51 protein-coding genes and 1 pseudogene (1 of these 52 only partly in view) are annotated in these 55,006 nt (G+C 62.8%); 24 read left to right on the forward strand and 28 right to left on the reverse strand.

All coding sequences use genetic code 11. From position 1 onward, the window contains the following. Window positions 1–438 carry the 3' portion of an aldo/keto reductase family oxidoreductase gene (locus BLV45_RS21400; protein ID WP_090536184.1) on the forward strand. 435 nt of this gene lie to the left of the window's left edge, so the window shows 438 of its 873 coding nt (coding positions 436–873); its start codon lies beyond the left edge, outside the window; its stop codon occupies window positions 436–438. 67 nt (window positions 439–505) lie between these two features. On the opposite strand, the gene BLV45_RS21405 is transcribed toward BLV45_RS21400, so the two are convergent. Continuing rightward, window positions 506–1,426: a LysR family transcriptional regulator gene (locus tag BLV45_RS21405; RefSeq protein ID WP_090536186.1), complete on the reverse strand. Its 921-nt coding sequence runs from the start codon at window positions 1,424–1,426 to the stop codon at window positions 506–508. Window positions 1,427–1,555: 129 nt separating this feature from the next. Here BLV45_RS21405 and BLV45_RS21410 point away from each other — a divergent pair, with 129 nt between their 5' ends. The 4 genes from BLV45_RS21410 to BLV45_RS21425 all read left to right on the forward strand — a co-directional run bounded on the left by BLV45_RS21410 (window position 1,556) and on the right by BLV45_RS21425 (window position 4,706). Then, complete coding sequence (locus BLV45_RS21410) at window positions 1,556–2,305, forward strand: SDR family NAD(P)-dependent oxidoreductase (RefSeq protein ID WP_090536188.1); 750 nt, start codon at window positions 1,556–1,558, stop codon at window positions 2,303–2,305. Window positions 2,306–2,366: 61 nt separating this feature from the next. Further along, window positions 2,367–2,549, forward strand: coding sequence for a hypothetical protein (locus tag BLV45_RS21415; protein WP_090536190.1), 183 nt, complete (start codon window positions 2,367–2,369; stop codon window positions 2,547–2,549). A 60-nt stretch (window positions 2,550–2,609) separates the two neighbouring features. Next, window positions 2,610–2,996, forward strand: coding sequence for an ester cyclase (locus tag BLV45_RS21420; protein ID WP_090536192.1), 387 nt, complete (start codon window positions 2,610–2,612; stop codon window positions 2,994–2,996). Between the two features lie 249 nt (window positions 2,997–3,245). Then, the gene (locus BLV45_RS21425) at window positions 3,246–4,706 is read left to right on the forward strand and encodes an amino acid permease (RefSeq protein ID WP_090536194.1); all 1,461 of its coding nucleotides are present in this window, start codon (window positions 3,246–3,248) and stop codon (window positions 4,704–4,706) included. Window positions 4,707–5,111: 405 nt separating this feature from the next. On the opposite strand, the gene BLV45_RS21430 is transcribed toward BLV45_RS21425, so the two are convergent. The 7 genes from BLV45_RS21430 to BLV45_RS21460 form a co-directional block, all read right to left on the reverse strand. Beyond that, window positions 5,112–5,648: a chromate transporter gene (locus BLV45_RS21430; RefSeq protein WP_090536196.1), complete on the reverse strand. Its 537-nt coding sequence runs from the start codon at window positions 5,646–5,648 to the stop codon at window positions 5,112–5,114. A 34-nt stretch (window positions 5,649–5,682) separates the two neighbouring features. Then, window positions 5,683–6,222, reverse strand: a complete 540-nt coding sequence (locus BLV45_RS21435) for a chromate transporter (RefSeq protein ID WP_245753448.1) — start codon at window positions 6,220–6,222, stop codon at window positions 5,683–5,685. 297 nt (window positions 6,223–6,519) lie between these two features. Beyond that, on the reverse strand, window positions 6,520–6,939 hold the full coding sequence (locus BLV45_RS21440) for a DUF1801 domain-containing protein (RefSeq protein WP_090536200.1): 420 nt from the start codon (window positions 6,937–6,939) through the stop codon (window positions 6,520–6,522). A 164-nt stretch (window positions 6,940–7,103) separates the two neighbouring features. After that, window positions 7,104–7,964: a class I SAM-dependent methyltransferase gene (locus BLV45_RS21445; protein WP_090536202.1), complete on the reverse strand. Its 861-nt coding sequence runs from the start codon at window positions 7,962–7,964 to the stop codon at window positions 7,104–7,106. Between the two features lie 232 nt (window positions 7,965–8,196). Beyond that, the gene (locus tag BLV45_RS21450) at window positions 8,197–8,967 is read right to left on the reverse strand and encodes an SDR family oxidoreductase (RefSeq protein ID WP_090536206.1); all 771 of its coding nucleotides are present in this window, start codon (window positions 8,965–8,967) and stop codon (window positions 8,197–8,199) included. A gap of 182 nt (window positions 8,968–9,149) precedes the next feature. Then, window positions 9,150–10,004: an alpha/beta fold hydrolase gene (locus tag BLV45_RS21455; RefSeq protein ID WP_090536208.1), complete on the reverse strand. Its 855-nt coding sequence runs from the start codon at window positions 10,002–10,004 to the stop codon at window positions 9,150–9,152. A gap of 165 nt (window positions 10,005–10,169) precedes the next feature. Then, window positions 10,170–10,922, reverse strand: coding sequence for an alpha/beta fold hydrolase (locus tag BLV45_RS21460; RefSeq protein ID WP_090536210.1), 753 nt, complete (start codon window positions 10,920–10,922; stop codon window positions 10,170–10,172). A gap of 172 nt (window positions 10,923–11,094) precedes the next feature. On the opposite strand from BLV45_RS21460, the gene BLV45_RS21465 reads away from it, so the two are divergent. Further along, the gene (locus BLV45_RS21465; RefSeq protein WP_090536212.1) at window positions 11,095–11,724 is read left to right on the forward strand and encodes a CGNR zinc finger domain-containing protein; all 630 of its coding nucleotides are present in this window, start codon (window positions 11,095–11,097) and stop codon (window positions 11,722–11,724) included. Window positions 11,725–11,892: 168 nt separating this feature from the next. Here the strand turns inward: BLV45_RS21465 and BLV45_RS21470 are convergent, their stop codons facing one another. Next, the gene (locus tag BLV45_RS21470) at window positions 11,893–13,776 is read right to left on the reverse strand and encodes a cytochrome c biogenesis protein DipZ (RefSeq protein WP_090536216.1); all 1,884 of its coding nucleotides are present in this window, start codon (window positions 13,774–13,776) and stop codon (window positions 11,893–11,895) included. A 49-nt stretch (window positions 13,777–13,825) separates the two neighbouring features. Next, window positions 13,826–14,338, reverse strand: coding sequence for a peptide-methionine (R)-S-oxide reductase MsrB (gene msrB, locus BLV45_RS21475; protein WP_090536218.1), 513 nt, complete (start codon window positions 14,336–14,338; stop codon window positions 13,826–13,828). 188 nt (window positions 14,339–14,526) lie between these two features. On the opposite strand from msrB, the gene BLV45_RS21480 reads away from it, so the two are divergent. Together BLV45_RS21480 and BLV45_RS21485 are read left to right on the forward strand one after the other, a co-directional pair. Continuing rightward, the gene (locus tag BLV45_RS21480) at window positions 14,527–15,276 is read left to right on the forward strand and encodes a response regulator transcription factor (RefSeq protein WP_090536220.1); all 750 of its coding nucleotides are present in this window, start codon (window positions 14,527–14,529) and stop codon (window positions 15,274–15,276) included. Continuing rightward, window positions 15,273–16,808, forward strand: coding sequence for a sensor histidine kinase (locus BLV45_RS21485; protein ID WP_090536226.1), 1,536 nt, complete (start codon window positions 15,273–15,275; stop codon window positions 16,806–16,808). The genes BLV45_RS21480 and BLV45_RS21485 overlap by 4 nt, the downstream gene beginning before the upstream one ends. A 43-nt stretch (window positions 16,809–16,851) precedes the next feature. Here the strand turns inward: BLV45_RS21485 and BLV45_RS21490 are convergent, their stop codons facing one another. The 4 genes from BLV45_RS21490 to BLV45_RS21505 form a co-directional block, all read right to left on the reverse strand. Next, on the reverse strand, window positions 16,852–18,405 hold the full coding sequence (locus tag BLV45_RS21490) for a DUF2235 domain-containing protein (protein ID WP_090536228.1): 1,554 nt from the start codon (window positions 18,403–18,405) through the stop codon (window positions 16,852–16,854). Between the two features lie 255 nt (window positions 18,406–18,660). Continuing rightward, complete coding sequence (locus BLV45_RS21495; RefSeq protein ID WP_090536231.1) at window positions 18,661–20,499, reverse strand: ABC transporter ATP-binding protein/permease; 1,839 nt, start codon at window positions 20,497–20,499, stop codon at window positions 18,661–18,663. Then, complete coding sequence (locus BLV45_RS21500; RefSeq protein ID WP_090536365.1) at window positions 20,496–21,371, reverse strand: extracellular solute-binding protein; 876 nt, start codon at window positions 21,369–21,371, stop codon at window positions 20,496–20,498. Before BLV45_RS21500 ends, BLV45_RS21495 begins: the two co-directional genes overlap by 4 nt. 108 nt (window positions 21,372–21,479) lie before the next feature. Beyond that, window positions 21,480–22,139, reverse strand: a complete 660-nt coding sequence (locus BLV45_RS21505; protein WP_090536233.1) for a M24 family metallopeptidase — start codon at window positions 22,137–22,139, stop codon at window positions 21,480–21,482. A gap of 69 nt (window positions 22,140–22,208) precedes the next feature. Here BLV45_RS21505 and BLV45_RS21510 point away from each other — a divergent pair. The 6 genes and pseudogenes from BLV45_RS21510 to BLV45_RS21535 all read left to right on the forward strand — a co-directional run. Continuing rightward, window positions 22,209–22,379: pseudogene (locus BLV45_RS21510) on the forward strand (porin); the annotation flags it as partial. Between the two features lie 169 nt (window positions 22,380–22,548). Next, window positions 22,549–23,253 carry a hypothetical protein gene (locus BLV45_RS21515; RefSeq protein WP_090536237.1) on the forward strand — a complete coding sequence of 235 codons (705 nt, stop codon included), beginning with the start codon at window positions 22,549–22,551 and terminating at the stop codon, window positions 23,251–23,253. Between the two features lie 248 nt (window positions 23,254–23,501). Next, on the forward strand, window positions 23,502–23,822 hold the full coding sequence (gene ppnP / locus BLV45_RS21520; protein ID WP_090536240.1) for a pyrimidine/purine nucleoside phosphorylase: 321 nt from the start codon (window positions 23,502–23,504) through the stop codon (window positions 23,820–23,822). 505 nt (window positions 23,823–24,327) lie between these two features. Then, window positions 24,328–24,861 carry a DUF4142 domain-containing protein gene (locus BLV45_RS21525; RefSeq protein WP_090536243.1) on the forward strand — a complete coding sequence of 178 codons (534 nt, stop codon included), beginning with the start codon at window positions 24,328–24,330 and terminating at the stop codon, window positions 24,859–24,861. 55 nt (window positions 24,862–24,916) lie between these two features. After that, complete coding sequence (locus BLV45_RS21530; protein WP_245753459.1) at window positions 24,917–25,231, forward strand: cupredoxin domain-containing protein; 315 nt, start codon at window positions 24,917–24,919, stop codon at window positions 25,229–25,231. A gap of 19 nt (window positions 25,232–25,250) precedes the next feature. Beyond that, window positions 25,251–25,958 (forward strand): RNA polymerase sigma factor, encoded by a 708-nt coding sequence (locus BLV45_RS21535; RefSeq protein ID WP_090536247.1) that lies wholly within the window; start codon window positions 25,251–25,253, stop codon window positions 25,956–25,958. Between the two features lie 102 nt (window positions 25,959–26,060). Here BLV45_RS21535 and BLV45_RS21540 read toward each other — a convergent pair whose 3' ends face one another. Next, window positions 26,061–27,092, reverse strand: a complete 1,032-nt coding sequence (locus BLV45_RS21540) for a saccharopine dehydrogenase family protein (protein WP_090536250.1) — start codon at window positions 27,090–27,092, stop codon at window positions 26,061–26,063. Window positions 27,093–27,271: 179 nt separating this feature from the next. Here BLV45_RS21540 and BLV45_RS21545 point away from each other — a divergent pair, with 179 nt between their 5' ends. Beyond that, window positions 27,272–27,871: a TetR/AcrR family transcriptional regulator gene (locus BLV45_RS21545; RefSeq protein WP_090536252.1), complete on the forward strand. Its 600-nt coding sequence runs from the start codon at window positions 27,272–27,274 to the stop codon at window positions 27,869–27,871. A 140-nt stretch (window positions 27,872–28,011) separates the two neighbouring features. Here BLV45_RS21545 and BLV45_RS21550 read toward each other — a convergent pair whose 3' ends face one another. The 3 genes from BLV45_RS21550 to BLV45_RS21560 all read right to left on the reverse strand — a co-directional run bounded on the left by BLV45_RS21550 (window position 28,012) and on the right by BLV45_RS21560 (window position 30,978). Then, complete coding sequence (locus BLV45_RS21550) at window positions 28,012–28,671, reverse strand: glutathione S-transferase family protein (RefSeq protein ID WP_090536254.1); 660 nt, start codon at window positions 28,669–28,671, stop codon at window positions 28,012–28,014. A 162-nt stretch (window positions 28,672–28,833) separates the two neighbouring features. After that, window positions 28,834–29,904: an MBL fold metallo-hydrolase gene (locus tag BLV45_RS21555; protein WP_090536367.1), complete on the reverse strand. Its 1,071-nt coding sequence runs from the start codon at window positions 29,902–29,904 to the stop codon at window positions 28,834–28,836. A gap of 165 nt (window positions 29,905–30,069) precedes the next feature. Further along, window positions 30,070–30,978 (reverse strand): LysR family transcriptional regulator, encoded by a 909-nt coding sequence (locus BLV45_RS21560; RefSeq protein WP_090536256.1) that lies wholly within the window; start codon window positions 30,976–30,978, stop codon window positions 30,070–30,072. A 109-nt stretch (window positions 30,979–31,087) separates the two neighbouring features. Between BLV45_RS21560 and metE the strand changes: the two genes are divergently transcribed. From metE to BLV45_RS21595, 7 genes are all read left to right on the forward strand, one after another. Continuing rightward, window positions 31,088–33,379, forward strand: coding sequence for a 5-methyltetrahydropteroyltriglutamate--homocysteine S-methyltransferase (gene metE, locus BLV45_RS21565; RefSeq protein ID WP_090536258.1), 2,292 nt, complete (start codon window positions 31,088–31,090; stop codon window positions 33,377–33,379). Between the two features lie 325 nt (window positions 33,380–33,704). Then, entirely contained in the window at window positions 33,705–34,652 is a 948-nt protein-coding gene (locus tag BLV45_RS21570) for an AraC family transcriptional regulator (protein WP_090536260.1), read from the forward strand. Window positions 34,653–34,829: 177 nt separating this feature from the next. Then, the gene (locus tag BLV45_RS21575) at window positions 34,830–35,888 is read left to right on the forward strand and encodes an ABC transporter substrate-binding protein (protein WP_090536262.1); all 1,059 of its coding nucleotides are present in this window, start codon (window positions 34,830–34,832) and stop codon (window positions 35,886–35,888) included. Between the two features lie 80 nt (window positions 35,889–35,968). Next, on the forward strand, window positions 35,969–36,772 hold the full coding sequence (locus BLV45_RS21580; RefSeq protein WP_090536265.1) for an ATP-binding cassette domain-containing protein: 804 nt from the start codon (window positions 35,969–35,971) through the stop codon (window positions 36,770–36,772). A gap of 14 nt (window positions 36,773–36,786) precedes the next feature. Continuing rightward, window positions 36,787–38,070 carry a sugar ABC transporter permease gene (locus BLV45_RS21585; protein ID WP_176954224.1) on the forward strand — a complete coding sequence of 428 codons (1,284 nt, stop codon included), beginning with the start codon at window positions 36,787–36,789 and terminating at the stop codon, window positions 38,068–38,070. A gap of 42 nt (window positions 38,071–38,112) precedes the next feature. Then, window positions 38,113–38,841, forward strand: a complete 729-nt coding sequence (locus tag BLV45_RS21590; RefSeq protein ID WP_090536267.1) for an SDR family oxidoreductase — start codon at window positions 38,113–38,115, stop codon at window positions 38,839–38,841. Window positions 38,842–38,868: 27 nt separating this feature from the next. Continuing rightward, window positions 38,869–40,503: an FGGY-family carbohydrate kinase gene (locus tag BLV45_RS21595; protein ID WP_090536268.1), complete on the forward strand. Its 1,635-nt coding sequence runs from the start codon at window positions 38,869–38,871 to the stop codon at window positions 40,501–40,503. Here the strand turns inward: BLV45_RS21595 and BLV45_RS21600 are convergent. The 6 genes from BLV45_RS21600 to BLV45_RS21625 form a co-directional block, all read right to left on the reverse strand. Beyond that, window positions 40,500–41,813: an MFS transporter gene (locus BLV45_RS21600; protein WP_090536269.1), complete on the reverse strand. Its 1,314-nt coding sequence runs from the start codon at window positions 41,811–41,813 to the stop codon at window positions 40,500–40,502. The genes BLV45_RS21595 and BLV45_RS21600 overlap by 4 nt on opposite strands. 73 nt (window positions 41,814–41,886) lie before the next feature. Beyond that, window positions 41,887–42,621, reverse strand: coding sequence for a ribonuclease activity regulator RraA (locus tag BLV45_RS21605; RefSeq protein ID WP_090536271.1), 735 nt, complete (start codon window positions 42,619–42,621; stop codon window positions 41,887–41,889). A gap of 17 nt (window positions 42,622–42,638) precedes the next feature. Further along, window positions 42,639–44,447, reverse strand: coding sequence for an L-arabinonate dehydratase (gene araD / locus BLV45_RS21610; protein ID WP_245753449.1), 1,809 nt, complete (start codon window positions 44,445–44,447; stop codon window positions 42,639–42,641). A 90-nt stretch (window positions 44,448–44,537) separates the two neighbouring features. Then, the gene (locus BLV45_RS21615) at window positions 44,538–45,713 is read right to left on the reverse strand and encodes a porin (protein ID WP_090536273.1); all 1,176 of its coding nucleotides are present in this window, start codon (window positions 45,711–45,713) and stop codon (window positions 44,538–44,540) included. A 217-nt stretch (window positions 45,714–45,930) separates the two neighbouring features. Next, window positions 45,931–46,974: a LacI family DNA-binding transcriptional regulator gene (locus tag BLV45_RS21620; RefSeq protein ID WP_090536275.1), complete on the reverse strand. Its 1,044-nt coding sequence runs from the start codon at window positions 46,972–46,974 to the stop codon at window positions 45,931–45,933. Window positions 46,975–47,144: 170 nt separating this feature from the next. Beyond that, window positions 47,145–48,452: an MFS transporter gene (locus BLV45_RS21625; RefSeq protein ID WP_090536276.1), complete on the reverse strand. Its 1,308-nt coding sequence runs from the start codon at window positions 48,450–48,452 to the stop codon at window positions 47,145–47,147. A 228-nt stretch (window positions 48,453–48,680) separates the two neighbouring features. Between BLV45_RS21625 and BLV45_RS21630 the strand changes: the two genes are divergently transcribed. Beyond that, window positions 48,681–48,938 carry a type II toxin-antitoxin system Phd/YefM family antitoxin gene (locus tag BLV45_RS21630; RefSeq protein ID WP_090536278.1) on the forward strand — a complete coding sequence of 86 codons (258 nt, stop codon included), beginning with the start codon at window positions 48,681–48,683 and terminating at the stop codon, window positions 48,936–48,938. Beyond that, a complete protein-coding gene (locus BLV45_RS21635; RefSeq protein ID WP_090536280.1) occupies window positions 48,935–49,345 on the forward strand; it encodes a type II toxin-antitoxin system VapC family toxin in 411 nt (136 codons plus the stop codon). Before BLV45_RS21630 ends, BLV45_RS21635 begins: the two co-directional genes overlap by 4 nt. 446 nt (window positions 49,346–49,791) lie before the next feature. On the opposite strand, the gene BLV45_RS21645 is transcribed toward BLV45_RS21635, so the two are convergent. The 4 genes from BLV45_RS21645 to BLV45_RS21660 all read right to left on the reverse strand — a co-directional run bounded on the left by BLV45_RS21645 (window position 49,792) and on the right by BLV45_RS21660 (window position 55,004). Next, on the reverse strand, window positions 49,792–52,053 hold the full coding sequence (locus tag BLV45_RS21645) for a beta-glucosidase family protein (protein WP_245753451.1): 2,262 nt from the start codon (window positions 52,051–52,053) through the stop codon (window positions 49,792–49,794). 635 nt (window positions 52,054–52,688) lie between these two features. Then, the gene (locus tag BLV45_RS21650) at window positions 52,689–52,973 is read right to left on the reverse strand and encodes a GntR family transcriptional regulator (protein WP_090536372.1); all 285 of its coding nucleotides are present in this window, start codon (window positions 52,971–52,973) and stop codon (window positions 52,689–52,691) included. Between the two features lie 220 nt (window positions 52,974–53,193). Further along, window positions 53,194–54,126: an ABC transporter permease gene (locus BLV45_RS21655; protein WP_090536283.1), complete on the reverse strand. Its 933-nt coding sequence runs from the start codon at window positions 54,124–54,126 to the stop codon at window positions 53,194–53,196. Beyond that, window positions 54,126–55,004: an ABC transporter permease gene (locus BLV45_RS21660; protein ID WP_090536285.1), complete on the reverse strand. Its 879-nt coding sequence runs from the start codon at window positions 55,002–55,004 to the stop codon at window positions 54,126–54,128. Before BLV45_RS21660 ends, BLV45_RS21655 begins: the two co-directional genes overlap by 1 nt. Between the last annotated feature and the right edge of the window lie 2 nt (window positions 55,005–55,006).

Consider the following 55,006-nt stretch of genomic DNA (forward strand, 5'->3'; position numbering starts at 1 on the left):
CAGGTCGAGGCACTCGCCGGGCTTCAGCGCAAGGGACTCGTGCGTCACATCGGTCTGAGCAACGCGACGTCGGCCCAGGTCGCCGAGGCGCAGGGGATCGTCGAAATCGTCTGCGTGCAGAACCACTACAACCTGGTCCAGCGGGAAGACGACGCGCTCGTCGATGAACTCGCCGCCAGGGGCATCGCCTATGTGCCGTTCTTTCCGCTTGGGGGATTCACGCCGCTTCAGTCGTCGGTGCTGTCGGGGGTCGCGCAGAAGCTCGGCGCGACACCGATGCAGGTGGCGCTCGCCTGGCTTTTGCATCGCTCGCCTAACATCCTGCTGATTCCGGGTACGTCGTCGACAGGGCATCTGCGTGAAAACATGCAGGCCGCGCAATTGAGCCTGTCTGACGCGGTGCTTGAAGAACTTGAAGGCATCGGACGGGCTGCTTAAGGGAATCGAGCCGGGGAAGGTGTTTCGGGTTGGGCGCCTGCTTGCGAGGGCTTGCGACCCGAACACCTTATTCGCGTGCCATCGCCTTCGCGACGTGTTCAGCAAACGCCCTCACCTTCGCGGAATGCCTTCGCTCCTGCGGACTCACGAGATGAACCGGTATGGGCACCGTTTCCCATTCGGGCAGCATGCGCAGCACTTCTCCACTCGCCAGCGCTTCGTCGAAGAGCCAGGTCGGCGAATAGCCGATGCCCATGCCCGCGAGAATCGACGCTCGCATCACCTCACTGCTGTTGGTCTGCAGGTTGCCTTCGACGCGCACGACGCGCGTGGTTCCCGCCGGATCCGCCGCACCGGGCCCTGCCTTGAAACTCCACGCGTTGCGCATGGCCAGTTCGGTGTAGACGATACAGTTGTGATTCGCCAGATCGTCCGGAACGCGCGGTGCCTTTAAGCCTTTGGGCAGCGAACGCACGTAGCTGCGGTGGGCCATCAGCATCCGCTGGGCCGTTCCAAGCCGGCGCGCGATCAGGCTGCTGTCCGGCAGGTCGCCCAGGCGCACGGCGCAATCGATGCCCTGTTCGACAAGATCGATAAAGCCGTCGTGAAGACGCAGATCGATCTTCACACCGGGATTGCCCGCCAGAAACGACTGGATCAGCGGCATCAGCTTCAGGCGCCCGTAGCCCACCGACGCCGCGATCCGCAGCCAGCCCGTCAACTGCTGCTCGCCGCGTCGCAATGCGCCCTCAGCCTCGGCAATTTCGCCGACGAGACGACGCGCCTGCTCGAAATAGCGTTCACCCTCTTCCGTCAGCGCGAGCGAACGCGTGGTGCGCGTCAAAAGCCGCGCGCCGAGTTCGCGCTCCAGTGCCGCGACCTGTTTGCTCACCGCGCTTTGTGTCGTGTCGGACTCGTGCGCGACGGCCGAAAAACTACCTGCCTCCACCACGCGCACGAACGTCTTCATCGCCTGCAGTTTGTCCATTTTCCTTGCTCGATATATTCCTTAATGGAATCAGTCATATGAGCATACACCGTCTATATCACCCGGACGGAATCAGTCAAAGTGCAGTCATCGCATACGCGACACAACTCAACCCGAAGGAGCACTGACATGAACCCATCCGTCGTACTGATCACAGGCGCGCTTACCGGCATCGGCCGCGCCACCGCTCTGGCTTTTGCACGCGAAGGAAACCGCGTCGTCGTCAGCGGCCGTCGCGAGGAAGCCGGTCAGGCGCTCGCAGCCGAACTTCGCGCGCTGGGTGCCGACGCCGAGTTTTTACGCGCCGACGTGCGCTTCGAGGCTGAGGTGCGCAGCGTCGTCGAGCAGACGGTCGAGCGTTTCGGCCGGCTCGACGTCGCGGTCAACAACGCTGGCACAGAAGGAGAACTCGCGCCGATCGTCGAACAGTCGGCGGCCAATTTCGAGGACACGTTCTCGGTCAACGTGCTTGGCACGCTGCTGTCGCTCAAGCACGAGATGCGCGTGATGCTTGCACAGGGCGCGGGCTCGATCATCAACCTTTCGTCGATCGCGGGCCAGGTCGGCATTGCGGGCGCTTCGGTCTATGCGGCCAGCAAGCACGCGGTGGAAGGCCTGACGAAGAGCGCGGCACTCGAAGGCGCCGCTGCGGGCGTGCGCGTCAACGCCGTGGCGCCGGGCCCTGTTGCCACGCAAATGCTCGAACGCTTCGTTGGTGGCAACGAGGAAAACAAGGCCGGTTTCCTCGCGAGCGTTCCGGCGCGACGCGCCGCGATGCCCGACGAGATCGCCCAGACCATCGTGTTTCTCGCGAGCGACAAGGCGCGTTATCTGACCGGGCAAAGCATCGCTGTCGATGGCGCTTATACGGCGCAATAGCGCACTGTCTTTGCCGCTCACTTCGTTTAGCTGTGTATTTTCTTCTTTAGGGAGCATCACCATGACGACCATCAACGTCCCGACTCGTGATGATGTCTCCCGTGCAACCCAGACCATCTTCGACAAGCGCAATAGCAGTCTCGGCACAGTACACAACCTGTATGCGACGCTCGCGCATTCCGGGCATGCACCCGGCAACTACCTCGCCTTTCAGAACGCGAAGTGCATGATGCACGCCACCTGAGGTATGGCAACACGCGCTGTAGAATTTCAACACGTTCTATCGTCAGCAGAGGTAATTGCCATGAACAGGATCGATCTCGCCAGCGTCTACCAGGGCTACATTGCCTGCCTGAACGCACAGGACTGGCCGAAGCTGGAACAGTTCGTTCACGAGGACGTGTACTACAACGATCACCTGATCGGATTGTCAGGGTATCGCGAGATGCTGGAGCGGGACTTCCATGAAATTCCAGATCTTCATTTCAACATCCAGTTGCTGGTTGCCGATTCGCAGCATGTAGCGAGTCGGCTGGCCTTCTCCTGTTCGCCAAAGGGAACGTTCCTTGGGCTCCGTGTGAATGGGAAGAGCATTTCCTTCACGGAGAACGTCTTTTATCGATTCCGCGACGACAGGATCGGGCAGGTATGGTCCGTCATCGATAAAGCGGCTATCGAAGCGCAGCTTTAACGCAAGTTCCATGCAAGAAGACCCGGCGCATAACGCGTTAAGGATACGAGCAGAGCGTCGTCCTGGCCATGGCATGGTCGCAGGAAACCAGATATTCACTTTGCCGTTAATCCGGAATACACTGAATTCACCCTTTCCCTCCACCTGACCTTCGCCATTCTTCGGTAACAGTTGCTTTTGTCGTGCTCAGCGAGCCGAAGCAAACCGGATCGGTTCGTGCCCAACATCATTCGAACGGGACGACTCATCATGGCTGATACGAGCTACATGGCACGGAAATCCGTGGCCGATATTGTAGGAAGCGCCGGCGAGGAGGGAAGCCAGGCACTATCGAAAACACTGGGCGCCACCAGCATCACGGCGATGGGCATCGGCGCCATCATCGGCGCCGGCATCTTTGTCCTGACCGGCACCGCCGCGGCGCAGTTCGCCGGCCCAAGCATCGTGCTGTCCTTCGTGCTCGGCGGTATCGCGTGCGCGTTCGTCGGGCTTTGCTATTCGGAACTGGCAGCCATGTTGCCCGTATGCGGCAGCAGTTACACCTACACCTATGCCACGCTGGGTGAAATTTTCGCGTGGATCATCGGCTGGGACCTGATCCTCGAATACGCGATGGGCGCCGCCACTGTCGCGGTCGGCTGGTCCGGCTATATCGTGAGCCTGCTGCACAACGTGGGAATCAGCATCCCGCCCACGCTGGCCGCCGCACCCGGCACCGTCATCAAGCTGGCCGACGGCACCACCGCGACGGGCATCGTCAATCTGCCCGCGATATTGATCATCGCCATTCTGACGACCCTGCTCGTACTCGGCACGAAGGAATCCGCGCGGCTCAACAACATCATGGTGGCGGTCAAGCTGACCGTGGTGGTGGCCTTCATCGCGCTCGGTATGTTTTTCATCAAGCCGGCGAACTGGCATCCGTTCATTCCGGCGAATACGGGCGAATTCGGCAACTTCGGCATGAGCGGGATTCTGCGCGGGTCGGCCGTGGTGTTCTTCGCGTTCATCGGTTTCGATGCGGTTTCCACCGCCGCACAGGAAGCGAGGAGGCCGCAACGGGACATGCCGATCGGCATCCTGGGATCGCTGATCATCTGCACCGTGCTGTACATCCTCGTCGCGGGGATCCTCACCGGGCTTGTGCCTTATGGTGAGCTGAATGTTCCCGATCCGATCGCCAAGGGCGTTGACGCCATCGGCCTCACCTGGTTCTCCATCCTGATCAAGATCGGTGCGCTGACGGGACTGACCACCGTGATTCTCGTGCTGCTATACGGACAGAGCCGCATCTTCTTCACGATGTCGAAGGACGGCCTGCTGCCGCCGCTTTTCGCGCGCGTTCATCCGCGTCTTCAGACGCCTCATCTGAGCCAGATCCTGATCGGCACCATTGTCGCGATCGTCGCGGCCCTTACGCCGATCAGCGTGCTGGGTGAGATGGTCAGCATCGGCACGCTGTTCGCGTTCATCCTCGTGTGCGGTGCCGTGATCTATCTGCGGCGCAGCGACTCCGATGCTTCACGCCCTTTCCGGGTGCCTGCCGTACCGGTCGTGCCGATCCTCGGGATCCTGTTTTGCCTGTTGCTGATGGCGGGACTGCCGCTCGTCACCTGGATGCGGCTTGTCGTATGGCTGGTGATCGGGATGACCATCTATCTTTCGTATGGCCGGCACCATTCGACGCTGCGCTTCCCCGAGCGCCGGTGAGCATGGGTAGCGCCGGATTGGCGCTACCGTAATTTTTCTCACATCCCGACGAAAAATTCTCGTTTTGGCGCCGGGTTCCATCCACCTAAACTGGGATGTGAACGGTAGCCACGACGCAGCGTCGCTGCGTCGTTACGTCCTGGATGATGGGGGTTTTCTCGTGAACATGACTTTGTTTGAGATTCCGGCTGTAGTGGTTATTCTAAGTATCGTTTGTGCCGTAGTGGTCAGGGCATTTGTGTCGTCGCGCTCGGATAGCGTCGATCTGTTCATGAGACGGAACATGACGGATGACCGGGAGAGATATCTTTAGCACCAGCATGCTGCTGTATCCGCTACACAAGAAATCATTGCGCGTCTGCCGCATTCATTCGCGAGCCGAACGCCCTAACCTGCCGATCCGGATTAAAGCGCGCCGCCCAGATGAAGCAGCACGAATAACGTTGCAGCGCCCGCGATGAGAATCAGCGCGTTGATTCGTGTCGTCATGACGATCCCGGTTGCAACCAGGGCGGTGACCTGCGCGATCCAGCCGCCATCCAGTTCTTTCACCAGCACATAGACGGCTGCCAGGATCAGTCCCGCCGCCACGGGGCGAAGCCCCGACTGCAACGCGTTCTGCCAGCGTGCGCCACGATGCTTCGTCCAGAGATGCGCGACGCCGTACATCATGAACGCGGTCGGGCCAAAGAGCGCGAGTGTCGCGACAACCGCGCCCTGAAGTCCACCGACCTGCCAGCCGATCAGGGTCGCGAGCAGCGAGCCTGGCCCCGGCGCGAGCCTTGCGATGGCGAAGTCGCTGACAAACTGAGCGTGCGTCATCCAGTGATGCACGTCGACGACCTGTCTCTGGAGATCCGCGATGATGGACTGACCGCCCCCGACCGTCACGATCGACAGGGGCGCGAAGACGGAGAAAAGCGCGATGAGTGTTCGGGACAAGGGTTATTGCTCGTGAAAAGACAGGGGCCGTTGACTACTCGCGTCGGGACAGGCGCACATATTCGAAGCCGACGCTAAGTGTTCCGGCTACCAGCACGGTCCAGACGAGTGGCACGGCGAGGATCGCGACCGCAATGAACGTCCCGATGAAAATCAGAATCGGAAAGACGCGGCGCGGCAACCGGCGTACCGCGGTGATCGCCATTGAAAGGGAAAGGCCAATTGCACCGGCCGCCGCGCCCGCCAGTGCAAAACGCGTCAACGAGAAACCCGCCATCGCCGAGAAGAAGACACCCAGGATGACGATCGACACCGCCGGCGGAAAGATGATTCCAGCAAACCCGACAACCGCGCCTCGCCAGCCAAGCAGGCGGTGCCCAATCCAGATCGCCAGGTTTTTGATGTTGACACCCGGAAGCGCCTGCGAGAGCGCGAGCCCGTCAAGGAACTCTTCCTCCGTGAGCCAGTGCCGGTCGTGGACAAATTCACGCAGGAACCAGCCACTCAGTCCGCCACCAAAGCTCGTGAGCCCGATTCGCGCAAAGATCAGAAAGAGCTCGAGCGTCGTTGGCATTGCAGCCGGGCGCGATGGCTGCCCGCCCGTCGTTTGGCCTGGTGAGCGCTGTTCATCTGGCGCCTGCGTGTCGACATTCCTGGTCAAGGTTAATCCTCCCGCACGCATCGATCGCGCTCATGAGATAGCATCCGCGCGCCGCCGTGCTGATCGAGGAAGTATCCCACAGTGAATCATCCGACGACCGGAGCGATAAAGTGAATGCCCGCAATCCGGCATTCAATCGCGCCGTATTCAAGCGCGGCGAAGCGCGCGGACTCGTATCAGCGAGGCAATCCGCGAGAGAAAGCGCCAGCGTCACGTCTTTTCGCTTTTCTCCACTTTCGCCCGGGTCTTCGCAGGCGCTTTCTTCTTCAATTTGCTCTGGTTGAAATCGATAGCGGCACGGACGAGTTTCTTTAGTGCGCGGTCATTAATCTCGTCGCCTTCGAAAAAATCGATCGCCCGTCTCGCGTTGCCTTCAAGGCCCGCGTTGAAGAGTCCGTCAGGATCCGGGATGCTTGCCCCGTGCATGAAGGTAAGCTTCACCTTCCCTTTGTGGGCATCGGCAACCGCGATTATTCCGTCGCGGGACCACACCGGGCTTCCCATCCACTTCCATTCCTCGATGATCTCCCGGTCCGCCTCGAGGATGCTCTTGCGGATACCGGCAAACGTCTTGCCACGCCAGTCCGTCAGCCCAGCGACCAGTGCGTCGATATTTTCCGATGGATTCATTGGATCTCCATGCCTTGAATTCAGGTCCAGTTTCAAGCGACAACGATAACAATGTCATGGCCACGTTATCCAGGTGAGCACTACCCATCGTCCGCGCAACGTGATCAGATCCCAGGCGCAACAGTTATTCGTGCGGTCATGCCAGCAGGAAAACGCGCGTGCAGTCAGGTATTTGCCACCAGCAGTTCTTCTGCATTGTCTGGCGGGCGCAGATCATCTGTCCTGCCTGTGAAGTAACGCCGGGCAAGATCGGCCGCCGGGACGTGCCGTGCCTCTCCAAAGCCCGCATCATGGGCCAGCGCCAGGATTTCCTGCGGGGTGAAGAAGCTGAGAAAAGGTGTCCCGCTTGCCCGCGCGCCCTTCTCCGCCATCTCAAGGCCGGGACGCACCTCGGGGCCCGCCAGCTCCAGCGGGAGCAGGAACGTCATGGCAAGCGTCGACCCAGGAGCGAGCACCGCGACCTCGCGCAGCGCGGCCGCGTTCGCTTCGCGGGTGAGATACATGCTCACGCCGGTGGAGACCACGATCGCCGGCTTGCTGTCATCGAAGCCGGCCGCCACGAGCCGGTCCCGCCAGCGCTCCCCCGCCTCGAAATCGACCGGCACGAAGCGCAGCCAGTCCGGCACGCCGAAGCCGAGCTCGATCAGGCGCCGACGCTTCCATGCCTGAGGAGCTGGCTGGTCGATCTCGAACACATCAAGGCGGGACGCAATCTCCGGCCTGCGCTGTGCAAAGCTGTCAAGGCCCGCGCCGAGGATGACATACTGGCTCACCCCGCGACCGGCCTGCTCCACCACGAGATCCTCGATGAAGCGGGCACGCGCCACGATGGAAGCGCGAAAGGGCCGCGTGAACTGCGGGTCCATGTCGCCGCGCTCGCGCCAGTTCCCGTCCGGGGACAGCAGCTTGAGACCGACTGTGTCTTCCAGCACGGGCGGCGGGGCGTCGACCTCGACGTGCAGCGCGCGCCACAAGGCGACTCGCGCTGCTGTGCTGTCCGGCACTTCATCTCGCCTGTCGTTCATGACCTTGAATCCTGTTTGTTCGTCTACGCCTGAAGCTCAAGCTGAAGCCGACCTGCCAGTATCATGCCGCGCAAGGCAGGAAAGCGCTGCCGTTGCAGCGCCTTCAGGCAATTGATAGAGAACGCGTCACACAGCATCCGCATGTAGAAATGCGGCAAGCAGGAAGAATATCAAATGTCGTGCCGAAGACACGACATGGCGGCCGCGACGCATCGGCATCGCGCCCCACGCGTCAGATCGATTTCACTTCCCCGCCATCCATCCTCAACGCCGAGCCGGTCATCCAGCGCGCAGCAGGCGACACGATGAACGCCATCAACTCAGCGATCTCCTCCGGCGTGCCATACCGCGCGATACCTGCTTCAACGGGAAACTTCGCCGTCGCCTCTTCGACGGTCATGTTGTGCAGCGGCGCCCAATGCTCCAGATAGGACTGCCGGCGGCCAGTCATCACGGGTCCCGGCAGCACACTGTTGACCTGCACGCCGTCGGCGATGCCGCGGTCCGAGAACGCTTTCGCGAGCGCAATGACCGCCGCGTTGATCGTGCCCACAGCCGCATAAGGCGCCTTGGGAAACAGCGCCGAATTGCCCGACATCAGCACGACCGACCCTGAACTCTCCTTCAGCGACGGCCACGCCGCGATCGTCAATCGTCGCGCGCCGTGAAGCTTCAGCGCGAGACCGCGGTCCCATTGCTCGTCGGTCATTTCAAACACGTCGATCTGCGGCACCGCGCCCGCGATGTTGAGCAACGCGTCGATCTGCCCGAACGTCGCGAGCGTCTCGTCGACGACTTGCCGTGCGGCGTCGGGTCGGGACAGGTCGACATCGATGACAAGCGGCTCCGCACCGGCCTTCTTCACCTCGATCGCGGTCTGTTCGAGGTTCCCGCGGTCGCGCGCGACGAGAATGAGCGAATCAAAATCCCGCGCGAGCCGGATAGCGGTCGAACGACCGATCCCCTGGCTCGCGCCCGTGACGATTGCGACTTTTCTGGACATTTCAGTTTTCCTTGAATTGCGGATCAACGATGGCAATGCACGACCACCGTCTTTCCACCAACTTCACTGGCTTCCATCACGCGATGTGCGTCGCGGATTTCATCGAGTCCGAACACGATTGCACACATGACTGTTCTCCTGCGCGTTGATGAGACTGCTGTCGATGCCGACCGCGGGACGCGTCAGTGGCTGAGAAAATCCGCGATGGCCGCAGCGATCTCCGCGGCGTGCGTCTCCAGCGCGAAGTGGCCGGTATCGAGGAAGCGCACGACGGCGCCCGGCATGTCGCGCCTGAATGCGTCGGCGCCCGCAGGCAGGAAAAACGGATCGTTCTTCCCCCACACGACGAGGAACGGCGGCTGATGCGTGCGGAAATACTGCTGGAACGCGGGGTACAACGCGACATTGCTTCGATAGTCGCCGAACAGATCGAGCTGAATCTCGTCCGCACCTGGCCGGCTCAGATAGAAGTCGTCGAGCGAGTAGCCGTCGGGCGACACGGTCGCCGTGTCGTACACACCATGCGTGTACTGCCAGACCGTTGTCTCGTGCGTCAGCATGACACGCAGCGCTTCACGATTGGTGCGCGAACCGTCCTGCCAATAGGCGCGGATCGGATTCCATCCGTCGCTCAATCCTTCTTCGTAAGCGTTGCCGTTCTGCGAAATGATCGCGGTGATTCGTTCAGGATGCCTGAGCGCGAGACGGAATCCAGTTGGCGCGCCGTAGTCGAATACGTAGAGCGCAAAACGATCGAAACCGGTCACCTCGGTGAAGCGGTCGATGACATTGGCGAGGTTGTCGAACGTGTACGCAAAACTGTCCCGGTCGGGCATGTCGGACTGCCCGAATCCGGGCAGATCCGGCGCGACGATATGAAAACGGTCAGCGAGCTTCGGAATCAGGTCGCGAAACATGTGACTCGAACTGGGAAAGCCGTGCAGAAGCAGCAGCTTCGGAGCGCCAGGGCGACCGGCTTCACGATAGAACACCTTGAAACCGTCGACATCGGCATGGCGATACGCAATTGAACTCATGGTCTCCCTCCACAGGAGAAAAGCAACCAGCTTGCATGGACCAGGGTAAGTGCTTTGCATGGGATCAGCGTACCGCGCATGGGGCCGAAGTAAGCGCTAAAGCGCTAACTCCGGCCGACACGCGAACGCTGATCGACAGCCAAAGCGCCAACGCTGGCGACAGGGTCATGTGAGCGATGAAACGCGCCTTGCGATTCCCGCCATCGCAGGCGGTGGGTACCCCTGGCGCGAGGAAACCGACTGGACCGCTTCGACGATCACATCGGTCACGGCGTCCGGAGCCGTCACCATCGGCGTGTGATCGACCTGGTACGAATGCACGTGTGCATTCATACGACGTGCCATGAAGCGCTGGGTATCGGGGTCGATCATCCGGTCCTGGCCGGCGATCAAAAACCAGCTCGGGCGGTCTCTCCACAGCGGACGCCCGACTGCTTCGCCGATGCACGACACCGCAATGGGACGCTGCACCGCGGCAAGCACCGCCAGCTCTTGCGGCGCTCCATCCTGCGCGAACGCAGCGGCGAACGCGTCGTGCGGCAGCCATATCAATCCGTGCCGATCCGGGGCAAGCTGCGGCGCCTGCGGATGCACCTCGCCTCGGTAGAACACGTCGCCCACTGTTTCCCCTTCGTCGGGCGCGAGCGCCGCCACGTAGACCAACGCCGCGACGCGGTCTGAACGGGTCGATCCGATCACGGCGCCTGCATATGCATGGCCTGCCAGCACGACCGGGCCTTCGATCCGTTCAAGCGTCCGGTCGAGCGCGGCCACGTCGTCACTCAACGAGGTGAGTGGCAGCGGAGCCGCGATTGCATCGATGCCCCGCCCCTTCAGACGATCGATCACCTTGGTCCAGCTTGATCCGTCCGCCCATGCGCTATGCACGAGCACCGCGCTCACATTGCCAGAAGACATGTCCTGCTCCTTTCAGAAAAGTGGAGACTGCCCGTGACACAAGGCTTTTCTACGCCACATCATGTAACCTGTTTATCGATATTTTATAGGTTACTCATTGATTTGGTAACTTGTCAACATCATTTTTAGCGGTTACGATTCGGCTATCGTCATTTCACTTTCGTCACGACAGATGGACTACCGTCACATTCCCGCGATATTCCTCGCCGATGCACCGGGCCTCGATTTTCTGAACTCGGTTGCGACGCCTGTCGATGAAGAAGTCGACTGGATCAGCGATGGCGAAGGCCTGCTTGGCTGGCTGGAACAGGCTGAACTGGTGCCGCGCGCCGCGCTTGCGGCGATGCGGTCGCAGGCCACGCCGGCCGAGCTGGACGCGGTGGCGGCGCAGGCACGCGCACTGCGCGAATGGTTCAGGGGATTCGTCCAGAAGAGAAAGGGGCGGCCGCTCGCCGCCAGGGATTTGCGCGAACTCGCCCCGCTGAACCAGTTCTTCGAGCGCGACGAGCAATACGGAGAAATCGTCGTCGATGCCACTAACGGCGTACCGGTTTTCGGATTGCGCGCGAACCGGCGCTGGAAGTCGCCGGAGTCGCTGCTGATGCCCATTGTCGAGGCGTTGGCGAGGCTGGTGTGCGACGAGGACTTCACGCACGTGAAGGCATGTGAAGGCCCGCGCTGCACGTTGATGTTTGCCGATCACACACGGGGCCACGCGCGCCGGTGGTGCAGCATGGCGATTTGCGGTAACCGCGCGAAGGTGGCGGCTCACCGCAAGCGGCTCAAGGAGCGTGAGCGTTGAGCTGACGTCGAATGCGTGGGATGCAGCGGAGGGCGTGTTATTCCGGCTTTCCGACGTGCTGGATCGATCGCAGCGGCAGCGTCTTCGAAGCAATGAGCCAGATGCCGGACTGGCGACTGGCTGGTCTCGACGAATTGCCGCCGCTATTCGATAGCCGTGACTCTCCCCTCAGCCAAACGTGAACGAATACGCTTCGACGCCCGGATCCAGAAACTCGATCGAAAACGTATGGTCCTTGATGTCACCCGTTTGCCGCACCAGTTGATAGAGCCGTTGCTCCGTCACCGTGCCCGTGCCGTCGGCGCTCACATCGCTGCCGTGCGCATTGCCGGGCGCGGCGCCATCGATGCTGACGCGAAACCGCACGGGCTTGCCGTCCTTTTCCGGACCCAGCACCAGATGCAGGTCGCGAGCGTGGAAGCGGTAGACGATCTTTCCCGACGATGCCGCGAGCGTCGCGTGTTCGGCACCGACGCGCCACTTGCCGGCGAGACCCCAGTCGTTTAGCGCAGGCTGTGTGGGCGCGGCGTATGTATGCAACTGGTCGTCGGTTTCGCCGCCGGGTGACGCGAAGTTCTCGGCACGCGCATAGCCGATATAGGTTTCCGGCGACTGCATGTCGTGATTGTCGGCAGCGGCCTCCACGCCTGTCACGTCGGCATGGGTGAGCCCTGTCGCGATCTTCGCCGCATTCGCGTGACCGGCTTCCGTCAGCAACTGCTGGATCACCCTCTCCGACTGCGCATAGTCGCCTTCACCGAAATGGTGGTAGCGGATACGCCCCTGCGCATCGACGAAATAATGCGCCGGCCAGTACTGGTTGTTCAGCGAGCGCCAGATGGCGTAGTTGTTGTCGATCGCAACCGGATAGTCGATACCGAGGTCGTGTGTCGCCTTCTTCACGTTGTCGATATTGCGCTCGAAGGCGAACTCCGGCGCATGCACCCCGATCACGACCAGCCCCTGATCCCTGTACTTGTCCGCCCACGCCTTCACGTACGGCAGCGTGCGCAGGCAGTTGATGCACGAGTAGGTCCAGACATCGATCAGCACCACCTTGCCGCGCAAACTTTGCGCGCTGAGCGGCGGCGAGTTGAGCCATTGCACCGCACCCGTCAGCGGCGGCAGCACGCCTTCGACCGGCAGCGGCGGCGCATCCTCGGGCGCGGCTTGCGCCGTACGCATCATCGCACCCGACGAAGCAACCCTCGCGCCGCCCGTGCCTTTATCCGCGTCAGCGGAAGTGCCGGAACCCGCGGCATCATTGGCCGCCATCATCGCGCCGCCGTTCGTCGTATTGCTCGGTGCGTTGCCCGCCGGCGTCGCACCCGGCGACAGCCGGTCGACCAGCTTCTGTTCGATGCCACCGGTCGCAACCGTCGAGATCCGCGTGAGAATCCCCGTGTCGAGACCGAGCGCGATCGCCACCACGCCACCCAGCATCGCCGCGCCGATGCCACGGCGAATCCACTCGCCGGCGCCCAGCGACCGTTTCATCGCCGTGAAGACGCGCCCGCCGATCAGCAACGCGACCGCGAGCGAGGTCGCAGCGCCAGCCGCATAGGCGACCAGCAGCAGCGTCGTGCCGACACTCGCGCCGCGCAGCGCGGCGCCGGTCAGCACGAGACCCAGAATGGGACCGGCGCACGGCGCCCACAGCAAGCCGGTGGCGATGCCGAGCAGAAACGACGAACCCGCGCGCACCTGCTGGCCGTCGGCCTGGGCAAAGTTCGAGAGCCGGTTGCCGGCGCTCACCAGGGGCCGCATCAGATGGTCGGCAAAACGCGGGAACAGCAGCGTCAGGCCGAATACGGCGAGCAGCGCGATGGCGAGCCAGCGGCCGTACTGGTTGGCCTGCGTGACCCAGCCGCCGCCGACGGCAGCAAGCGTCGCCACGAGGGCGAATGTCAGCGCCATGCCGGCGAGCAATGGCAGCCCGCTGCGAACGAAAGGCTGGTCGGCGCGCGCGAAGACGAACGGCAGCACCGGCAGGATGCACGGGCTGAGAATCGTCAGGGCGCCGCCAAGATAGGCGAGAACGATGAGTAGCATGACTGTTCCAGTGCGTTGTTTCAGGGGTTATCCGGGAGGTCGCCGGGGCTCAGGCTGCCGCCGGCGTAAAGCGCATCGCGAGCCCGTTCATGCAATAGCGCAGGCCGGTGGGCTTCGGGCCGTCGTCGAAGACGTGTCCGAGGTGGCCACCGCAGCGCCGGCAATGCACTTCCGTGCGCGACATGCCGAACGAGCCGTCTTCGCGCGTCGCCACCGCATGTTCGAGCGGCGCCCAGAAACTGGGCCAGCCCGTGTGGCTCTCGAACTTCGTGCGCGATGAAAACAGGTCGAGCCGGCAGCCGGCGCACGAGAACACGCCCGCGCGATGCTCGCTGTTCAGCGGGCTGCTGTAAGGCCGCTCGGTGCCTTCTTCCCGCAGAACGGTGTACTGTGCCGGCGTGAGCAACTGGTGCCATTGCTCATCCGTGCGCGTGAATTCGAAGTTTTGCGCGGGCTTGCCGGCCTCCGCCGGCGCCGCGGCGAGTCTCGGCCAGCGGCTCACGGCAGCCAGCGCCGCCACGGCCGCACCGCCCGAAAACAGAAAGCGTCTACGACTTTGCATGATGGGCTCCTTGATACCAATGCGCGGATAGTGGCCACATGCTAGGGCGCGGGCGGTGTCAAAGTCCTCACGAAAAGTTAAATTAAATGTGATAACTCGCTGCCCGGAAATTTTGCACAATGGCGCAACGGCCACTATCCGGCGCCCGTTCCTGCAACCGCCCAGAACCGCTCGAGACCGCGACTTCCATGGATCATCAAAAGCGCATCCTGATCGTCGAAGACGACGTCGACATTGCCAACGTACTGGCCCTGCATCTGCGGGATGAACGCTATGAGGTCGTGCATAGCGCCGACGGCAACGAAGGGCTCCGGCTGCTTGAACAGGGCGGCTGGGATGCACTGATCCTCGACCTGATGCTGCCGGGCGTCGACGGACTGGAGATTTGCCGGCGCGCCCGCACGATGACGCGTTACACGCCGATCATCATCACCAGCGCGCGGTCGAGCGAAGTTCACCGGATTCTCGGCCTCGAACTCGGCGCCGACGACTACCTCGCCAAGCCGTTCTCCGTGCTCGAACTGGTTGCACGCGTGAAAGCGCTGCTGCGCCGCGTCGAGGCGATGGCGAAAGATTCGCGGATCGACGCCGGCACGCTGCAGACAGCAGGCCTCACCATCGATCCGCTGACACGCGAGGCCGCCGTCGAGGGTCGGCGCATCGAACTGACGCCGCGCGAATTCGATCTGCTGTATTTCTTCGCGCAGCAGCCGGGCAAGGTATTTTCGCGGATGGACCTGCTCAACGCGGTGTGGGGCTATCGGCATGAAGGATACGAACATACCGTCAACACTCACATCAACCGGCTGCGCGCGAAGATCGAAGCCGATCCGGCCGAGCCCACGCGGATACTGACTGTCTGGGGGCGCGGCTACAAGTTTGCAGTGCCTTCCGACGGCACCCCGGCGCAGGACACCCCATCCACGGACGCGCCATGAACCTCACGCTCACCCAGCGGCTTTCGATCGTGTTCTCGGTGCTGCTGCTGGCGTGCTGCGGCGCATCGGCGTGGCTGCAAATCCGCTCCAGCGACCTGCACGACAAGGAAGTGATCCAGGGCCTGTCACGCGGCCTTGCCGGTCACATCGCCCGCGGCACGCCATTGATGGATGGGAACGGCCTGCGGCCCGACGCCGTGCGGCAACTGTTCGGCCAGTTGATGGTGGTCAATCCGAGCGTCGAGGTGTATCTGCTCGACAGTCAGGGACGCATCAAGGGCGACGATGCGCCCGCCGGGCATGTGAAGCGCGAGCAGGTGGACCTCGCGCCGATTCGCCGTTTCATCGCCGGCGACGCGCTCCCGATTCTCGGCGACGATCCGCGCAGCACCGACGCGCGCAAGGTGTTCAGCGCCGCGCCGCTGCAGGCGAAGGGACAAGCGCCATCGGGTTATGTCTACGTGGTGCTGCTCGGCGAGGCACATGACGCACTCGCCGCACAGGTTAGCGCCAGCTCGGTATTGCGCACCACGCTGTGGTACATGGCGCTCGTGACCCTGCTTGGGCTGCTCGCGGGCCTCACGGCATTCGGGCTGATCACGCGCCCCCTGCGAAGGCTGTCCGCCGCGATGCTGCGCTTCGACGCCAACGGCGAACCGGATACGCAGCCGAAGGTGCCGCGTTCATCGTCAGCGGGAACGCGTGATGAAATCGCCGTGCTGGAGACCGCGTTCGCGCAGATGGCCGAACGGATCGGCGAACAGTGGCGCGCGCTGACGCGGCTCGACCAGCAACGGCGCGAACTGCTTGCCAACATTTCGCACGACCTGCGCACGCCGCTGACGTCGCTGCACGGCTACCTCGAAACGTTGTCGCTGAAGGCCGACACGCTCGGCGAAACGGAACGCAAACGCTATCTCGCGATCGCGCTTGCGCAAAGCGTCAAGGTTGGACGGCTGGCAGAGGCGCTATTCGAACTGGCGAGGCTCGAACATGGCAACGTGCAACCGGCGCTGGAAGCATTCTCGATGGTGGACCTGGTGCAGGACGTCTTCCAGAAATTCGAGTTGCCGGCCGAAGCGCGGCATATCCATCTGCGTGCCGGGATTCCGCAGCGCCTGCCCAGTGTCCTTGCCGATCTCGGGATGATCGAGCGGGTGCTGACCAACCTGCTCGACAACGCGATTCGTCATACGCCTGCTCATGGCACGGTCGGCGTCGATCTCGCGTATCGCGACGCGCGGGTGTCGGTCACGGTCAGCGACACGGGCCCAGGCATTCCGGCGAATCAGCGCGACGGGCTGTTCGAGCGCCCTTTCAGCACCGGTGGTGCGCACCGCGGCGGCGGGTTCGGGCTGCTGATCGTGCAGCGCATGCTGCAACTGCATCACAGCCAGATACGTCTGGTCGAACACACGGGCACGGGGGCGACATTCTGCTTCGAGCTTCCTGTTACTGGCGCTTCCCTGTCAGCCGGTGCTTCGAGTTCGTCGCAGTCGTCTTCCTGGATGACCGGGCAGCGACAAAGATAGCCGGAAGCGGTCAGCTAATCGCCCGACGAACTGCCCGGCGGCTTCAGGATGGCTGACCCGCGCCGGAGCCGCCGGGTGCTGTTGGGGGCGCAGTCAGGTCATCCTCTGGAGACGGGGATGCCGCCTTGCCCGCCGGCATACCGCCTGATTCCGCGATTTCAACCCGCAGACTTCCGTGATTGTTCCAGTACGCCCAGCTGGCATCGTTGGCAAAGCAATACAGATAACCCGAGCATGGCGCCTTGATCTCCATTTCCTTGCCAATTCTGAAGTAGAAGGGTTGAGGCGGCACGCCTGCCTGGCCCGGTTGTCCTGGCGTTGAAATCGCCCCGCAGAGTTCGAACCAGTTCGCTCCCCTGACCCGCCTCGACCACGCAAACAGACGTTGCATCCAGTTACCAGGTGTTCCCTCCGCACCCCATGCACTGTCCCCATCCAGCCACGTTTGACCTTCAGGCACCTCGAAGCGGTAGCTCACACCCTCGTTCATGAAAATACCTGTCCAGTTCCACAACGGGCTGGCGAAAACCCGCACCTCGACCGCCTCCGCAGGGTCGATGTTCGGTCGATAGGGCGCCTGAAAGATTGGCGGACTGGCCTGTCGTGCCAATGCCAGATCCGATATCGATTCAGAACATCTTCGCGAACCCTTCGCCAGATACGGAAAGGACCGGGGACGAAAGCCGACTTCCCGGTAAAAACCGGTGAGCGAGTTGTGAAGGACACCATGTATCGCGGAGGGCGACGACTGGTCCGCGTGGGCCAGCTGGTTCAACATGTCTGGCTCAAACACCGCACCGCACTTCGCAGCCTCGCCAATCATCCATTTGAGCGTGGCATCGGAAAGTCCGGTCTCTTTGTAGCCGCCCCCAACGTCGGCGTGAACACCAGGGAACCACACCTGCAACACGCGTGTCAGGTCGCACCCATCCGAATCCGTCCACAGCGTTGGAAAGAAGTTGTTCCGCTGCTCATCGATTGCAAGGGCCTGGACCGCGCGCTCGACTTCTGGCGGGAGCGTTGTGTCATGAAATTCGAAGCGCTTTCTGCCGAAGCGGGACAAGTCCACGATGGCGGGGATGCCGAGCGCGCCCACCGTCTCCCACACCCCCAGGAAGCGAATGGGCGGGGGGTTGCCATGCGCATCGCGGAACCGTTTCTGCTGCGTGGCGCTTTCTGGCATTTCAGGGTCAAGCCGGTACAGGTTCCATGCCTGCCTGACCAGCGCCCAGGTTGCCTCGTGAGGAAGTCCGCAATGGTGAAGCATGCCGACCAGGCTTCGCGCCGTGAACGCGCCACGAGAGAAGCCAATGACAAAGATTTCGGAACCCTCTTCGTAGTGGTCGGACAGCCACTTGTACGCGGTTCGGATGTCACGGGAGAGGCCTAATCCCAGCACCCCGTCGATAAGGCGACGCACCCGCCCTTCGTTAGCGCCGATGCCGACGTGATAGTACCGGAGCTGCTCGACGCCATCGTCGCCGCGCTCGCTCAATGCGTTGAAAAAACGGACGACATTGGTTGGAACAGGCACCCCCTGAAACTGGTCGCTATCCGAGTTCCATGTGCCGTCACAGCAAACGAAAAGTCTCTTCATTTTTTTGGCCCTTCTCGTTCTGCGAGATTCTCATCACGCAGTGGAGCAACCTCGCCCTCGACACCTGCGGTTCACCGGTTCATATGCCGGCGTGGCCCGCCACATCCATGAAATTGCACGAAAGCATGACCGTGTCACCCAGATTCGGGGATGCTCAAGGTGCGCCTGAATTCCTATCATAAGCGTTCCGTGCGGGGTTCAGGATCGGCAGAATCCGGGTAAGGGTGACGCGCACAAGCGGCATCGTCCTGCCTGTCAAGGCAAGATACCAGCCCACACTGTCACGCCATCAGGGTCGATAGCGAGCCGGCATTGCCCGTTTTCACGAAGACCGCCGTCCTGGCTGGCAAACTCAAAGCTCACACCTTTGACCTTTGCATTGACATAGCGCTCACCGTCGCGCGTGCCGATCGTGCTGATCATTCCCACATGCGGGCCACTCGCTGACGGCGTTATCGAGCGGGAACCCACACGCCACATCACCTGTTGTCCAGGGTGAAAAGACCGGTCCGATGTTTCCAGCGTGAATCCTTCGGCGATCTCGATCTCGCCTGGCGTTTTGACGATTCCCTTCCCGACATTGTGCAGACCCAGCAGATCGGCAACCCGCATCGTGCAAGGTCGCGCGAAAACTTCCTCGACGGGTCCGGTTTGCAGAACGCGTCCGTGTTCGATCACCAGTACTTCGTCGGCGAGCAGCGCGGCTTCGTCAGGATCGTGCGTCACGATGACTGTTATCGCGGCGATCTCGCGCTGCAGGTCCCTGAGCGATTGTTGCAGGCGGCGACGGCGTGGCGTATCGAGTGCGGCGAACGGCTCGTCGAAGAGCAGCAGTTGACTATGGCGCGACAGCGCACGCGCGAGCGCAACCCGCTGGCGCTGACCAAACGATAGCTGACGCGGAAGACGACGGGTCAGCGTCGCAAGGCCCAGATGCTCGACCCAGAAACGCGCGCTCGCCCGGTCCGCGCCGACAGGAAACGCAAGCTGCTGGTCCACGGTCATGTGAGGGAAAAGGCCGTAATCCTGCGGCATATAGCCAATCTGGCGCCGCTCCGGTGGCAGCGCACCGAGATCCAGCCGGCCGAGCGTCACCGCGCCACGCTCATTGGATTCCAGGCCCGCGATCAACCGCAGCGCCATCGACTTGCCGGAACCCGACGGACCGATGATCGCGAGCCGTCGCGAAGAAGGCGCCCAGGCGATGTCGAGGCTGAACGTGCCGATATGTCTCGTCAGCCGTATCGCAAGCGTCAGATCGGCATCGGCGGAAAGCGACGTGCCGGCCATGGCGACGACGACGGGTTCGTCGCCATTGTCGGGCTGCTCGCTTGCGGTCGCACGGGCGCCGCGGCTATAAACCGACAGCGCGGCGCACACCACGGCGATGCCGAGCGTCGGCAGCAGAAGCGGCATCATCGCCGGCAAACCCTGTCCGCCGAATACCACGTAGGTGTACACAGGGAGCGAATACGGGTGATAAGCGACCATCACCGTCGCGCCAAATTCGCCGAATGCGCGCAGCCACGCCAACGCAAGGCCCGCCCGGATGGCCGGCCATGCAACCGGCAGCGTCACGCGAAAAAAGCGGCTGGCCGGATGATGTCCGAGCGTCGCGGCAACATCGTCGAGAACAGGATCGACCGACAGAAACGCGGAACGCGCGGCGACGATCAGAAAAGGAGCGGCGACGAACGTTTCGGCGAGCACGATGCCCGCGAACGAATCGGTCAGCGTACCGCCGACCGCACGGCCGATCCAGCTATAAGGTCCCAGCAGGAACAACAGCAGCACGCCGCTCGTGAGCGGCGGCAATGCGAGCGGCAGCTGGACGACAAAACCAAGCCATGCTGTCCAGCGCGACGACGAACGGGCGAGCCAGTACCCCAGCGGCACGCCGCCCACGAGTATCACGAGCGCGGCAACGCTTGCACTGCCGATGGAAACGCCAACCGCCGACCACGTGGCGTGCCAGTCGACGCCGGCCCAGTCGGCGTGACTGATCTGCGGAATACTCGCGAGAAACGGCGCGCACAGATACGCAGCAAGCAGGATGGCGAGCCAGAGCAGCGGCTGCGCCGCTGGCTGCTTCATTGGGCTGCGTCGATGACAGCATGCAATGACGACGGTACGGCTTGCGCATTGCCGGTCACCGTCGGCTTGATCACGTCGACGCCGTGCTCCTTAAGCAACGCACGCCCTTTGGCGCTAAGCAGAAAATCGGCAAAACGCGTCCCGCCACTGGCGTTCGGTGCATCGTTGAGGATAGTGAGCGTATAGCTCGCCCTGGCTTGCAGTTCAGGCGCGGGGCGAAACGCAGGAATCTTCAGATCCGACGTTTCCGTCGAGTAGAAAAAGCCCGCGTCGAGCTGGCCTGACTGAAGACGCCCCACCAGCGTCTCCTCCGGCAGCACCTGCTCGGGATTGTCGGGCGCGCCGAGCGTCTTCTGAACGAGATCGGGCTGATGATAGAGCTCCGCGGCCTTCGTCACCATCTGGACGGTGAATGCCCCCTTCGGATCGAGCTTCGGATCGGTACGGCCAACGCGGATACCCGGTTCCTGCAGCACCTGATCCCAGCGCTTCTGCTTGAAATCGGCGGCAAAACGGCTTTGCGGGTTGTAGCCGATCATCAGCGGCGATTCGGCGAAGTTGACGTACCAGCTCACATGATCGCCGTTCGCCGCGCCCATCAAGCTGGCGTTCACCTTCGGGCTCGCGCTGATAAACACGTCGCCGCGACGGAGCTTGCCTTTGACCTCATTGGCAATCTTGTTCGATCCGGCCGCGTAGCCCTGAAAATGCAGACCCGTCTCCTTCTCGAATGCCGGTCCGACGCTGCGCTCCATCAGGTTCACAAGCGAGCCCGCATACAAAACGTTGACGGTCCCCTCGTCGGCGGCACAGACGTTTGCGGCCAGCAGGCCTGTCAGCACGGCACCGGACACCAGAAGCTTGCGCAACATGTCATTCCCCGAATCGTTATAAAGGCCCATATATTACGATGCGCGCCTCAACTTCGCATCGATATAAAAAACCGCACGAGCGAAACGGTCGTGCACGAACCCTATGCGCTACACGAGCAGATCTTCGTAAAAGGCACCGAACGGCCGCGTCGGATGGGCCAGTTGTATTTCGAGGATCCAGAGCCCGGCGTCCGGGCAGTCGGCGAAGTCTCCAAGATCGCCTGCCTTGTAGATCGCGTGCGGAAAATCACTGACACGATGGCCTTTGATATCCAGATTCAGACGCCATCCAAGTGCTGATGCACGCGCTTCGGCGAAGTCATAGAGCGCCTTGCCGCCCGCGCCGGATGAACGCCAGTGCCGCTCCACTTCGTCGAACACGGTCTTCGCGGCATCGGCACACGCCTTCATCTGCGCATCGTTGCCGACCACGAAGGTAGCGCCCACATCGCCTTCGTGCCGATTCCAGACAACGCCAAGATCGACGAAAAAAATGTCGTCTTCCTTGAGCCGCGGATCGCCAGCCGATGGCTGCTTGAATGTCTTTAGCGTGTTCTCGCCGAAACGGACGAGAACCGGATGCCAGATTCGATCCATTCCGAGTTGCGTCAGGAGGCGCTTGCATTCCACTGTCGCCTGCGACTCGAGCATGCCTGGTTCAACCCGTTCACTGATCTGCTCGACAGCCTCCCAGGTTCTGTCACGCGCGAACTTCATCGATTCGAGCACATAGGCACTGCCAACCGCCTGCTTCATCGCTGGTTCCATCCATCCTCTCCAGTTGTATCCCGATGAATATAGCGTTCGGGAACCTGAGTGTCCAGGCAGCATCATGACAAGCGCACCGACGTATACCTGCCCGGTATCTACCAGCGCGCTTCGGGTCACAACGCGGCAACCGGCGACGTGCAGGCACAGATCGGCTCCAGCACGAGTTTCTTCGGCCCGTCAGGCCCGGGCACCGATGAGCAGGTGGCGTTCCGTGTCGGTGTGCGCCACCGGTTCTGATCCGCGCATCACCTGCGATACATGCGGGCAGGCGTTGCACAACGCCTTGACCTTGCATGACGCTCACGCTCAGACGATCACTGCTTTTAGTCCGGGTTGCGCCTGAGCGATTTCCTGGAATCGCTAAAATGATGCGGATGAGCTCCTTCAACTGCATCGAGTACCCGGCATGCTGACCTCCTGGTTCTGGAGTGGCGACGCCATCCGCAGCCGTCGTGTGAGCGACGTCGTGCTGTCGGGCACGCTCGACGTGCCTGAGCCCCCTGCACGCCTGCTTGCGGACTGGCAAAGGGAGACGTCGTCGCGCATGATCCTCGAGCCTGGCGACGTCGAGGTCATGCCTTTTGCCCGCACGCGGGTGCGCTGGCCGGATTACGCACGCTGCGTGCAGACGATGTCCGACTGGACGTGCGCGTCCGGACTGGCCGAGGTGCTTGCCTCCAGCGACGTAGCGCTCATGGCCTGCCGCGGCGCGAGGTACCACCATGACGCCGCGCAATATGGCGGTGCTGCCTTTTGCAATCTCTTCCTGAGCGAAGACAAGGGGCTGGACCTGCATTTTCCTGCTCTGGATCATCGCATTCCGCTGACCCGGGGAACGGCAGTGATATTCGATACTGGCCAGCCTCATGGCGTAATCCGGCGCGGCAGCAGCGGATTCAACGTGGCCGACTTCGCGCCGGACCAGGATTGTGTCCAGATATTCCTGACCTGGGAGCTGCCCATCGAAGATCCCCACGTTGGACAGGCACTGAAGGTTGCCTTCGACATCGCCCCTTCGACCTCATTGCAACCGGAGGCAGAGCAGCTCTTGCTGAACGGCGAACAGGTCACCGTATTCCCGGATTCTGGTCGCTGGCGTCGGGTCGACTGATCGCGAGCGCCACGCCGGGGTGTTGCGCTGACAGGATGCCGATATTCAGCGCGGCTCCATTTCCAGTGACGAATCGATGGACGTCTCGCGTTGCCGTGGCAACTTCGTGCATACCGCCGACCGTCTGTATGATATCGAGCTTGCGCCCGTCCGAAAGCCCGCGCGCGGTCCGTGCTGATCGCGCGCCGCCCCGCTGTCGCGACGCGGCGTCGACGCATCCATTCACGATGACCCAAAGGAAGACCGCCATGACGGCCGCAACGCAATTCGATCAGGTTTCCGTTATCAAACGTGCCAACGTCTACTTCGATGGCAAGTGTGTCTCGCACACCGTTCTCTTCGCCGACGGCACGCGCAAGACGCTCGGCGTGATCCTGCCCGGCGCGCTCAACTTCGGCACCGACGCGCCGGAACTCATGGAGGTGCAGGCTGGCCAATGCCGCATCCGCCTCGCGGGCAGTGACGAATGGGAGACGTATGGCGCGGGCGATTCTTTCTCCGTGCCCGGCAAGAGCCGCTTCGATATCGACGTGATCGAAACGCTCGACTACGTCTGCAGCTATCTGTAAAGACGTAAAGACGAACAGGCGCATGGCGCCTTTGCACATGTGCAAGCGACACGGGCATGTTCAGCCTGTGCCGCTGCACTCCTCCGCTTCCTGACACCCCCCAGAAAATCACGAGCCTGCGTCACGCTGTCAGGCTCCCGTCGTCGCACGACTCACTGACGACGATCGAAAAGAACGGCCAGGAAGTGAAAATCCTGCGTCACGATACGGCACCCCGCCAGCTTCCCGACTACAACCGCGCATCAACGAACGCTTCAGCCGCTCACAGGTTTGTTACGCACCGGCTGCAGCCTGATTCATAGCCCAGTAGCCCAACAGCCCGACAGCCCAACCCTCGACGATGCCTGTGTGGCCAGGTATCGACCGGTCACGCCCGTACACACCATCTCCTCACGATCGGGAACGGGGCTTCTCCACGTGACATCTAAATCCATAGAACAGGTCAGAACCGGATCTGGTCCACGTGGGCCAGCCAGACACATCACCATTGCACGGGAGATATCTTATGAAGTTCAACAACGTTGCCCTGTTCGGGGCACTGGCGCTTGCCAGCGTCTCTGGCTGGGCGCAGGGCGCGGGCCCCACCGATCCGCAGATCGCCGCCATCGTGGTGACCGCGAATCAGGTCGACATCGACGCGGGCAAGCTCGCGGAGTCGAAGACCGGATCGAAGGACGTCAAGGCGTTCGCGCAGCGCATGGTCACCGACCACAGTGGCGTCAACCAGGCCGCCACCGACCTCGTCCACAAGCTAGGCGTGACACCGGAGGACAACCCGACAAGTCAAAGCCTTAAGCAAGGCGGCGATGCGAACCTTGCCAACCTGAAGACGCTTAAAGGCGGGAGTTTTGACCGGGCGTATATCGATCACGAAGTGGTCTATCACGAGAACGTGCTGGCTGCGCTCGACAAGACCTTGATCCCGGCGGCCCAGAATGGGGAACTGAAAGCGCTGCTCGTGAAGGTGCGGCCGGCGTTCGTCGCCCACCTTGAACATGCAAAACATCTTCAGATGGAACTGGAGAAGAGCGGTGGCTGATCATCGGGCCAGCGTTGCCGGAGCGCTGCGAGGCAAACTGCGCAGGCGCGTTTTCGTGCTTGCCGGCGTTCAGGTTGCGCTCCTCGGCGCGGCACTGCATGCCAGTGCCGCTGCGGCGCCCGAAACGTACTTTGTCGTGATCGAGCAGATGCAGTTCAATCCGCCGGCGCTGACGGTACATCGCGGAAGTCGCATAGTGTGGGTCAACAAGGACCTGTTTCCCCACACGGCGAGCGCAACCTCGAAGGCGTTCGACTCGGGCAATATCGCACCGAACGCTTCCTGGAGTTACGTCGCCCGCCAGCCGGGAAGCTATTCTTACCTGTGCAAACTGCACCCCACGATGCATGGCACACTCACTGTCGGGTAACGCGCGTGACGAAGGCTCCATGACGAACCATGCTGGAACATATGCGGCGGCCCTCGCGGATGATGATCTGTCGATCGCCCGCCGCATTGCCGCGGGGGATCGATCCGCGTTCGAACTGCTGATGCGCAGGCACAACCGGCGCCTGTACCGTCTGGCGCGCGGCACGCTGCACAACGACGCGGAGGCGGAAGATGCGTTGCAGGAAGCGTACATGTCGGCCTGGCGGTCGATCGGCAAGTTCCGCGGCGACTCCGCGCTCTTCACCTGGTTGTCGCGGCTGGTACTCAACGAATGTTTCGGCCGCCTGCGCCGGGCGGCCCGGCGTCAGAACGTGATTCCGATGGTGGACCCGGGCACTCAGGATGCAGCTGACGCAATGACCACACACGATTCCGATTCTCCAGACAACGCGGTGGCGCGTGCCGAAATGCGCGCGTTACTCGAGCGCAAGCTGGACGCACTGCCGGACGCCTTCCGGGTCGTCTTCGTGCTGCGTTCAATCGAGGAAATGAGCGTCGAGGAAACCGCGCAGTGTCTCGACATCCCGGAGGCAACGGTGCGCAGCCGGCATTTCCGCGCAAAGAGCCTCCTGCGTGAATCACTGGCGCGGGAAATCGATCTCGCCGAGCGCGACCTGTTCGAGTTTGGTGGATCTCAATGCGATCGGGTGGTCGCGAGGGTGCTGCTGCGGATAGCGGACGAGTACGGCCAGGGCGGCAGCCAGTAGCCGATTCAGTTCAGCTGGCAACGAGCGCACGGCGAGCGCTGCCAGCACTCCAGGCATTCGACTTCGGGCTGCGACGCAGACGCCTGAAGACAGGTCCGGAATTCACCGCCACCGCAATGACAGATGCTGCTGACCGAGCGATTCCAGAAAGTCGCGTGCATCGAAGGCTTCGCCTGCGGTGAGGACGCCCGTCCCGTGAACCAGCCCATTGACGACACGCGTGGCCGCTTCGACCACGAGCGGCGCGCTGATCGCGTAGATGTCCTGCCCGCTTGCCGCGAGGCGGCGTTCGTTACCTCCCGAACGCACGACCACCTCGACAAGAAAGGTTTGCGCCGAGCGCCCGCTTCCGTCGACCGCAACCGGCGGCGACGGGTTCGGGTCCGACAGGTCTTTCACTGCCGCGGCCGTCATGTACGAGCGTATCTCGGGCGTCCTCAGATGGCGCGCGATCGTCACCGTGTCCGCCATCGTGAATTCTCCGATGACCGGCTGCCTGCCGAGCGGCGCGGGGAACGCCCATTCGTCCAGTGGTGCGGCGTCCGTGCGAAACACCATCTGCCCTTTTGTAAAGACGATCCGCCGTCCGTCTCTGCGCTGCCTCGAAACCTGACCGGTAACCCGTGTGCCGTGCGTCGGCCTCCAGCTGCTGAGCCCGTAAGCAATGCAGATTTCGTCCGCGTCCGTCCAGTCGCCCATCGCCGCCGTGGCAAGAAGATCGCCCAGGCCGCCAAAGAACGCCATCGCCGGCACGATCACGATGCCCGCATCGCGCGCGCGACCCGCGTACTGCCCGAACGTATCCAGGTTGGCCTCTATTTCCGCAGCGACATCCAGATACGGAATGCGCGCACGCAACGCGGCGTCGATCACAGGCCCGGACGTTCTGGCGAACGGGCCGGCGCAATTGATGACCACGGACGCACCCGCAAGCGCGCGGTCGAGCGAATCCGGGTCATCCACCGACGCCGGTCGAATGTCCAGCCCGGGACACGCTGCCCCGACATCATTCAGCTTGCTGACATCGCGTCCGGAAGCGATGGGTCGCAAGCCACGCCTGACCAGTTCAGACACCACGAAGCGGCCGGTGTGGCCGTAAGCGCCGAAGACGGCCACGGTTCGGTTTGAGGTCATCGCAACACTCCTGTTGTCATGGTGTTTTTTCAAACGGCGGGACAGCGGTTTTCTGACGCAGCAACGCTACAGACCTGTATGTTTTTTTGAAGAGTAGAGTACAGATCTGTAGCGTGTCAAGAAAGTTCTGGTACAGTAACCGTCAACCCGAAACATGACGTCTGTCGAGAGGACTTGCCATGAGCAGAGCCACACCCGCCACAGCAAAAGAAGCCGGAACCGCCAGCGTTCGTGACCGCATACTCGATACGGCGGCGGATCTGTTCTACCAGGAAGGCGTCAGGGCCGTGGGCGTCGATCTCGTCGTCGAACGCTCAGGGGTTGCGAAGACCAGTCTCTATCGGCACTTCACGACCAAGGACGAGCTCGTCGCCGCGGTGCTCGAGCGCGATGACGCGAATTACTGGGCCGCCTGGGACAAGATTGCGACGCGTCACCGCAGCGCCCCTGGAGATGAGATCAAGGCTCATCTCCAGTGGATCGCTCGCGATATCGCCACGCCGAAATACCGCGGCTGTCCATTTCTCAACGTGGCAACGGAGTTTCCGGCGCCGGATCATCCCGCGCGGGTGGTGGCCCTCAGACATAAGGCCGAGTTGCGCCGCCGTCTCGGTGCGCTGGTGAAGCAGATCGGCATTGCCAGGCCCGATAGTCTGGCGAACCAGATCGCCCTTCTCGTCGATGGCGCCTACGTCTACGGACAGCTTGCTAAAGGCGCCGCGCAGCCGCTCCTGCCGGCGGCGCTTGCCCTGATCTCGGCTGCGGACAATGCTGGCTGACGGGAGGCACACGGCCGCGCGTTCGACTCAATGCAGCCGCGCGCGGCACCATGCGCGCGACCAGCACATCCGATACGTGTTGCCGCGACAGGCGTCGGGATTGAACGGCACACCTTGCCGTTGAACGCAGCCCCCGTCGGTCAGTCGCGATCAGGCGCGCCCAGCGGAAACAGCTTGCGGTATGGCCGCGCCTCGTTCACCGCTCGTGCAAACGACGGCCGTTCCAGCAGCCTTCCGCGGTAGGCGGACACATTGGGATAGGCATCGCCGATCGGATGTGTCCAGTCCGCATAAAACAGGAAAGGCGCGGCACCGCAATCGGCAAGACTGAAGTGTTCACCGGCCGCCCATTCGCGGTGCGCCATCACCTGGTCGAGCCAGGCATAAGCCGTGTCGAGCATGTTCCGCGCTTCCACCACACCGTAAGGATCACGGGCATCTTCGGGTCGGAGCGCGTTAGTCACGATCCTTTGCTGGGGCGTCGAAACATAATTGTCGAAGAAACGGTCCATCATTCGCACCTCGAGTGCGGCACGCGGATCCTCGGGAATCAGGCGCACCGGACCTGGCGCGCACAGGCCCACGTATTCGATGACGCAACTGGCCTCGATGACGGTCCGTTCGCCATCCACGAGCATTGGAAAGCGCTTCATCGGCCAGCGTTCAGCCAGCTCGCGGAACGCCGGGCTGTCCGGACCAGCGAGGATGTGCGGCTCGAACGGGACGGCGTTCTCGTAGAGCGCGACGAGTGCCTTCTGGCAATACGACGAAAACGGGTGATAGTAAAGTTTCAGCGCCATGAAGAGTCTCCGGGGATAGGGATAGATGGCCGCATTCAGCGGGCCTCTTACTCCTCGACGAATGAACCCACTGGAAATCGACACGACAGATTGCCGGCGTCCGGGTGCGGCACGCGCATCCCCTATGACGGCCCGGTGGACCGCGTCTACCTGTGCAAATGGTCAGACGCTGTTCGACGCTACAGGCAGCGCTTCAGCCTTCCAGCGCAGCATGCCGCCGGCAAGGTTCGCGACCTTGCCAAAACCTGACCTCGTCAACAACACGCTGGCCTGGGCCGAGCGCACCCCCGAGCGGCACACCGCCACCACGGGCCGTTCGCGGTCCAGTTCATCCAGCCGGCTCATCAACTGCGACAACGGTATCAACCGCGCATCGGGCAGATGGCCCAGACGGTCGATGAACTCCGGCGCTTCGCGCACATCCACGATCTGCAGCGTGGACGCATACTCGAGCAGCGTCATGGGCTCGATCTCCCACACGCCGCTAAAACGCAGCGTCAGTGGCGCCCACCCGGGCATCTCCGCCGGCAACGCGCCCCCCTCCGGCTCGCCACAGCGCAGGTTGGCGGGCACCGCGACGGTCATCAGCTTCGGATGAGGCAAATTCAGGTTATTCATATGACCGATGAAGTCGCCAACGTCCACGTCGCCGCCAAGGCGCGGGTTGAAGCGCCGCTCCTCGACCACACTGGTGACGGTAATGCCGCGATAGTCGTGCGCGGGGTAAAGCAGGCAGTCGTCAGGCAACGTCAGGATCTGCTCGCGCACCGAGGCGAACAGCTGCTGCGGACTCCCCTGCTGGAAATCGGTCCGGCCACAGCCGCGAATCAACAGGCTGTCGCCGGTGAAGGCCATGCGCTCGTCGTCGAGAACATAGGTCAGGCAGCCGTTGGTATGGCCGGGCGTGGCGCGCACGGTCACGTAGCGGCTTCCGAAGTCGACACGATCGCCGTGGCGCAGCGGCTGGTTCACCCCGCTGGCACCGGCCGCCTCGGCTAGCGCGATACGGCTGCCGCAGCGCTGGTTCAAACGCCAGGCGCCAGTTACGTGGTCGGCGTGTACGTGGGTGTCGAGCGTCGCCCGCAGCCGCAGGCCCAACTCCTGCAGCAGCGCCAGGTCGCGCGGCACCTGTTCATAGACCGGATCGATCAGCAGCGCCTCGCCGCTGTCACCGTCGCCCAGCAGGTAGGTATAGGTGGACGAGGTGGGATCGAAAAGCTGGCGGAAAATCATCATGGCGGGCTCTGCAAGAAAGGGAGGCAGGGCGATCTTTTGTGGACGCCCACCACGTGATGACAGGCAATCGATCAAAGTTTATTGGCCAGCCTGCCGTTCCGCAAAGGCTTTGTTACTTTGTGCGGCGCAACGAACGGCGAGGCACAGGATGAGGCGTCAGGGTCACGAACGAAACTTCGCGCCGCTCCAGTCCGCCTCACGAGCGAGCGCGACGAAAGCCGCCAGATAATCGATGGCGTCGTCCGATTCCCGCGTACCCAGGAATATCTGCTTGGCGATGCCCTTTCTGCCGAGCCGCAGCGGCACGATCGGCATCGAGTCCGCATACTCTTCCGCCAGCCAGCGCGGCAACGCGGCGACGCCGCGCCCGCTCGCGACCATCTGCAACATGATGTCGGTGGTCTCGATCACCTTGTGTTTTTTCGGCACGACGTTGGCCGGCGTCAGGAACTGGTTGTAGATATCCAGCCTGTCTGTTTCGACGGGATAGGTGATCAGCACCTCGGCGCCAAGCTGCTCGGGCGTGACGTAAGCCACGTCCGCCAGCGCATGACCTTCGGCGACGACCAGCACCTGTTCATAGTCGAATACCGGCTGAAAGCGCAGCCCAGGCTTTTTTAGCGGATCAGGCGTGACCAGCACGTCGATGTCATAGCCGAACAGCGCACCGATTCCGCCGAACTGGAAACGCTGCTTCACGTCGACGTCGACATCGGGCCAGCTTGCCAGATAGGGCGACACGACCTTGAGCAGCCACTGGTAGCACGGGTGACACTCCATGCCGATCCGCAGCGTGCCGCGCTGGCCCTGCGCATACTGTTTCATGCGCGCCTCCGCATGTTCGAACTGCGGCAGCAGGCGGTTCGCCAGCGCAAGCAGATACTGGCCCGGTTGCGTGAGACGCATCGACCGCCCTTCGCGATTCCATACCGCGGTGCCCAACTGCTGCTCCATCTTCTTCACGGTGTGACTCAGTGCCGACTGCGTCAGATTCAATGCGTTCGCTGCAGCCGTCAGAGACCCCAGCCTGTCCACTTCCCTGATGATGATCAGATGGATACGCTCCAGCATCGTCCCACTCCATGAACAAAACTAATTGGTAGATGAAATTAATCCATTTTATTTCATATATGGAAAATTCTATCATCGCTGTCAGTCATTCACTGGACGGCGTAACGACATGGTCACCACACATAACCTGGGCTTTCCGCGCATCGGCGCGAAACGCGAACTCAAGTTCGCACTCGAAACGTACTGGAAGGGTCAATCGTCACGCGACGAACTGAAGGCGACGGGCGAACAGCTTCGCGCGCGCCATTGGGCAAATCAGGCGGGGCTCGACTTCGCACCGGTCGGCGACTTCGCGTTTTATGACCAGGTGCTCGACATGAGCTTCACGCTGGGCAATCTGCCGGAGCGGGTGCGCGATTTTCACGGCGACAGGCTCGACAATTATTTCCGCGTTGCGCGCGGCCGTTCGGCTCAAGGCGCTGACGACCACAGCGAATGCTGCGGCGGCGTAGCCGCCGGCGAGATGACCAAGTGGTTCGACACCAACTATCACTACATCGTCCCGGAGTTCGACGCGGCGACGCAGTTCTCGCTCGATCCGTCGCGCCTCGTCGAGCAGCTCGCGCAGGCACGCGCGCTCGGCGTGAAGGCGAAGCCCGTCATCATCGGGCCGGTGACGTACCTGTGGCTGGGCAAATCGAAAGACGACGCCGACAGGCTCGCACTGTTGCCGCGCCTTCTTCCCGTGTACGCGGCGCTGCTCGACTACTTCACGGCACACGGTGTCGAGTGGGTGCAGATCGACGAGCCCGCGCTCGTGACCGAACTCGACCCCGCATGGCGCGAAGCGTTTGTCACCGCATACGCCGCGCTCGAGACACGCAGGGTCAAACTGCTGCTCGCAACCTACTTCGGCCAGTTGCAGGAAAACCTCGAACTCGCCTGCACGCTTCCCGTCGATGGCTTGCACATCGACGCCATCAACGCGCGCGATGAAGTCGCGCAAGTCGCGGCACGACTGCCTGCCACGTCCGTTCTGTCCGTTGGCGTAATCAACGGCCGCAATATCTGGAAAACCGATCTGAACGCGGCGCTCCAATGGCTGGAACCGCTGCATCGCGAACTCGGCTCGCGGCTCTGGATTGCGCCGTCGTGCTCGCTTCTGCACACGCCCGTCGATCTGGACAGCGAACAGAAGCTTGACCCCGGGATCAAATCCTGGCTCGCGTTCGCGCTGCAAAAGCTCGACGAACTGACGGTCCTGGCTACCGCGCTCAACCACGGTCGCGCGGCCGTCGCCGATGCACTCAGCGCCAACGCGGCCGCAATTGAAAGCCGTCGCGCCTCCCCGCGCGTTCACAATCCATCGGTCAAGGCAGTTGTCAGCAGGATCGACGCCACGTTGGGCCAGCGCGCAAGCGCATACCCGCAGCGCGCCGCGAAGCAGTCGACGATCCTGAACCTGCCCGCGTATCCGACCACCACGATCGGCTCGTTCCCGCAGACAAGCGAAATCCGCCTTGCCCGCAGCCAGTTCAGGAGCGGCGAACTCGACGGCGCGGCCTACAAGGCTGCGATGGAACGCGAAATCACGCGCAGCGTGAAAGAGCAGGAGGCGCTGGGTCTCGACGTGCTGGTGCATGGCGAAGCGGAACGTAACGACATGGTCGAGTACTTCGGCGAACAGCTCGACGGCTATGCGTTCAGCCAGCACGGCTGGGTCCAGTCGTACGGCTCGCGATGCGTGAAGCCGCCGATCCTGTTCGGCGACATCAGCCGTCCTCGGGCGATGACCGTCGAATGGATCCGGTACGCGCAATCGCAGACCGTCAAACCGATGAAGGGCATGCTGACAGGACCGGTCACGATCCTGAACTGGTCGTTCGTGCGCGACGACCAGCCGCGTTCAGTCTCGTGCTACCAGTTGGCCCTTGCCATCCGCGAGGAAGTGCTCGACCTCGAAAAGGCCGGCGTGCGCGTGATCCAGATCGACGAGGCCGCGCTTCGCGAGGGACTGCCGTTGCGCAAGGCACAGTGGAACGAATATCTGCGGTGGGCGGTGGAATCGTTCCGTATCACCGCAAACGGCGTGAAGGACGAAACGCAGATCCACACGCACATGTGCTATTCCGAGTTCAACGACATCATCGCGTCGATCGCGGATATGGACGCGGACGTGATCACGATCGAAACGTCGCGCTCGGACATGGAACTGCTCGACGTGTTCGATCACTTCAACTACCCGAACGAGATCGGCCCCGGCGTGTACGACATTCATTCGCCGAATATCCCGAGCCAGGAGCACATCGTTCAGTTGATGCAGAAGGCGGCCGGTCGCATTCCCGCGGAGCGTCTGTGGGTCAATCCGGATTGCGGCCTGAAAACGCGTGCATGGGAAGAAGTGATTCCGGCGCTCAGGAACATGGTCGCCGCCGCGAAAACGCTACGTCAGGCTGTCTGATATCGCTTGCCGTGTGGGTTGTTATTGCCGTTCGATGCTAACGGCAACGACAACCAGGCGGACACAGTATCAGTGAACGCAACGGCCAGCGGCCACCGGAAGGTGGCCGTTTTGCTATCCGGCTGTCCGGCAGTTTTTCGCGCCGCCGCGTTGCACAAAAATCGACGCATGAGACCGTAAGGATTTACCCGAATGCAATAAAGTATCGGTCAGCGGCTTTAATTTCAGTGGTGATATCTGCCCGACAGGGCTAACTTTCATCCATGGCGGAGCGCGACACGGTGCATGCGAACCGCCCGAAAAAAATGGATCGGGAGGAAGACAGATGCACACCATTCGGGCTGCCAGCGCGCACACGGATACCCGTCGCGCCAGAATCGTCCAGCCCGATCTGGAACTGGTCGCCGTGCCGCGCGATGAGTCGTTCAAGGTGTGGTCGCATGGTTACCCGTATCGCACGGTGCGCTGGCACTTCCACCCCGAATACGAAATCCAGCTCGTTACGTCGACGACGGGTAAATACTTCGTCGGCGATTACATCGGTGACTTCGCGCCTGGCAATCTCGTGATGACGGGACCGAACCTGCCGCACAACTGGGTCAGCAATGTGCCGCGAGGCGAGCATGTGGATGAACGTTGCCTCATCCTGCAATTCGATGCCGGGTTTGTCGCGCGCGCCGTCGACGTGTTCCCGGAGATCAGGCGCGTGGAATCCCTGCTCGATGCGTCGGCGTGGGGCGTGCTGTTCACACCAGAAACGGGCGCGGCCGCCGAACCGATCATGCGCGAGATGCTGGATGCACAAGGCGTGCGGCGCATCACCCTGTTTCTTGCGTTGCTCGACCTGCTCATGCAAGGCGTGGAGCCGGTGAAGCTGGCAAGCACCGCTCATCATGAGGACCCGACGCGCCATGCCGAGACCCGCATCAATCATGTGCTGGCCTATATCGGCAGGAACCTGTCGCAAGCGCTGCGCGAGATGGATCTGGCCGAACTCACGGGACAAAGTGTCAGCGCCTTCTCACGATATTTCCGGCGGCATACCGGCGTGCCGTTCGTGCAGTACGTGAACCGGCTGCGCATCAATCTCGCGTGCCAGTTGCTGATGTCGGACGAGCTGAATATCACGGACATCTGCTACAAGGTCGGCTTCAACAACCTCTCGAATTTTAACCGGCAGTTCCTGCTGCAAAAGGCCATGTCACCTTCTCGATGGCGCGCATATCAGCACCTCAATGCCGCCAGCGCGATCGAATCGACTGACACCGTCTGAATGAATATGTTTCGCATCACCAGGTATACGAACATTGGCGCCCACGCAGATCAATCGTAGAACGGGCGCTTTTCCGGGCACCGCTACCCGAACTCACGAAGTGCAACACGAAGCCTCACCCGCGGCTCATCCACGGCAGCACCCACGCCGGAACCTTACTAAAAACGGAGACACTCGATGACCAGCCTTTCGAACCAACTGATCCGCGCCAGCGCGCTAAGCCTCAGCCTGATGAGCGCCACGGCGGCCATGGCCGCGCCCAGTGGCACGGTTGCCTTCCTGATGCCCGACCAGGCGTCGACGCGTTACGAACAGCACGACTTCCCCGGCTTCAAGGCGGAAATGAGCAAGCTCTGCCCCGACTGCAAGGTGCTCTACCAGAATGCCAATGCCGACGTCGCCACGCAGCAGCAGCAGTTCAACTCGGTGATCGCGCAGGGCGCGAAGGTGATCGTCCTCGACCCGGTGGACTCGACGGCTGCGGCGTCTCTCGTCCATATGGCGCAGAGCCAGGGTATCAAGGTGATCGCGTATGACCGCCCTGTTCCTTCGACGCCGGCCAACTACTACGTGTCGTTCGACAACGAAAACATCGGCCGCGCCATCGCGCAGTCGCTCGTCCAGCACCTGAAGGACACGGGCGTGCCGACCAGCAAGGGCGGCGTGCTCGAGGTCAACGGTTCGCCGACCGACGCGGCGGCGGGGCTGATCAAAAAGGGCATCCATTCCGGCTTGCAGGGCAGCGGCTACAAGACGCTGGCCGAATACGACACGCCGGACTGGGCGCCGCCGAAGGCACAACAGTGGGTCAGCGGCCAGATCACCCGCTTCGGTTCGCAGATTGTCGGCGTCGTGGCCGCCAACGACGGCACGGGCGGCGGCGCCATCGCGGCGTTCAAGGCGGCGGGCGTGAACCCGGTGCCGCCCGTGACCGGCAACGACGCGACGATCGCAGGGCTGCAACTGATCATCGCCGGCGACGAATACAACACGATCCTGAAGCCGAGCGAGATCGTCGCGGCGGCGGCGGCGAAGGTGGCCGTCGGCTTCCTGTCCGGCCAGACCCCGAAGGGTGAAACGACGCTCTTCAACACGCCGTCCCAGCTCTTCAAGCCGGCCGTCATCACGGCGAAGAACCTCAAGGCGGAAGTGGTCGACAAGGGCTTCGCGAGCGCGAAGGACCTGTGTATCGACCGCTATGCCGAAGGGTGCAAGAAGCTGGGCATCACGAACTGATCCGGCGCCGAACTGACGCAAACTCCGGACGGGGCCCGGCGCGTGCCGGGCCCCTTTACTCATCATGAGGTATCCGTCAAATGACTGACAACTCCACAACACGATCCGGGCCCGGCGAGCTGGTGCTGAGCCTGCGCGGCGTCTCGAAGAACTTCGGAGCGGTCTCGGCGCTGACGGACATCGAGCTTGACGTGCATGCCGGCGAAGTCGTCGCGCTGGTGGGCGACAACGGCGCCGGAAAATCGACGCTGGTGAAGGTGCTCGCCGGCGTCCATCAACCCAGCGCCGGCTCGATCACGTTTCGCGGCCAGCCGGTCACGCTGACCAATCCGGGCGCGGCGCTCGATCTCGGCATCGCCACGGTGTTCCAGGACCTCGCCTTGTGCGAAAACCTCGACGTCGTCGCGAACATCTATCTCGGGCGCGAGCTGAATCCGCTGCGCCTCGACGAGGTCGCCATGGAGGTGAAGGCCTGGACACTTCTGAACGAACTGTCGGCACGCATCCCGAGCGTGCGTGACGTCGTCGCGTCACTGTCGGGCGGGCAGCGCCAGACCGTAGCGATCGCGCGCTCGCTGCTGCTCGACCCGAAGCTGATCATGCTCGACGAGCCGACGGCGGCGCTCGGCGTGGCGCAGACCGCCGAGGTGCTGAACCTGATCGAGCGGGTCCGCGACCGCGGCCACGCGGTCATCATGATCAGCCACAACATGGAGGACGTCCGCGCCGTGGCGGACCGCATCGTGGTGCTGCGGCTCGGCCGCAACAACGGTGTCTTCTATCCCGACTCGTCGAATGAAGAACTGGTGGCCGCCATCACCGGCGCGACCGAAAACGCTGTGTCACGTCGCGCCGGCCGTCGCCAGGCCGAACAGGGCGCCTGAACCAAGGAACGATCATGAGCAACGAAATCAAAGACGGCTCCCCGCCCGAAACGCAAGGCGCGCCGCAGCCGTCCACGCTCCTCGACCGCAGCGATGTCCGCGTCAAGCACGTAACAGGAATTGGCGACACCGTCGCCGCCTTCTTTGCACGGGTGCGCTCGGGCGATCTGGGCGCGCTGCCGGTCATCGCGGGCCTGATCATCATCTGGACCGTGTTCACCAGCCTGAATCCGGTGTTCCTCTCGGCCGACAATCTGGTGAACCTGCTGTTCGACTGCTCGACGGTCGGCGTGATCTCGCTCGGCATCGTCTGCGTGCTGATGGTCGGGCAGATCGACCTGTCGGTGGGCTCGATGAGCGGCTTCGCTTCGGCGCTCGTCGGCATGCTGTGGGTCAATCACGGCTGGCCGGTGCTGCTCGCGATCGTCGCCGCCGTCGCCGTGGGCGCGCTCGTCGGCGTCCTGTACGCGGTGCTGCTCAACCGCCTCGGCATGCCGAGCTTCGTCGCGACGCTCGCCGGGCTGCTGGCGATCCTCGGCTTGCAGCTCTATGTGCTCGGCGCCACCGGATCGATCAACCTGCCGTACGGTTCGGCGATGGTGAACCTCGGGCAGCTCATCATCATCCCCGCTGTCGTTTCCTACCTCCTTGCGCTGGCGCCGGGTGTCGTGATGCTGGTGCTCGGGTTGCGCATACGCGAGCGCCGCAGTGCGTCCCATCTCTCGGCGCCCTCGGTGAGCAGCCTGCTCGTGCGCAGCGTGGCCATCACCGTGCTGCTGGAAGCGGTGGTTGCCTACCTTAACCAGGGACGCGGCGTTCCGCTGATGTTCGGTGTTTTCCTCGGCATCGCGGTCGCGATGGACTACGCGCTCAAGCGGACGCGCTGGGGCCGCTCGATGCACGCGGTCGGCGGCAATCACGAGGCCGCGAGGCGGGCCGGCATCAAGGTCGACGCCATCTACACCAGCGCCTTTGTGCTGTGCGCCAGTCTCGCCGCGCTCGGCGGCGTGCTGACGGCGGCGCGGCTCGCCTCGGCGAGCCAGCAGGCCGGCAGCGGCGACGTGAACCTGAACGCCATCGCGGCGGCCGTGATCGGCGGCACGAGTCTCTTCGGTGGACGCGGCAGCGCGTATTCGGCGGTGCTGGGGATTATCGTGATCCAGTCGATTGCCAGCGGCTTGACGCTGCTGAACCTGTCGTCGTCGCTGCGCTTCATGATCACCGGCGCGGTGCTGGCGATCGCGGTGATCGTCGATTCGCTCGCCCGGCAGTCGCGTGTGTCGCATGGCCGCGCGTGATTCGATCAATACAGCAATCGTCTTGCATTGGAGATGTATTAAATGACTGAATCCTTGAAGGGAAAAATTGCCGCCATCACGGGTGCGGCATCCGGTATCGGTCTCGCGTGTACGCGCGCGCTGATCGCGGAAGGCGTGAAGGTCGTTCTGATCGACCGTGCAGAAGACAGGCTCACGTCACTCTGCGCGGAACTGGGTCCGAACGCGCTGCCACTGGTCGTCGACCTGCTGAAGCCGTCGGAGGTCTCCGCGATGCTGCCGAAAATCCTTGCTCTCGCCGGCGGCCTCGACATCTTCCACGCGAATGCCGGCGCCTACGTCGGCGGCGAAGTGGTGGACGGCAATCCGGACGAGTGGGACCGCGTGCTCAACCTGAACATCAACGCCGCGTTTCGCTCGGTTCACGCCGTGCTGCCGCATCTGGTCGCGCAGAAGTCAGGCGACATCATCTTCACCAGCTCCATCGCGGGGATGGTTCCCGTCGTGTGGGAACCGATCTACACCGCCTCGAAATTCGCGGTGCAGGCCTTCGTTCACACGACCCGGCGGCAGCTCTCGAAACATGGCGTGCGTGTCGGCGGAGTGTTGCCCGGTCCGGTCGTCACCGCGTTGCTCGACGACTGGCCAAAGGCGAAGATGGACGAGGCGCTCGCCTCGGGCAGCCTGATGCAGCCCGGAGAAGTCGCCGATGCGGTGCTCTTCATGCTGACCCGGCCGCGCAACGTGACCATTCGCGATATCGTGATCCTTCCGAACAGCGTCGATCTCTGAAACGCCTCACATCACTGACAGTGAGCTATGACCTCAGAAAACCCAACCTCCGGCACAGCCGGCAGCACGCGTTATGTCATCGGTGTTGACGTCGGCACGGGCAGCGCCCGCGCCGGAATTTTCGACGTTGCCGGGCACATGGTGGCGTCGGCCAAACGTGACATCACGTTGTTCCATGCGAGCGGCTCCATCGTCGAGCAGTCGAGCGGCGAGATCTGGAACGCCGTCTGCGATTCGGTGAAGGAGGCGCTGTCGCAGGCTAAGGTGTCGCCCGATCAGGTCGCCGGCATCGGGTTCGACGCCACCTGCTCGCTCGTCGTGCTGGGCGCGGGCGGCCAGCCGTTGCCCGTCGGCCCCTCGGAGCAGGCCGGGCGCGACATCATCGTGTGGATGGATCACCGCGCCGTGGAGCAGGCCGAGCGCATCAACGCGACGGGCCACGCGGTGCTGAAATTCGTCGGCGGCAAGATCTCGCCGGAAATGGAGACGCCGAAGCTGCTATGGCTTCTCGAGAACAGGCCGGCCGTGTTCGAGGCGGCATGGCAGTTCTTCGACCTGACCGACTTCCTGACCTGGCGCGCGACCGGGGACCTGTCCAGATCCACCTGCACGGTGACGTGCAAATGGACCTATCTGGCGCACGAGCGACGCTGGGACGAGAGCTACTTCCGCACCGTCGGCCTCGGCGTGCTGGCGGACGAGGGCTTTGCGCGCATCGGCGAGCGCGTCGTCGACGCGGGAACGCCGCTCGGCAGCGGACTGACGGCACAAGCCGCCGCGGAGCTCGGCCTGCGCACCGGAACGCCGGTCGCCACGGGCGTGATCGATGCCCATGCCGGCGGGATCGGCACGGTAGGCGCCGATGGGCAACCCGAGTCGTGCCTTGGCTACGTCTTCGGCACGTCATCATGCACGATGACGACGACCCGCAGTCCGGTCTTCGTGCCTGGCGTGTGGGGCCCTTATTTTTCGGCGATGGTGCCGGATGCGTGGCTCAACGAGGGTGGGCAGTCGGTGGCCGGCGCGGCGATCGAACGGCTGCTCTCGATGCACCCCGCTGCCCCGGATGCCCAACGCCAGGCGGAACAGTCGGGCCAGTCGCTGCCGGTGAGGCTCGCCAGTCTCGCGGCACAGGCGGCGCATGGTTCATCGGAGGCGGTGTTGCTGGCGAACGGGCTGCATGTCGTCCCGGAGTTCCTCGGCAACCGCGCGCCGTTCGCCGATCCCCACGCGAGAGCGGTGATCGCGGGCCTGAGCATGGAAGACGACCTGAATAGTCTGGTCGCCCTCTACATTGCCGGCATCTGCAGTATCGGTTACGGCCTTCGCCAGATCATCGAAACACAGGCGACGGCCGGCGCACCGATCCAGTGTGTCGTGATCAGCGGCGGCGCGGGGCGGCTCGATCTCGTCCGGCAACTGCTCGCGGATGCGACGGGAAAGCCTCTCCTCGCCACGCAGGCGGAAGATCCGGTCCTCCTCGGCTCCGCGATGCTGGGCGGCGTGGCGGGCGGCCTGTTCGACGACGTGCGCTCGGCGATGGCCGGAATGTCGCATATCAGCAAAACCTACGAGCCGGCCGCAGGCGACATCGCGGCACTGCACGACGCACGGTTTCTCGCCTTCACGAAGTTGCAGGGCGTGGCGAGAGAAATCCGCTAGCGCCCGGCCCCCGCCACGCTCGCGCGCTTCGCACGACGCAGGATCGGCACCGTAATCGCCGCGAACAGCAGCAGGCATGACGCGGGAATCAGCATGGGCGCCTTCACGCTGCCGGTGGTCTCGCGAACCCACGGCACCAGATTCTGCGCAATGAAGCCGCCGATGTTGCCAAGCGAATTGATCGCCGCGATGCCTGCCGCGGCCTGCGCGCCGAACAGGAACTTCGAAGGCAGCGTCCAGAAGCACGGAATCAGCAGATACATGCAGGGCGCGCCGAAACAGAGGGCGGCGAAACGCAGCGTGTTGGTCGGCAGGAACACCGCGCTCAGGAAGCAGGCGACGCCGAGCAACGCCGCGACCAGCATCGCGACGACCGCGCGGTTACCGCCTCTTAGCTTCGAGGGCAGCCACGCCAGCACGATGGTCGCCATCAGCCACGGAATGATGTTCAGCAGGCCGTTGGTCGTGTTGCTGACGCCAAACCCCTTGACCAGCGTCGGCAACCAGTAGCTCACGCCGTACACGGAAATGGATAGCATCATGTAGTACAGCGCCATGCCGATCACGCGCGGCTGCACCAGCACGCTGAGCAGCGAAGCATGACCGGAACCGGATACCTTCGCCTGCGCGCGCTCGGCGGCGAGCGTCTGCGCGAGCCATTGCTTTTCGTCGGCGGCGAGGAATGTTGCCTGGTCCGGCGACGCGGGCAGCAGGAACAACACAACGAACGTGAGCAGGATCGACGGCATGCCCGTCACGAGGAAGACGAGTTGCCAGCCATGCAGGCCGGCGAATCCGCCCTTGTCGAGCAGCCAGCCGCAAATCGGCGCGCCGATCATGTTGCCGAGACTGCTGCCGACCGTGAAATATCCGAGCATCCGCACACGATGCCGCGCCGGAAACCACAGCGTCAGATAGTAGATCACGCCCGGATACAGCCCCGCCTCCGAGGCGCCGAGCAGGAACCGCAGCACGTAAAACATCGGCGCGCTGCGGGTGAATGCGAGCAGCACGGTGACGACGCCCCAGCTGAGCATGATGCGGGCCATCCAGCGCGGCGCACCGTACTTGTGAAGCATCACGTTGCTGGGTACCTCGAACAGCAGATAGCCGATGAAAAACAGCGACGCGCCGAGTCCATAGGCCACTTCAGAAAGCCCCAGACTGCCGAGCATCTGCAGCTTGGCGAAGCTGATATTGGAGCGGTCGATGTACGCCACCAGATAAAGCACGCCGAGGAGCGGCATCAATCTGAGCGCCAGACGGTTAATCAGGCGCGCTTCGCCGATTGCCGGTGCAACGATATTCACGGTGTCTCCTGTGCCCGTCCTGTCCCCGCGGGCGATTGCTGTGGGACGCATCGGCAAGGCCTTCAGCGTCCTGTTATTTTTGCGCGAGCCATTGCGCGTAAGCGGCCAGCGTTTCTTCGTTCGGCGGGTACGTGCCGCGTAACGGCCGGCCTTCTTCGATGCGCTGCGAGATGAAAATCTCGAGCTGCTCCTGCTCGATCGAATCGCGCGCAACGCCTTCGGCCATTTCGCGCGGCACGATCACGACGCCGTCCACATCGGCGACGACGATGTCGCCCGGATACACCGCCACGCCGCCGCATGCGATCGGCACGTTCATGTCGACCGCATGATGTTTCGCCAGGTTCAGCGGCGCACTCGCGCCGGCGCACCACAGCGGCAGGCCGAGTTCCGCGATCGTGCCGCTGTCGCGCACCGGTCCGTCCGAGACCATGCCCGCGACGCCGCGTTTCGCGAGCCGCAGCGCGAGAATCGAGCCGACCGAAGCCACCGTGCGCTCGCCGCGGCAGTCCTGCACCAGCACGCTACCGGGCGGCGCGGTCTCGATCGCCTTGCGCTGCGGATGGTCAGGGTCCTGGAAAATCCCGACGTGGTCGATGTCCTCGCGCGCTGGAATGTTGCGCAGCGTGAACGCGGGGCCCACCAGGTTTGGCGCGCCCGGCTCCGGTTTGACGAGCGGCGCGACGCCCTGCAAAAACACGTTGCGCAGGCCACGCTTGAATAGCTGCGTGGTGAGCGTGGCCGTGCTGACGTGCCGGAGCTGCTCGAGCGTGGTGTCGCTGACGGTGATATCGGATGATGCAGTCATGAAGTGCTCTGAATGAGTTAGTGAATTTCCGGCTCGTTGCGCTTCGTCGCCTGCAACGTGTCCTGTGGCGCATCTTGCGTGGTCTGCTGAAAAGACGCCGTGGCGGGTTCCACCACAGTCGTCAACGGCTCCTCGAGAAAATCGAAATCGCAGCCCTTGTTGGCCTGCGTCACGTGCAGTTGATGCATGACGCCGAAGCCGCGTTCGAACGGCCGCTTTGGCGGCATCCATGCGGCCTTGCGCGTCGCCAGTTCCAGCACGCTGACATCGAGATGCAGACGGCGGGCCGGCACGTCGAGTTCGATCATGTCGCCATCCTTCACCAGCGCGAGCGGACCGCCGACGAACGATTCGGGCGCCACGTGCAGCACGCACGCGCCATAGCTCGTGCCGCTCATGCGCGCGTCGGAAATCCGCAGCATGTCGCGCACGCCCTGCTTCAGGAGCTTCTGCGGAATCGGCAGCTGGCCCCACTCCGGCATGCCGGGCGCGCCGACCGGACCCGCGTGCTGCAGCACGATCACCGAATCGGCGGTCACGTCGAGTTCTTCCGAGTCGATGCGCGCCGCCATGTCGGCGTAGTCGCGAAACACCACGGCCGGGCCGCGGTGCTTCTGCAGATGGGCTTCCATCGCGGCCGGCTTGATGACCGCGCCGTCCGGCGCGAGATTGCCGGTCAATACCGCAAGACCGTCGCTCGCGACGAGCGGATTGCCGCGCTTGCGGATCACGTCGTCATCGAAAATTTCCGCGCCCTCGATGTTGGCGCCGAGCGTCGAGCCGTTGACGGTCATCTGCGTGCCGTCGATCAGTTCGCCCAGTTCGACGAGCAGCGCGCGCAGGCCGCCTGCATAGAAGAAGTCTTCCATCAGGTACTGGCCAGAGGGGCGCAGATTGCCCAGCACCGGCGTGATGCGCGCGAGTTCGTCGAAGCGTGCCGTCGTCAGGTCGATGCTGGCGCGGCGCGCCACCGCCACGAGATGGACGATCGCATTCGTCGAGCCAGACATCGACAGCACGGTGGTGACGGCGTTGTCGAAGGACTTCGCGGTCAGGATGTCCGACGGCTTCAGGTCGGTCCACACCATCTCGACGATGCGCTGGCCGGTCAGCGACGCAAACTGCGCGTGCCGCGAATCCACCGCGGGAATCGACGAGAATCCCGGCAATGTCAGGCCGAGCGCCTCGGTGGCGCTCGTCATCGTCGAGGCCGTGCCCATCGTCATGCAGTGACCCGGCGAGCGCGCGATGCCGCTTTCGATGCCCTTCCATTCATCCTCGGTGATTTTGCCCGCGCGCAACTCGGCCCAGTATTTCCACGTGTCCGAACCGCTGCCCAGCGTCCGGCCGTTCCAGTTGCCGCGCAGCATCGGGCCGGCCGGCAGAAAGATCGCCGGCAGGTTCATGCTGATCGCGCCCATCAGCAAACCGGGCGTGGTCTTGTCGCAGCCGCCCATCAGCACGCAGCCATCGAACGGATAGGACTTCAGCAGTTCCTCGGTTTCCATCGCGAGGAAGTTGCGGTACAGCATCGTGGTCGGTTTCTGGAACGGCTCGGCAAGCGTCATCACCGGCATCTCGACCGGAAAGCCGCCCGCCTGCCAGATACCGCGCTTCACCTCTTCGACGCGCTGCTTGAAGTGCGTATGGCAGGAGTTGATCTCGCTCCACGTGTTGACCACGGCGATCACCGGCTTGCCCATGTAATCCGACGCGTGGTAGCCCATCTGCGCGGTTCGCGAGCGATGACCGAACGAGCGCAGATCATTCACGCCGTACCAGCGGTAACTACGGAGCTCTTCAGGAAGTTTTCGGTTCGAGGTCAAGCTGATTTCCACCTATGAGATATAAATTGCCGGTTCCGGGGCGCGATTCCGGCGAGGATGCGCGAGCGCACCCTCGTGCGCCTCACCCGGCTAGAACAGGACTGCAATCCCCACCATGCCGACGAACTGCGCATTCGTCGACGACGGTGTCGCGTTCTGCGAATCGCCAACCGAAGGCGTCGCGTCGATGATGTTGCCTGCGCCCTTCGCGCCAAGCGTCTGGCCGCTGGCACGCTGATACGCCTCCAGTGCATAGAGCGACGTGCGCTTCGACAGGTGATACGCCTCCTTCAGCGAGTACTGCTGATAGCGGGCCGCACTGGTGATGCCATTCGCCTTCGACGCCATCGTGTACGAGAACGCGCCAGCCACATCGAAGGCCGGCGTGAAGCGGTAGGTGGCAAGCGCGGCGTAGGTGTTGAACACAGCGGTGTCGCGGAAAATCGAATGGCTGCCCGACACGTATTCGACGTTCGTATACGTGACACCCATCATCAGGTTGCCGATCGTGTAGTCGGCGGCGGCCGCGATGTGCTGGATCGTCCTCGCCGACGCATAGCCCGTGTTCAGCGAAGACGTGCCGAAGCTGCCGGTGGACGCCGGATCGAAGCCGGTGGTCTGCTGCGCGTTGTCCATGCGCAGATAACCCGCCGCGAGGCCGATCGGGCCGGTCGCGTACTTGACGCCCGCGCTGATCGTCTGCCCCTTGCCGGTGCTGCCCGCAATGCCGCCGAGCGCGTACATGCCGCTTGCCTGCAGGCCGTTCCAGGTCGGCGTCGTATAGACCAGCGCGTTGTTGATGCGAATCGTCGTGTCGAGCCCGTCGATGTCGCCGGGGTGCGCGCCGGTTGCGCCGGTCAGCCAGGTGCTCGACGCAAGCGGCCCGACGAACAGGTAGTACGGCGTGTACTGGCGGCCCATCGTGAACGTGCCGTATTGCTGGTTCTGCAAGCCCACGAACGCTTCACGGTTGAAGATCTGCGAAGACGACGACAGCGCGCCGCTGTTCAGATCGAAGCCGTTCTGCAAATCGAAGATCACGCTGGTGCCGCCGCCGATGTCCTCCACGCCGCGCAGGCCCCACTTCGACGCATACAGATTGCCCTGGCGCAGATAGAAGTTCGAATGACCCTTCTGGTTGTTGGCGTAGACGAACGCGTCGTCCACCGCGCCGTACAAGGTCACGCTGCTTTGCGCGTTCGCCGCGCCAGCGCCCAGTGCCGCACCTGCGATCAGGAATGCCTTTATTTTTCCGTGCTTCATCATCACGCGTCTCCTTCATCCTGTTTTTTATAAGCGCAGGCGCTTGCCTGCGGGATACGCGTGGCCGGCCCACACAATGATATCGCTACCACTAACAGCATCAAAAAAACTGCCAGGGCAGCACCGCGATGATATCGCAATCATTTCACTGAAATACCAAGGGTAAACCCTCAAAACTGCGTGAAACGTGTGTTGTGCAGGGGTGAGCTGGACGCTCCCCTCAGGCCGTCTCGCGTCCGACCAGCGTGAAACCGATGTCGATCTTCGGCCGCACCTGCGAGCCGTCGAGCCGGTCGATCAGGCAATGCGCGGCCGTCGTGCCGATGCGGCTGCCGTCCATTTGAACGGTGGTCAGGGCCGGCACGAGATCCGCCGAGAACTGGAGATCGCCGAAGCCGCACACGGCGAGCCGCGACGGCACGTCGACGCCGCGTGCTCTCGCCTCGCTCAGCACGCCGAGCGCGAGCAGATCCGAGCCGCAGAACACTGCATCGACATCCGGGCGCTCCGCGAGAATCGTGGCAAACGAGCTGCGCCCCTGCGCCACCGAGCTTGGTGGGTTGACGAGAACCTGCGCGACGTTGTCGATGCCATGACGCGCCATGGTCTGGATGAAGCCCTCGCGACGGGCCATCGCGCGTTCGTCGTTGGCCGAGATAATGGCGGGACGCAGCTTGCCGCGCGCCAGAAAGCGCTCCGCCACGGCAACCCCGGCGTCGTGGTGCGAGAAGCCGACCAGCATGTCGACCGGCGTGTCGGTCATGTCCCACGTTTCGACGGTTGGAATATTGACGTTCAGGAGCCGCGCGCGCAGCGCCGACGAACGCGCCACGCCGATCAGCAGCAGCCCTTCCGGGCGCCGGCTCAACAACGCGTCGAGCACCTGGCACTCGTCGACGTCGCTGTATCCGCTCAGCCCCAGCAAAACCTGGTAGCCGGCGAGCGACATCGCGTTACTAAATGCCTGAATGGAGGCGGCGAACAGCGAATGCGTCACGGTCGGCACGATGGCGGCGATGAGCCGCGACCGGGACGACGACAGGCTGCCCGCCAGCCGGTTCGGCACATAGCCGAGTTGCTGGACGGCGAGCTGGATGCGTTTGAGCGTTTCGGGCGCGACAACCTGAGGATTGTTGAGCGCACGCGACACCGTGATCGGCGACACACGCGCCAGCGTCGCGACTTCGATGAGACGGACTTCCCGTGGTCCACCACGCAGCCGTTTGCCGGCAAACGGCGCCACTTTTTCTTTTGGGCTGGGCATGAATAGTCTGATTCACAGTCTGCACAATTGTTACGCGGAAGTCGCCAGAAGGACGGCGCGAGAACTGCTTCCCGGGCCGTCCTTCCAGATTGTGCGCGAATCAGAGTCTACCTTACGCCGCGGACCTTCCCGCAACAAACCACAAGCCGTCGCCGGCCTCGAGGCAGCGTTCAGGCAGACGTGGTGTGCTGCCCGCCCAGCTTCACCGGCGTCATGCGCGGCATCAGCAGATGAATGACACCGAGCGCGACCAGATAGGCCGACGCACCGACAGCGAAGAGCGCCCAGTACTGGCCCGTGCGCTGCAGCGTCTCGCCGATTACGCCTGAGTAGAAGAACGAGCCGACCATGCCCGCCACGCCGCCGATACCGATCACCGTGCCGACCAGACGGCGCGGGAACACGTCGCCAACCGTGGTGACAAGATTCGCGGACCACCCCTGGTGGGCCGCGGCGGCGAGGCCAACGGCAAACACCGCGTACCACAGGCTCTGGAAATGCGAGAGCGTGGCGATCGGCAGCACGCACACCGCGCAGATGCCCATCGCGACCTTGCGCGCGACGTTCGGCTTGTTGGAGCGCTTCATCAGGCGGGACGACAGCCAGCCGCCCGCCACGCTGCCGCCGGATGCCATCGCGTAAATGACGATCAACGGCAGGCCAAGATTGCTGATGTCGATGTGCCGCGACTCGTTGAGCCATTTCGGCAGCCAGAACAGATAGAACCACCACACCGGATCGGTCAGCAGCTTGCCGAAAATGAACGCCCAGGTTTCACGGTATTTGAGCACCGAAAGCCAGTTCACGGACTGCTCGACGCTTTCGTCCCGGTCCGCGTTGATGTGCTCCAGTTCGCTGCTCGATACCGACGGATGCTCCGCGGGAGGACGGTACACCAGCAGCCACACGGCCAGCCAGACGAACCCGGTCGCGCCCGCCACGATGAACGTCGTGCGCCAGCCCCACATGACGGCGGCAATCGGCACGAACGCCGGCGCGACGATCCCGCCGATGGTGGCGCCCATGTTCCAGAGGCCAGTGGCGAGCGCGCGCTCCTTCTTCGGAAACCACGTGGCCGTGGTGCGGATCGCGACCGGGAAGTTGGCCGCCTCGCTGAAGCCCAGCAGACCCCGCACGGCCGCGAAGCCCGGGACGGTCGCCGCCGCGGCATGCAGCATCGCAGCGAGGCTCCACATCGCCATCGCGCTGCCGTAGACCACCTTGGTGCTGATCCGGTCCGCGATCCGGCCGAACGTCGCAAGGCCCACTGCGTAGGCGACGGTGAACACCATCACGGTCTGCGCGTACTGGATCTGGTTCCAGCCGATGTCTTTCTGCAGCAGCGGGGCCAGCAGCCCCAGCATCTGACGATCCATGTAGTTGATCGTCGTCGCGAAAAAGATGAGTGCGCAAATGGTCCATCTGTATCGCCCGCTGGCCGCTTTCTGGACAACGGAAGTAGCGCCTACGATTTTCATCGGTGTCTCCGCAAGTTTTTTATGAATGGTATCGCTGTCATTTTCGGGCGACTAGCAATGGATATTGCCGCGCACGTTTAAGCGTCAAATGGTATCGCTGTCATTTCGCGCTGTCTACCTGTTTTCGAAACTGCGGTGAACAGGGGATTGCTGGTGACGGTGGGTGGGCAGGCAGACGGGGAAGATAGATGATAGACTAAGTCCGTTTAGCTAAGCTAAGGAGCCGCTATGGCCACCATTACTGTCAACATGCACGAAGCCAAAACCAACTTGTCACGGCTGGTCGAGAAAGCCGCACAGGGCGAATCCGTTGTGATCGCCAAGGCCGGCAAGCCAATGGTGCGGATCGTTTCCGTAGACACCCCTGTCCCGGCCAGGAAGAAGCGAATCGGATTCCTGGCCGGCCAGGTCACCGTACCGGGTGCGCAGGCGTTCAACGAGTTGGGCAGCGAGGAAATCGCCACAATGTTTGGCGGTGACGAATGAAGTTGCTACTCGACACGCATTTGCTGTTGTGGACGTCCGTGGCTAGCGAGGACATTCGCTCGAATGGCTCGCTGTCCGGGGAAGCGCGTGACCTGATCGAGGACGAGGGAAACGAGTTGCTGTTCAGCGCGGCCAGCGTGTGGGAAGTGGCCATCAAGAACGCGCTCGGCAGGCCTGACTTCAAGGTAGACCCGCACCTGTTCCGCCGGGCGCTGCTGGACAATGGTTATATCGAGCTGACCATCAGCAGCGCTCATACGGCCGCCGTTGCCAACCTGCCCGACCATCACAAAGACCCCTTCGATCGATTGCTGGTCGCTCAGGCGACTGTCGAAGGCATCACCCTGCTAACCAATGACGAAACGGTCGCCGCGTACACCGCGAGTCCGATTCGCCTGGTGAAATAGCAAACACAGATGTACACGCTCAAGGCCAGCAGCCCGTCGAGCAGTTCGACGCGTGGCTGACCAATCGCGAGTGCAGCCGGCTGCGTATTTTTTGGCCAGACGGGATTACTTCAGAACACCCAACAGATCATCGGTCGAAACAGCCGGGCAGTATTTCCCGTGCAGGTTTGCGAGAGGCATCGCATGAACCTCGTCGGCGCTTCGCATTCGACCGTCCCAGCCCGGGCGACCAAAAGTAAAGCACCCGCTCGCAATGAGACAGATGTTGAAGTCCGGATTGGCCGCCATGCGAACCGGAGAAAATGCCGAAGCGTCTTTCTCCGAAGCGGAGTGACCACCACGAAAAGACGGTTCCTGGCGTACGACAGCGCTGCCCACGACCTGACGCGGCACACGCAATACCAGGAACCGCTTCCTCGCACTAGTTCAAACAGGCAGACAAACCGCTAGCGGCCATCGTCGTCAGACCAGTCCCATCCATTGTGGTCATGATCCTGGTCCTGACCCTGGCCGTGATCCTGACCCTGCCCACGGTCATGCATCGGCGAACCAACCGTGAACGTGTCCTGCGCCACGATGTTGTCCGACGCGTTACCTACGTAGACGGTATATTTGCCTGCCGCGATCGTCCACTTCTGCGTCGCGCTGTCCCAGTAACTCAGCGGGTGATATGCGCTATCTGGATCGATGGACAGTTCAACCGTCCTCTTTTCGCCCGGTTTGAGCGAGACCTTCTTGAAGGCGACAAGCCGCTTCGGCGGTTCACCCGTGCTCTGCGGCAAGCCAAGGTACACCTGAGCCACTTCCGAGCCTTCCCGTGCCCCGGTGTTTTTCACCGACAGGCGAACCTTGATGGGATTGGTCGCCGTGTATCCGCGCGGGGTGACATCGAGATCCGAAATTTTGAATGACGTGTACGACAGGCCGTGTCCGAAGGCGAACAGCGGTTTGATCTGGCGCCAGTCATACCACTTGTAGCCCACGTACAGGCCTTCCGAGTACTGCACGGTCGGGTTCGCACCGGTCGTGCCCGGATAGCGGTCCGGTGTGCTCGTCGGCGTATACGCCGCCTGCGTCGGATACGTCACCGGCAGCTTGCCCGAAGGATTGACCAGCCCGAACAGCAGTCGCGCGACGACGTTGCCATCTTCCTGGCCGGGATACCACGCCTCAAGAATGGCAGGAACCTGACTGGCCCATGGCATGAGAACCGGGTCTCCGTCCTTCAGCACGACAACCGTCCTGGGATTGCTCGCCGCGACGGCCGAGACCAGTGCATCCTGGTTGTCCGGCAACGACAGGCTGGGCCGGTCGCGACCCTCGCTGGTAACCACACCCGCCATCACGATCACGACGTCGGCCTTCGCCGCTGCCGCCGCCACCGATGCGTTCGTGCTGCCGTCGGTTGCCGCGACGAGAACCTGCACGCTCGCGTTCGAGCCGATCTGCTGCAGGACCTTCTGGATACCCGCGAGCGGCGTGACCGTATAGGTCGGCGCGACTTTCGAACTGCCACCGCCGCCGATGAGCGCCGAACTCACATACGTGTCTTGACCGACGATGACGATGGACTTGACGGACCGCGACAGCGGCAGCAGGTTCTTGTCGTTCTTCAGCAGAACCGAGCTTTGCTCGCCGATATTGCGGGCGATGGCCCCGTCGGTCTGGATCGTCGCGGCGTCGAGCGGGGTCCGGGTTAGCGGACGATCGAACATGCCGAACTTGAACATCTGGGTATAGCGACGTGTCAGCGCCTGGTCGATGGTCCCCATCGTCAGCGTGCCACTCACCAGCGCCTGGTTGAGGTTCGCCTCCGTGAACCAGGTACCGGACTGCATCTCAAGATCGAGCCCCGCGTTCAGCGCGGGCGCGGTCGAGTGAGTTGCCCCGAAGTCCGACTGGACGTACCCCTTGAAGCCCCACTGGTCACGCAGAACGGTGGTCAGCGTATAGGGCGTTTCGCACGCGTAGGTCGGCCCGATCTTGTTGTACGAACACATGAACGACGCGACCTTGCCCCGCTTGACCGAGACCTCGAACGGCAGCAGATAGATTTCATGGAGCGTGCGATCGTCGACGTCCACGCTCACGGTGTTCCGGTTCGTCTCCTGATCGTTCAGGACGAAGTGCTTTGCCATCGCAATCACGTCGTGCGCCTGTGCACCACGGATCACGTTTTCCGCCATGACGCCGGCGAGAACCGGATCTTCACTGAGGTATTCGAAGTTGCGTCCGTTCTGCCCGACCCGAACCGTATTCATGCCGGGCGCCTCCAGAACCTGCAAGCCGAGCATGCGCGCTTCGCGCCCCATCAGATCACCATATGCCTTCGCGAGCGTCGGATCGAAGCCGGCAGCGAGGCCCATGGACATCGGCAACGCCGTTGCCAGGTCCTGCGGATTGCAATCGCCCGCTCCCACGCCAACCGGACCGTTGGTGATCCGGAAGGTCGGAATGCTCAGCGCCGGAATACCGGGAATGTGACGGAATGCGTTTCCGCATGCCGGTATCTCCGGAATCGGACCGCTCTGGCCATGTAACTGGGCCGCCTTCTGGGAGAGGGTCATGGCATTGACGAGCAACGCCGCTCTCTTCTCGGGAGCGAGGTGCGTGTTCATCCACGGCAAGGACGGCGCGGCAGCGACCGCCGGCTGAAAAAATACCGGACTGGCTGCCACCAGAAACATGCTCTGGATGGCGAGCGCCATCGCAACCTTCGCTTTACTACGTGAGATACGTGAAGTCGAACGGTTTAACATAGCGATTCCCTGATTGTCGTTCAAGTAACGTCTGGCTGGCATGTTCTGCGTTCAATGCCAGCATCTGCACACGTTCAATTGCCCAATGTGGGGCCTCCTCCTTTTCCAGGCGGCTCTACGCACGTTTATCGCGCACACGTCCCGCACGCCCGAATTCAAAAAGGGGTGAAGGTAACGGCGAGAACATCTGCTCCGGTCACTCGCACCGCGGAGCAGTCAAACATCGGGTAACAGGCACGGCGGCCGTCACCCGGAAGCCGGCCGTGGCAACGGGTGATCACCTGCTACCGGTCGCCGTCGCATAACAGCCGTTGCATCCATGCGGCAATCACTCCGACAAACGCTGCACGCACAGGCTTTGCGCACATGGCAAGCATTGAATTGCCATGCTTCGTGGCGCGGCGTTATTTCTTTCATTTGGTATACTAACTATCGGACAGGGTTCTTCTTCTGTGGCGTCCTCTCTGCTTCCATATGGCAGACTGCGGCCGCCTTTATATCAACGACAGGTTACTGCGCGCGTATTGATGTTCAGGTTGCGCTGCGTTGACAGTCGTGAAGACGAAATGAGACGCCTGGCAGGCTTATGCGTTTGAGTTACGAAGTCCGGGTTCCCGGTCAGGGCATCCTGCTTCAATCATCGTGCCGAGCCGGGTATGTCCGCGGGTTAGCCCGCGCCGCGCGCTCTCCCGCATCGCACGATTGATCGTGTTCACGTGCAAACCCAGAAAATCGGCGAGTATTCGTTGTGACGGCAACCTGTCACCCGTCTGAAATACACCGGCGTGAACGGCTTCTTCAAGGGCATCCGCGATGGCCAGGTAATATGGGCTCGTGCGCGCCTTCAGATCGGGTATCCAGTTTTTCATCAAGTTCTCCTCTGCTAGCGGCGCGTGCGAGAGTCGCATTACTGTCCACGCCATGTGACCGGGATTGCAAGTGAAGCAAGCGTTCGACTCAACTTCCTGTTTCTCCCCTGCCGTAGAACCGACGCTGTCATGGTGAGCCTGTTTCCGGGCGCGACGACCCTTCAACCACTGCGGCTCCATGAACATGCTCGCGGCCCACATGCGGCCACGAGCTTCATCACTATTTCTGCTGCTTCACACGCGACACGATCTGCGTCGGGCTCACGAACTGCAGCGCGATCAGCACCCAGATCAGCGTGATGGCCATGTAGATCATCGCCATCGCGTCGATCGACTGCGGCGCGCGAACGCCCGTCGAGAACACAGCGTAATACAACGCGACCACCAGCGTCTGCGTGGCGGGCCCCGCGGTAAAGAACGTCAGCTCGAACATCCCGATCGTGCGCACCAGCACCAGCAGCCCGGCCACCAGCATGCCCGGCACCAGCAGCGGCAGCAGCACGTAGCGGAAGTAACGGAACGTGTTCGCCCCAAAGATGCGCGCCGCCGATTCAAGATTCGGGTCGATCTGCTCGATGAACGGCGTCATCACCAGAATCACGAACGGCAGTGCCGGCACCAGGTTCGCCAAGATCACGCCCGAGAGCGTGCCGGCCAGCCCCACCTTGTACATCACGGTCGCCATCGGGATGCCGTACGTCACCGGCGGCACCATCAGCGGCAGCAGGAAGACCAGCATCGCAACCCGCTTGCCCGGGAACTGCACGCGGGCGAGCGCATAGGCCGCCGGCACGCCGAGCAGCACCGAGAGCAGCACCACCGCGCCCACCACCTCGACGGTCACCCACAGCACGTTGGCGAGCTGGAAGTCGCTCCACGCCTGCGCGTACCAGTGCAGCGTGAAGCCCTGCGGCAGCGGCGTGCCGAACCAGCGCGTCGCGATCGAGTTGACCGCGACCGTCGCGATCAGCAGCACGACGTTGAGCAGGAAGAACACCATCGCGCCCCACACCAGCACTTTCCACAGACGATCGGGCAAGCTCGTGCGCTGCCGGCCCGAGCGCTGCGCGCCGTCGTTGCCGCCCTTGCGGCTGCCGTCGGGCTGCTTCGCGGGCGTGGGCCACGGATGCGTGGCCTGTTGATCGGTTGTCATCAGCCCTTTCCTCCCGTCACCGGTCCGCTGTAGAAGAAGCGGCGCGCACCGAGCATCGCCGCGACCACCAGCAGCTGCACGAAACCCATCACCATCGCGATGGTGGAGGCCAGCGAATAGTCATAGCTCTCGAACGCCGCCTCGGCCGCGGCGATCGACATCACCCGCGTCGGCCCCGCGGGCGCGCCCAGCAGCACCGCCGACGGAAACACCGAGAACGCCTGCACGAACGACAGGCACGCGGCCATCGTCAGCCCCGGGATCAGCAACGGCAGATAGATGCGCAGGAACTGCTGCCACGGACTCGCGCCAAGCGTGGCCGCCGCGCTCGCGAGCCGCGGGTCGATCCCGGTCACGTACGAGAGCGTAAGCAGAAACGCGAACGGAAAGCCCGACACGATCAGCGAGATCAGCACGCCCCAGTAGTTGTGCGTGAGCCGCACCTCGTCGGCATACAGGTGCATGCCCTGCAGCGCCTGCGGAAACCAGCCGTTCGGCCCGAAGTACGTCAGCATGCCGTCGGCGATCAGCACCGTGCCGAGCGTCACCGGGATCACCAGCAGCGTCGTGACGAACTTCTGGTAGCGCGAGTCGCGCCGCAACGCGAACGCGACCGGAATCGACACCCCGACGTTGATCAGCGTCGCGGGCACCGCGAGCTTGAGCGTCACGATGATCGTCGGCCACATCGACCGGTCGCTGAAGAACGTCGTGTAGTTGGCCCACACGCTGCCGCCGTTCGCCGGCTGGAACGACAGCACGAGCCCGTACGCGAACGGATAGATGAAGAGCGCGAGAATGAAGACCAGCGCGGGCGTGACGAGCCACGCGCGGGTGTCGCGCGGCGCGGGCGGCGGCGCGAGCGTGACCGCGTTCATGG

This window comes from Paraburkholderia sartisoli, assembly GCF_900107685.1.
In the GTDB taxonomy this organism is placed as follows: domain Bacteria; phylum Pseudomonadota; class Gammaproteobacteria; order Burkholderiales; family Burkholderiaceae; genus Paraburkholderia; species Paraburkholderia sartisoli.

What these genes read in the sequence shown, in the direction of transcription:
- BLV45_RS21495 (WP_090536231.1), bottom strand. Translation starts at nt 20,499, where the DNA reads ATGAAGCAGCCAGCGGCGCAGCCGCTGCTCTGGCTCGCCATCCTGCTT.
- msrB (WP_090536218.1), bottom strand. Translation starts at nt 14,338, where the DNA reads ATGCAAAGTCGTAGACGCTTTCTGTTTTCGGGCGGTGCGGCCGTGGCG.
- BLV45_RS21550 (WP_090536254.1), bottom strand. Translation starts at nt 28,671, where the DNA reads ATGGCGCTGAAACTTTACTATCACCCGTTTTCGTCGTATTGCCAGAAG.
- BLV45_RS21580 (WP_090536265.1), top strand. Translation starts at nt 35,969, where the DNA reads ATGACTGACAACTCCACAACACGATCCGGGCCCGGCGAGCTGGTGCTG.
- BLV45_RS21630 (WP_090536278.1), top strand. Translation starts at nt 48,681, where the DNA reads ATGGCCACCATTACTGTCAACATGCACGAAGCCAAAACCAACTTGTCA.
- BLV45_RS21650 (WP_090536372.1), bottom strand. Translation starts at nt 52,973, where the DNA reads ATGAAAAACTGGATACCCGATCTGAAGGCGCGCACGAGCCCATATTAC.
- BLV45_RS21435 (WP_245753448.1), bottom strand. Translation starts at nt 6,222, where the DNA reads ATGCCAACGACGCTCGAGCTCTTTCTGATCTTTGCGCGAATCGGGCTC.
- BLV45_RS21645 (WP_245753451.1), bottom strand. Translation starts at nt 52,053, where the DNA reads ATGGCGCTCGCCATCCAGAGCATGTTTCTGGTGGCAGCCAGTCCGGTA.
- BLV45_RS21450 (WP_090536206.1), bottom strand. Translation starts at nt 8,967, where the DNA reads ATGTCCAGAAAAGTCGCAATCGTCACGGGCGCGAGCCAGGGGATCGGT.
- BLV45_RS21555 (WP_090536367.1), bottom strand. Translation starts at nt 29,904, where the DNA reads ATGATTTTCCGCCAGCTTTTCGATCCCACCTCGTCCACCTATACCTAC.
- BLV45_RS21480 (WP_090536220.1), top strand. Translation starts at nt 14,527, where the DNA reads ATGGATCATCAAAAGCGCATCCTGATCGTCGAAGACGACGTCGACATT.
- BLV45_RS21625 (WP_090536276.1), bottom strand. Translation starts at nt 48,452, where the DNA reads ATGAAAATCGTAGGCGCTACTTCCGTTGTCCAGAAAGCGGCCAGCGGG.
- BLV45_RS21515 (WP_090536237.1), top strand. Translation starts at nt 22,549, where the DNA reads ATGCTGACCTCCTGGTTCTGGAGTGGCGACGCCATCCGCAGCCGTCGT.
- BLV45_RS21655 (WP_090536283.1), bottom strand. Translation starts at nt 54,126, where the DNA reads ATGACAACCGATCAACAGGCCACGCATCCGTGGCCCACGCCCGCGAAG.
- BLV45_RS21615 (WP_090536273.1), bottom strand. Translation starts at nt 45,713, where the DNA reads ATGATGAAGCACGGAAAAATAAAGGCATTCCTGATCGCAGGTGCGGCA.
- BLV45_RS21660 (WP_090536285.1), bottom strand. Translation starts at nt 55,004, where the DNA reads ATGAACGCGGTCACGCTCGCGCCGCCGCCCGCGCCGCGCGACACCCGC.
- BLV45_RS21455 (WP_090536208.1), bottom strand. Translation starts at nt 10,004, where the DNA reads ATGAGTTCAATTGCGTATCGCCATGCCGATGTCGACGGTTTCAAGGTG.
- BLV45_RS21560 (WP_090536256.1), bottom strand. Translation starts at nt 30,978, where the DNA reads ATGCTGGAGCGTATCCATCTGATCATCATCAGGGAAGTGGACAGGCTG.
- BLV45_RS21410 (WP_090536188.1), top strand. Translation starts at nt 1,556, where the DNA reads ATGAACCCATCCGTCGTACTGATCACAGGCGCGCTTACCGGCATCGGC.
- BLV45_RS21620 (WP_090536275.1), bottom strand. Translation starts at nt 46,974, where the DNA reads ATGCCCAGCCCAAAAGAAAAAGTGGCGCCGTTTGCCGGCAAACGGCTG.
- BLV45_RS21585 (WP_176954224.1), top strand. Translation starts at nt 36,787, where the DNA reads ATGAGCAACGAAATCAAAGACGGCTCCCCGCCCGAAACGCAAGGCGCG.
- ppnP (WP_090536240.1), top strand. Translation starts at nt 23,502, where the DNA reads ATGACGGCCGCAACGCAATTCGATCAGGTTTCCGTTATCAAACGTGCC.
- BLV45_RS21490 (WP_090536228.1), bottom strand. Translation starts at nt 18,405, where the DNA reads ATGAAGAGACTTTTCGTTTGCTGTGACGGCACATGGAACTCGGATAGC.
- BLV45_RS21440 (WP_090536200.1), bottom strand. Translation starts at nt 6,939, where the DNA reads ATGAATCCATCGGAAAATATCGACGCACTGGTCGCTGGGCTGACGGAC.
- BLV45_RS21460 (WP_090536210.1), bottom strand. Translation starts at nt 10,922, where the DNA reads ATGTCTTCTGGCAATGTGAGCGCGGTGCTCGTGCATAGCGCATGGGCG.
- BLV45_RS21590 (WP_090536267.1), top strand. Translation starts at nt 38,113, where the DNA reads ATGACTGAATCCTTGAAGGGAAAAATTGCCGCCATCACGGGTGCGGCA.
- metE (WP_090536258.1), top strand. Translation starts at nt 31,088, where the DNA reads ATGGTCACCACACATAACCTGGGCTTTCCGCGCATCGGCGCGAAACGC.
- BLV45_RS21505 (WP_090536233.1), bottom strand. Translation starts at nt 22,139, where the DNA reads ATGGAACCAGCGATGAAGCAGGCGGTTGGCAGTGCCTATGTGCTCGAA.
- BLV45_RS21525 (WP_090536243.1), top strand. Translation starts at nt 24,328, where the DNA reads ATGAAGTTCAACAACGTTGCCCTGTTCGGGGCACTGGCGCTTGCCAGC.
- BLV45_RS21465 (WP_090536212.1), top strand. Translation starts at nt 11,095, where the DNA reads ATGGACTACCGTCACATTCCCGCGATATTCCTCGCCGATGCACCGGGC.
- BLV45_RS21485 (WP_090536226.1), top strand. Translation starts at nt 15,273, where the DNA reads ATGAACCTCACGCTCACCCAGCGGCTTTCGATCGTGTTCTCGGTGCTG.
- BLV45_RS21500 (WP_090536365.1), bottom strand. Translation starts at nt 21,371, where the DNA reads ATGTTGCGCAAGCTTCTGGTGTCCGGTGCCGTGCTGACAGGCCTGCTG.
- BLV45_RS21535 (WP_090536247.1), top strand. Translation starts at nt 25,251, where the DNA reads ATGACGAACCATGCTGGAACATATGCGGCGGCCCTCGCGGATGATGAT.
- BLV45_RS21595 (WP_090536268.1), top strand. Translation starts at nt 38,869, where the DNA reads ATGACCTCAGAAAACCCAACCTCCGGCACAGCCGGCAGCACGCGTTAT.
- BLV45_RS21425 (WP_090536194.1), top strand. Translation starts at nt 3,246, where the DNA reads ATGGCTGATACGAGCTACATGGCACGGAAATCCGTGGCCGATATTGTA.
- BLV45_RS21570 (WP_090536260.1), top strand. Translation starts at nt 33,705, where the DNA reads ATGCACACCATTCGGGCTGCCAGCGCGCACACGGATACCCGTCGCGCC.
- BLV45_RS21545 (WP_090536252.1), top strand. Translation starts at nt 27,272, where the DNA reads ATGAGCAGAGCCACACCCGCCACAGCAAAAGAAGCCGGAACCGCCAGC.
- BLV45_RS21405 (WP_090536186.1), bottom strand. Translation starts at nt 1,426, where the DNA reads ATGGACAAACTGCAGGCGATGAAGACGTTCGTGCGCGTGGTGGAGGCA.
- BLV45_RS21635 (WP_090536280.1), top strand. Translation starts at nt 48,935, where the DNA reads ATGAAGTTGCTACTCGACACGCATTTGCTGTTGTGGACGTCCGTGGCT.
- BLV45_RS21470 (WP_090536216.1), bottom strand. Translation starts at nt 13,776, where the DNA reads ATGCTACTCATCGTTCTCGCCTATCTTGGCGGCGCCCTGACGATTCTC.
- BLV45_RS21415 (WP_090536190.1), top strand. Translation starts at nt 2,367, where the DNA reads ATGACGACCATCAACGTCCCGACTCGTGATGATGTCTCCCGTGCAACC.
- BLV45_RS21605 (WP_090536271.1), bottom strand. Translation starts at nt 42,621, where the DNA reads ATGACTGCATCATCCGATATCACCGTCAGCGACACCACGCTCGAGCAG.
- BLV45_RS21575 (WP_090536262.1), top strand. Translation starts at nt 34,830, where the DNA reads ATGACCAGCCTTTCGAACCAACTGATCCGCGCCAGCGCGCTAAGCCTC.
- BLV45_RS21420 (WP_090536192.1), top strand. Translation starts at nt 2,610, where the DNA reads ATGAACAGGATCGATCTCGCCAGCGTCTACCAGGGCTACATTGCCTGC.
- BLV45_RS21540 (WP_090536250.1), bottom strand. Translation starts at nt 27,092, where the DNA reads ATGACCTCAAACCGAACCGTGGCCGTCTTCGGCGCTTACGGCCACACC.
- BLV45_RS21445 (WP_090536202.1), bottom strand. Translation starts at nt 7,964, where the DNA reads ATGAACGACAGGCGAGATGAAGTGCCGGACAGCACAGCAGCGCGAGTC.